The following is a 57,118-nucleotide window of genomic DNA, read 5'->3' on the forward strand; positions in this document are numbered from 1 at the left end:
GGCTCGGGGGAATCGGGGTGGGTGGGGTTGGGCATAGGGGGTCCTTAGCGGCGGGTGGCGGCGGGGATGGCGTCGGCGAGGCGGTCGAGGACGGCTGCGGCCTGTTCGTCGGTCAGGGTCAGTGGCGGGAGGAGGCGGACGACGCTGGAGTGGCGGCCGCCGAGTTCGACGATCAAGCCCCGGTCCAGGCACGCCTGGCGGACGGCCACCGCGAGGGCGGGCGCGGCTCCCCCGGTGTCGGGGTCGATCAGTTCGACGCCGATCATCAGCCCCCGGCCCCGTACGTCCCCGATGGCCGCGTGGTGCGGGGCCAGGCCGCGCAGGGAGGCGAGCATCCGCGCGCCCAGGATCCGCGCGCGGTCCGCGAGGCCGTTCTGCCGGACGTAGGCCAGTGTCGCGGTGCCCGCCGCCATGGCCAGCTGGTTGCCCCGGAAGGTCCCGGCATGGGCTCCGGGGGCCCACTGGTCGAGCTCCGCCCGGTACACGATGACGGCGAGCGGCAGGCTTCCGCCGATGGCCTTGGACAGCACCATCACGTCGGGTACGACCCCCGCGTGGTCCACGCCCCAGAACGCTCCGGTCCGCCCGACCCCCGTCTGGACCTCGTCGGCGATCAGCGGGATCCCCCGTGCCGCCGTGATCTCCCGCATCCTGCGCAGCCAGTCGTCCGGGGAGGGGTGGACCCCGCCCTCGCCCTGGACGGGTTCGACGATCATCCCGGCCGGCGGCTCCACCCCGCCTTTGGGGTCGTCGAGCAGGTTCTGCGTCCAACGGGCCGACAGCTCCGCCCCCTCGGCCCCGCCGACCCCGAACGGGCAGCGGTAGTCCTGCGGATACGGCAGCCGGGTCACCCGTGTGTCCCTCGCTCCGCCCGAGGCCTCCAACGCTCCCGCGGTCATGCCGTGGTAGGCCCCGGTGAAGGCGAGCAGCCCCGACCGGCCGGTGGCGGTGCGCACGAGCGTGAGCGCGGCCTCCACCGCGTCCGTCCCGGCCGGACCGCAGAACTGGACGCGGGCGTCGGCGGCCAGTCCCGCCGGCAGGTTGGCGAACAGCTCGGTGGTGAAAGCGTCCTTGACCGGTGTGGCGAGGTCCAGGACGTGCAACGGAGCTCCGGAGTCGAGGACTCCGCGGATGGCTTCGAGCACCACCGGGTGGTTGTGGCCGAGGGCGAGGGTGCCTGCGCCGGAGAGGCAGTCGAGGTAGCGCCGTCCGTCCGCGCCTTCGATGGTCAGCCCGCGGGCGCGCACCGGGACGATCGGCAGGGAGCGCGCGTACGTCCGCGCGGCGGACTCCCGTTGGGCCTGCCGCCGCAGGATCCCCTCGCCCGGCCCGGAGACCGGACCCGCATCCGGTCCCCGGCCCGCCTGCGGTGGGACGTGCGTGGCCTCGGCCTGCCCGCTCGTCAAAGCCACGAGTGTCGCTCCTCCCGCACGGTTGCTCTTCCGGAGTGCGCCTCGAACACCAACGCTGCTCCCCCATCCCCCGTACGTACCAACGACGGTGGCGGCGACCGATCACGGGTGGCCTCAAGATCCTTGCCCCGCCCGGGGATTCGGCCCCCGCCGGCGGAACCGTCGCCCCGGGCTGTGCCGTCCCCCACGGCAGCGGCATAGTGGGGTGCTGCAACCCAGGCGCCACCCAGGCAGCCACCCAGGCACCATCCCGAACCACCAGGGGGATTCACGACATGCGACCGATCCGACCGGTCACCGCGATCCTGTGCTCGGCCGCGCTCGCGCTGACCGCCGCGGCGTGCGGGCCCGGCGACGGTGAGACCGACGCCAAGCCGACCGTTGCGGCGAGCCTGCCCACCAGCCTTGACGGGGTGAAGATCCCGGACAGCCTCAAGGACAAGCTCAAGGAGCACGGCATCGACCTGGAGAAGTGGAAGGGAGGTGCGTGGAAGGACTGGAAGAGGGAGGACTGGCTCCGCGAGGCGGGCGACTACATCAACCCGATCATCGAGGACCTGTGGGACCCGGACCGGATGCGTGACGCCGACAAGACTCCGCAGCCCCCGGCCGTCGACCCGGACGCCGGCAAGGACCAGGGCGTGACCGATCCCGTCCCGGCCCCGGTGACGGCCAAGGCCGTGAACCCGACCTACCACCAGAGCGTCCCGGCCTCCGGCAAGGTCTTCTTCGACGGCCCCGAGGGCTCGATGGTCTGCTCGGCGACCGTCGTCAAGGACCCTGCGCACCCCGGCAAGTCCAACATGGTCTGGACGGCCGGCCACTGCGTGCACGCGGGCAAGTCCGGCGGCTGGTACCGCAACATCGCCTTCGTCCCGTCGTACAACAACGCGGGCAAGCCGGCGGCCGCGCTCAAGGGCGCGCCGCGCGAGGAAGTGGCCCCCTACGGCGTGTGGTGGAGCGACTGGGCGCAGACCTCCGACCAGTGGATCGCGACCGGTGGTCCGACCGGCGGCGCGGGCGCACCGTACGACTTCGCGGTGCTGCACGTGACCCCCGAGAAGGGTGCCGGCAAGTCCCTGGAGGAGACGGTCGGTACGGCGCTCCCGGTGGACTTCACCGCTCCGACCACGCCCAAGATCGCGAACATGACGGCCACCGGATACCCGGCGGCGGCTCCGTTCGACGGTCAGAAGGCCTTCCAGTGCACCGACAAGCCGGGCCGGCTGTCGCTGAACACGACCGACCCCGCGATGTACCGCATCGGCTGCACGATGACCGGCGGTTCCTCGGGCGGCGGCTGGGTCGCGGCGGGCGCCGACGGCAAGCCGGCGCTGGTGTCGAACACCTCGATCGGCCCCGCGAAGGCGGGCTGGCTGGCCGGGCCCCGGCTGGGCCCGGAGGCGAAGGGCATCTTCGACGCCGTGAGCGGCAAGTTCAAGTAACCGGACGGTCCCGGGTCCACACGGCCCGGGAGCCCCGGGTCCCCATGAGCGGGCCGCGCTCCCGCGCACGGACCGCATGACGGAAGAGGGCCCCCGCATCCGCGGGGGCCCTCTTCTCGTGCGGCGTGGCCCGAAGGCCGCCGCGTCAGTGCTTCGCGAGCACGTACGGAGCGAACTCCGCCGCCAGTTCCGCGTGCACCCGCGCCTTGAGCAGGGTGCCCTCCGCCGTGTGCTCCTCGGAGATCACCTCGCCCTCGGCGTGCGCACGGGCGACCAGCGAGCCGCGCGTGTACGGCACCACGGCCTCGACCTCGATCGCCGGCCGCGGCAGCTCGGCGTCGATGAGCGCGAGGAGTTCCTCGATGCCCTGGCCGGTGCGTGCCGAGACGGCGATGGAGCGCCGCTCGATCCGCAGCAGGCGCTGGAGCACCAGCGGGTCGGCCGCGTCCGCCTTGTTGATCACGACGATCTCGGGCACCTTGACTGCGCCGACCTCGCGGATGACCTCGCGGACCGCCGCCAGCTGCTCCTCCGGAGCCGGGTGCGAGCCGTCCACGATGTGCAGGATGAGGTCGGAGTCGCCGACCTCCTCCATCGTGGAGCGGAACGCCTCGACGAGGTGGTGGGGCAGGTGCCGGACGAAGCCGACCGTGTCGGCCAGGGTGTAGACCCGGCCGGACGGCGTCTCGGCCCGGCGCACGGTCGGGTCGAGGGTGGCGAACAGCGCGTTCTCCACCAGTACGCCCGCGCCCGTGAGGCGGTTGAGCAGCGAGGACTTGCCGGCGTTGGTGTATCCGGCGATGGCGACCGAGGGCACCTTGTTGCGGCGCCGTTCCTGCCGCTTGATGTCGCGGCCGGTCTTCATGTCCGCGATCTCCCGGCGCATCTTCGCCATCTTCTCGCGGATCCGGCGCCGGTCGGTCTCGATCTTGGTCTCACCGGGGCCTCGGGTGGCCATGCCGCCACCGCCGCCGCCACCCATCTGGCGGGACAGCGAGGCACCCCAGCCGCGCAGTCGCGGCAGCATGTACTGCATCTGCGCGAGCGCGACCTGCGCCTTGCCCTCTCGGGACTTGGCGTGCTGGGCGAAGATGTCGAGGATGAGCGCGGTCCGGTCGACCACCTTCACCTTGACGACGTCTTCGAGGGCGATGAGCTGGCCGGGGCTGAGTTCGCCGTCGCAGACGACGGTGTCGGCGCCGCTCTCCATGACGATGTCGCGCAGCTCGCGCGCCTTGCCGGAACCGATGAAGGTGGCCGGGTCGGGCTTGTCGCGGCGCTGGATCACGCCGTCGAGTACGAGTGCGCCCGCCGTCTCGGCGAGGGCGGCGAGCTCCGCGAGGGAGTTGTCCGCGTCCTGCGCCGTGCCGGAGGTCCACACGCCCACGAGTACGACCCGCTCCAGGCGGAGCTGGCGGTACTCGACCTCGGTGACGTCCTCGAGCTCGGTGGAGAGGCCGGCCACACGGCGCAGGGCCGCGCGCTCGGAGCGCTCGTACTGCGCGCCGTCCCGGTCACCGTCGACCTCGTGGCTCCAGGCGACGTCCTCTTCCATCAGGGCGTCGGCCCGAAGGCTCTCGGTGAAGCTCTGCGAGTCCGCCGCAGTCTGTGCGTCGTCCCGCGCGTCCTGGGAAGGGGAAGAAGAGGAGGTCATTGGATCCTTACGTCGTATTCGAATGCGTCCGCGTCAGGCGAAGCGGAGCCAAGGCCAAAGCTACTCCCGCGCGTGACTCAACACTGTCACGTCCAACGCGTGACACTCCCCGGAGATTCCCCGGGCTGCCCCCGCGAAGCGGCGCCCGCGTGGTGCGGAGCCCCGTAGAACGGCCTCGTCGATGGTGGCATGCCCGTTCCGCACGCGTCACACGCTTTTCGGGCCGCTCCACTCGGGATGCCCCGGCATGGCGGGCGTCTTCTTCCCGTACAACCACGGCTCCATGAAGGTCCCCAGGTCCCGTCCGGCCTCCTCGGACGCCAGCCGTACGAAGTCCTCCGTGCCCGCGACCGAGTCCCGGTGCTCGCCCACCCAGCGCCGCTCCACCCGGTCGAAGGCCGCGGCCCCGATCTCCTGCCGCAGTGCGTAGAGGATCAGCGCGGCCCCGTCGTAGACCGCCGGCCGGAACAGCCCGATCTTCTCGCCCTTGGCGGCGGGCTTCGGCGCGGCAGGGGGCCCGCCGGCCGCGCGCCACTGGTCGGAGCGCTGGTACGCCTCGCGCATCCGCCGCTCCAGGGAGTACTTGCCGAGGCCGTCCGCGTACAGGGCTTCGTACCAGGTGGCGTGGCCTTCGTTGAGCCACAGGTCCGACCAGGCGCGCGGGGTCACGCTGTCGCCGAACCACTGGTGGGCCAGTTCGTGGACCATCACCGACTCGACGTACCACTCGGGGTATCCCCCGCCGCCCGCGAACAGCCCGCTCTCGAAGAGCGACAGCGTCTGCGTCTCCAGCTCGAAGCCGGTCGTGGCCTTCGCGATCAGCACCCCGTAGTTCTCGAAGGGGTAGCGGCCGACCCGTGCCTCCATCCATTCGATGTGGCCGGCGGTCTTCTTCAGCCACGGATCCAGCCGCTCGCGGTCCGCCGCCGGGACCACGTCGCGCAGCGGCAGCCCGTGCGGCCCGGTGCCGTGCACGACGGCCGAGTCGCCGACCGAGACCTGGGCGAGTTCGGTGGCCATCGGGTGCAGCGTCCGGTACGTCCACGTGGTCGCCGCGCCCCTCCGGTGGGCCGGGAGCAGGCCCGGCACCCCGTTGGCGACGGCCGTGAGCCCCGCCGGCGCGGTGATGTGGAAGGTGAAGTACGCCTTGTCGGCGGGGTGGTCGTTGCAGGGGAAGACCCGGTGGGCGGCGTCGGCCTGGTTGGCCATCGCCAGCCCGTCCTCGGTGACCACCCAGCCGCCGTCGCCGCGGCCGCGCGGATCGCTCGTGTGCCGGATGGTGATGTGCAGGGCGGCGTCCGCGTCCACCGGCCGGGCGGGGGTGAGCACGAGGTCCTCCCCGATGCCCGCGAACTGCGCCGGCTCCCCGTTGACCTCGGCGGACGCCACTTTCCCGTGGGTGAAGTCCAGGTTGACGGATTCGAGCCGCGTGAGGGTGCGCGCGTCGATGACGGTGACCGCGTCGAGGGGGCTGCTGTTGGTCTTGTACGCGAAGGACAGGTCGTACGAGAGCACGTCGTAGCCGGGGTTCCCGAGTTCCGGGAACAACGGGTCGCCGATGCCGAGCGCCTTGGGCGGGGGCACCACCGCGGCGACGAGGGTGAGGGAGGCCGCGGCCAGCAGGGCGGCGCGCAGGCGCGGGGAGGTGAGCTGCATCCTCTACCGCATATCAGCGCCCGCCACGCGCCCGCGCCCGGCGCGCGACGGCTCCACCCGAACGGGTCGGGCGGGCTACGCCCGGCTGACGTCGTAGACGCCCGGCACGTCCCGCATGGCGCGCATGAGCCCCGGTAGTCCCGCCGCGTCGGGCAGCTGGAGGGTGTAGGAGTGCCGGACCCGCTGTTCGACCGGCGGTTCCACGGTCGCGGAGACCACTTCGACCCCCTCGCGGGCGATGGCCTCGGTCAGATCGGCCAGCAGGTGCGGGCGGCCGAACGATTCGGCGAGCAGCGTGACCCGGCAGTCGGCGGTCGCCCGCCAGTGCACGGCGACGGGGGTGCGCCCCACCGCCCGCATCTGGGCCACCGTCGCGCAGTGGACCCGGTGCACGGTGACGGCCCCACCCCGTACGACGAACCCTTCCACCGCGTCCGGCGGCACCGGCGTGCAGCACCCCGCGAGCCGCACGGTGGCGTCCGGCAGGTCGGCGACCGCGTTGCCGCCGCCGCCCCGGGCCCCCACCACGGACAGCGGCGCCCGCGGCGCGGCCGCCGCGGGCCCGGCCCCGTCGGGATGGGACTCCAGCCAGCTGCTGATGGCGATCCGGGCGGCCGGAGTCCTGGCGTGGTCCAGCCAGTCGGCGGCCGGCCCGGAGGAGGCGTCGTGCGAGAGCAGCAGCTGGACGGTGTCCCCGTCCGAGAGCCGGGAGGACAGGGAGGTCAGGCGCCCGTTGACCCGGGCGCCGATACAGCCGTGGGCCGCCTCGCCGTACTGCGCGTAGGCGGCGTCGATGCAGCTGACGCCGCCCGGCAGGCCCAGCGTGCCGCCGTCGGCCCGGAACACGGTGATCTCGCGGTCCTGGGCCAGCTCCGAGCGCAGGACGTTCCAGAAGGTGTCGGGATCGGGCGCCGACTGCTGCCAGTCGAGCAGCCGCGAAAGCCAGCCGGGCCGCGTCGGGTCCACCCGCTCCTCGTCGCAGTCGGCCGCCTCGGCCGCCGGCGGGGCCGTGTACGGATTCCCGAGCGCCACCACGCCCGCCTCCGCGACCCGGTGCATCTGACGGGTCCGCACGATGACCTCGGCGACGTACCCCTCGGGCGTGGCGAAGGCCGTGTGCAGCGACTGGTAGAGGTTGAACTTCGGGGCGGCGATGAAGTCCTTGAACTCCGAGACGACCGGCGTGAAACAGGTGTGCAGCTCCCCGAGTACCCCGTAGCAGTCGGCGTTCTCGGCCACGAGGACCAGCAGGCGGCCGAAGTCGGAGCCCCGCAGCTCCCCGCGCTTGAGGGCGATCCGGTGCACGGAGACGAAGTGCCGGGGCCGCACCACCACCTCGGCGGCGATGCCCGCCTCGCGCAGGACGGCCCGTACGGAGTCGGCGATGGCGGGCAGCGGGTCGCGGTCCCCCGCGTGGGCCGCGATGAGGGCGCGGGTGTACTCGTACTCCTCGGGATGCAGGATCGCGAAGACCAGGTCTTCCAGCTCGGTCTTCAGGGCCTGTACGCCGAGGCGTTCGGCGAGCGGGATCAGCACGTCCCGGGTGACTTTGGCGATGCGGGCCTGTTTGTCCGGGCGCATCACCCCGAGGGTGCGCATGTTGTGCAGCCGGTCGGCGAGTTTGATGGACATCACGCGGACGTCGTTGCCGGTGGCGACGAGCATCTTGCGGAAGGTCTCGGGCTCGGCGGCGGCCCCGTAGTCGATCTTCTCGACCTTGGTGACGCCGTCGACGATGAAGCAGACCTCCTGGCCGAACTCCTCGCGGACCTGATCGAGGGTCACGTCGGTGTCCTCGACGGTGTCGTGGAGGAGAGAGGCCGTCAAGGTGGTGGTCTCGGCGCCGAGTTCGGCCAGGATGAGGGTGACGGCGAGCGGATGTGTGATGTACGGCTCACCGCTCTTGCGCATCTGACCGCGGTGCGAGGTCTCGGCGAGCAGGTACGCGCGGCGCAGGACGGACAGGTCCGCGTCGGGGTGGTGGGCTCGGTGCGCTTCGGCGACGTGGCCGATCGCGTCCGGCAGCCGGTCCCTGGACGTGGGGCCGAGCAGTGCGGCGCGCCCAAGTCGTCGCAGGTCAAGCCTGGTCCGGCCCCGTCTGCGGAGTTCTGGGCGCTCTTCGGGGCGTGCTTCGGGGTTCGTGGCCTCTGCACTCATGGGCACCTCCGGCGGCTTCGACCGGCGGCGACGGGCATGGGGTGAGCCCTCAGGGCCGGTGCCTGATGCTACCGACCCCACCACGTGGCGCAGTCCACCTCTCGCTCAGCGTGAAACGGATCACCCATTAGAGGGAAGCTTTAGACGAAAGCCGTTTCGGTGAGCCAGGCCGGATCGAACTCGCCCTCGGCCACGATGACGGCGGGTCCGGTCATCTCGATCCGGCCGTCGGGGCGTTCGGTGATGACCAGGGTGCCGCCGGGCAGATCGACGGTGTACGTGGCGGGCGCGCCGGTGACGGCCGGGTCCGCGCCGTCGCGGCGGATGGCGGCCACGGCGACCGCGCAGGCGCCGGTGCCGCAGGAGCGAGTCTCGCCGGAGCCGCGCTCGTGGACGCGCATGGCGACGTGCCGGGGGCCGCGGTCGACGACGAACTCGACGTTGACACCTGTCGGGTAGGCGGACGCCGGGCTGTACGGGGGCGGGTCCAGCAGGTTCCCGGCATCGTCCAGGCTGTCAACGAACGCCACCGCGTGCGGGTTCCCCATGTTGACGTTGCGCGCGGGCCAGGAACGGGCTCCGACGGAGACGGTGACCTCGCCCTCGGGCAGCTCGGCGCGGCCCATGGAGACGGTCACGTCGCCGCCCTTGTCGAGGTGCACGCGCTTGACGCCGCCCCGGGTGGCGACGGCCAGGTCGCCGGGCTCGGCGTGGCCCGCGTGCTGGAGGTAGCGGGCGAAGACGCGGACTCCGTTGCCGCACATCTCGGCGATGGAGCCGTCGCTGTTGCGGTAGTCCATGAACCACTCGGCCTCGCCGGCCATGTGCGCCGCCTCGGGGTGCGCGGCGGAGCGGACGACGTGCAGTACGCCGTCGGCGCCGATCCCGGCCCGCCGGTCGCACAGCCGGGCGACGGCGGACGCCGGCAGCTCGATGGCGTTGTCCGGGTCCGGAACGATCACGAAGTCGTTCTCGGTGCCGTGGCCCTTGAGGAAGGAGAGGCTCGTCTGCGTCACCCGCCCATGGTACCGAGCCGTGACGGGGCAGGACCTGGCCCTGTCCGAAGAGACGGCCTAGCGGAGCCGGGCCACCCGGTACACCGCGAGCGCCACGACGGCCAGCGCGAGCAGCGCGTACAGGGCGGCCACCCGCAAGTCGGGGCGCCGGCCGGAGCCGCGGGCCGGGAGCCCGGGCAGGGCGTAGCCCACGCGGCACGCGGCCATCATGCCCCAGCCGCCCGCGCAGCAGCAGATCAGGAACCCGAGCATGGCGACGACCGCTCCGCCGTCGCCGAACTCGAAGGCGAGCGGGAAGGCGAACATCAGGGATCCGGAGGCGGCCAGCACGACGATGGGGGCGATCTGCCACAGGCGCAGCCGCCGCTGCGGGCGCAGCTCCACCTCGAAGGCGGGGGCGCCGGCGGCTTCCGCCTCGGCGGAGTCCGGCGCGTCCGGGCCGTCGGGGGTCAGCCGCGCGGGCTCCGCGGGCAGCCCGAGGCCGTCGACCTCCAGGCCGTCGACCTCCAGGCCGTCGGCGCCCAGGCCGTCGGCTCCGAGGCCATCGCCGCCGAACCCGTCCTGCGCCGCGGCGAGCTCACCGTGAAGCATCGGGTCCGTTTCCCGTCGGGTGTCGTCCCGACCGGTGTCGCGAGGGCCGGCCTCCATCGCCACGCGCCCTCCCACTCGGACTTCGTATGCCGTCGTTCACCGCCGGTGACGGCACCGGCGGAAGTTTGATGATGGCACGCCGTCAGGCCCCGAACGGGCGCACGGGGCGTCCCGATGCCATCACGTGATCAGGCTGTGACCGCTCGTTCGACCAACGACTGCGCGAGTCCGCCGAGTTCCGCCCGGTCCGCGACGGCCCCGCTGAGCCAGTTCACCCTCGGGTCACGGCGGAACCACGAGTCCTGGCGGCGGGCGAACCGCTTGGTGGCGCGGACCGTCTCGGCCCGGGCCTCCTCCATCGTGCACTCCCCGGCGAGCGCGGTCAGCACCTGCTGGTAGCCGAGCGCCCTGGAGGCGGTGATTCCGTCACGCAGCCCCGCGGCCTCCAGGGTGCGGACCTCCTCCACCAGCCCGGCCTCCCACATCCGGTCCACGCGCAGCGCGATCCGCTCGTCGAGCTCGGGCCGGGCGACGTCCACGCCGATCTGGACCGTGTCGTAGACGGACTCGTGGCCGGGCAGGTTCGCGGTGAACGGCCGGCCGGTGATCTCGATGACCTCCAGCGCGCGCACGATGCGGCGGCCGTTGCTGGGCAGGATCGCCTGCGCTGCGGCCGGGTCGGCGGCGGCGAGCCGGGCGTGCAGGGCGCCGGGGCCGCGCAGGGTGGCCTCGGCCTCCAGGCGGGCCCGGATCTCGGGGTCGGTCCCGGGGAACTCCATGGCGTCGAGCGCGCCGCGCACGTACAGGCCGGAGCCGCCGACGAGGACGGGGGTGCGGCCCTGGGCGAGCAGTGCGTCGATCTCGGCGCGGGCCAGGCGCTGGTACTCGGCGACGCTCGCGGTCTCGGTGACGTCCCAGATGTCGAGGAGGTGGTGCGGGACCCCGCCGCGTTCCTCGGTCGTCAGTTTGGCGGTGCCGATGTCCATCCCCCGATACAGCTGCATCGAGTCGGCGTTGACGACTTCGCCGTCGAAATGACGGGCCAGGGCCACCCCCAGATCCGACTTTCCGGCGGCGGTGGGTCCTACGACGGCGATGACCCGCGGGGCGGGGGCTGCTTTCCTCACCGCCCCAGTCTCGCAAACCCCACGGCATGTACCCGATCGAGCTACGTGACGGGCCCGGATCGGGGTCGTTGCCTTGGCGGGGTTCCGGCCCGGCGCGCGCCTGTCGTACGCCCGGCTCCGGACCGGCGCAGGCCGGTCGGTCCACGGTCCGTGCACGGCTACATCCACGGGTCCGTCCACGGCGGAACTTCACTCACACGAGTAACGTTATAGGAGTAGACATGGGCATTTTGGACCGGCTTCTCGGCCGCAAGAGCCAGGCGACGACCGAAGAGGTCGCCGCCGCGGATCTGACGGCGGAGTCCGTGACGGCCGACCAGGCCGAGACCGGGCCGGCTGAGGCCGAGGAGAGCGCGGCGGAAGCCGTCGAGATCCCGAAGCAGCAGTCGGCGGAGGTCGCCGCGGACAGCGAGGCCGGCGAGGGTGCCCGTACGTAGCTACCCCGCCAATGGAAGGTGACCCATGGGCCTGCTGGACAATCTGAAGGCCAAGCTCGCGCCCGCGAAAGACAAGGTCGGCGACCTCGCGCAGCAGCACGAGGGCAAGATCACCCAGAATCTGGACAAGATGGCGAAGGCCGTCGACTCCAAGACCAAGGGCAAGTACAGCGGCCAGATCTCTAGCGGCGCGGACAAGGCGAAGGGTGCCTTGGGCAAGATCGCGCACAAGGACACCCCCGGCGGGCCGACGCCGCCGGCGGCTTCCTGACGCGGTCACCAGAGGGGCGTGGCACCACCGAGTGTGGTGTCGCGCCCCTCTGCCGTACCCCGGTCGGCCGTATCCCCCCCGTCAGGCTGTACCCGGGGATGCCTACGACCAGGCGGCGACGAAGTATCCGACCCCGTACGGCGCGTCCTCGTACAGCAGCCGCCCTTCGAGGCCGGCGCCCTCCGCGGCGCCCGCGAGGACCTGCCAGGGGGCCCGTCCGGCGGCCTGGAGCTCGCCGGCGAGCCCGGCGTCGAGGGCGGCGAGCGCGGCCACGTCGGCGGCGCCGAGCGCGCGGGCGGCCTCGGTGTCGAAGGCGGCGGCGCGGTCGTCGAGGTAGCCGGGGGCCTTGAGGGACCGGCAGGCGCTGCCGTCACCCATCACGAGCAGTGCGACCCGGGAAGAACGCGCGGCGAGCTCGCGGCCGGCCGCCATGCACCGGACCGTGTCCAGCGGCCCCGCGACCCCGAGCCCTTCCAGGGGCGCGGTGCCCCAGCCCGCCCGGCCGAGCAGCCAGGCCCCGACGGCGAGCGGGGCGGGCAGCAGGCGCGGGCCTTCCTCGCCCCCTCCGAGCCGTACGTCGGTCCCGGCCCCGAAGCCGCGGAAGGTGCCGCGGGCGCCCTGGGGGTAGGAACCGGAATGCTCCTCGTCACAGGCTCCGACGACCACGAGCAGATCGGGCCGGGAGGCGGCGAGCACGGACAGCGCGTCGGAACACGCGGTACGGGCGTCAGCGAGTTCGGCGGCGGCCCCCGCGGCGATCTCGGGCACGAGCATCGGCGGGGCGGGGCAGACGGCAGCGGCTACGAGCATGATCTGCAGCGTAGCCGCACCCGGCAGCCCCGGGAGGTCCCTGCCTCAGGAAGACGCGGGAGCCGCGCAGCCCGACGCCGCCACCGGCAGCGGGGCCGGGACGCCCAGGGTGGGGATCCCCAGCAGGACGCCCTTCGGCTGCGCCGGAGCGGCGTTGCGCTTCTCCCACGCGTCGCCCGCACGCGTGCGGCGTACCGACTGGGTCGGGCCCTCGGCCAGCAGGTGGTGCGGGGCCGCGTAGGTGATCTCCACGGTCACCACGTCGCCGGGGCGGACCTCCTCCTGCGGCTTCGTGAAGTGCACGAGGCGGTTGTCGGGGGCGCGCCCGGACAGCCGGTGCGTGGCGCCGTCCTTGCGGCCCTCGCCCTCCGCGACCATGACCTCCAGGGTGCGGCCGACCTGCTTCTTGTTCTCGTCCCAGGAGATCTCCTCCTGGAGGGCGACCAGGCGCATGTACCGCTCCTGGACGACCTCCTTGGGGATCTGCCCCTCCATGTCGGCGGCCGGGGTCCCGGGGCGCTTGGAGTACTGGAAGGTGAAGGCGTTCGCGAAGCGGGCCTCGCGCACCGCGTGCATCGTCTGCTGGAAGTCCTCCTCGGTCTCGCCGGGGAAGCCCACGATGATGTCGGTGGAGATCGCCGCGTGCGGGATGGCGGCGCGAACCTTCTCGATGATGCCGAGGAAGCGCTCCTGGCGGTACGAGCGGCGCATCGCCTTCAGGATCGTGTCCGATCCGGACTGCATCGGCATGTGCAGCTGCGGCATGACGTTCGGGGTCTCGGCCATCGCCGCGATCACGTCGTCGGTGAAGTCGCGCGGGTGCGGGGAGGTGAAGCGGACCCGCTCCAGGCCCTCGATGGCGCCGCAGGCCCGCAGCAGCTTGGAGAAGGCCTCGCGGTCGCCCAGGTCGGAGCCGTAGGCGTTCACGTTCTGGCCGAGCAGGGTGATCTCCGAGACGCCCTCGGCGACCAGTGCCTCGACCTCGGCGAGGATGTCGCCGGGACGGCGGTCCTCCTCCTTGCCGCGCAGCGCCGGGACGATGCAGAAGGTGCAGGTGTTGTTGCAGCCGACGGAGATCGAGACCCAGGCCGCGTACGCGGACTCGCGCCGGGTCGGCAGCGTGGAGGGGAACGCCTCCAGCGACTCGGCGATCTCGATCTGCGCCTCCTCCTGGATGCGCGCGCGCTCCAGCAGGACGGGCAGCTTGCCGATGTTGTGCGTGCCGAAGACCACGTCGACCCAGGGGGCCCGGTCCACGATCGTGTCGCGGTCCTTCTGCGCGAGGCAGCCGCCGACGGCGATCTGCATGCCGGGGCGCTTGGTCTTCATCGGGGCGAGGCGGCCGAGGTTGCCGTAAAGCTTGTTGTCGGCGTTCTCGCGGACGGCGCACGTGTTGAACACGACGACGTCGGCGTCGCCGTCGGACCCCTGGGGGGCGCGGACGTACCCGGCGTCCTCCAGCAGGCCGGACAGCCGCTCGGAGTCGTGCACGTTCATCTGACAGCCGTACGTCCGGACCTCGTACGTTTTCAAAACAGTCGCCTCGCCCTCGGTGCTCACCTAGCAAGGGTAAGGGTCGGGTAGGGCGGCCGGGCCCCGGCGGCGGGCGGGGGCGGGGGCGGGCGTGCGTGCGGGCGGGCCGTGACAGGAGGGCGGGTCGGTGGCAGGATCGCGGACATGCCTCTCGTACCGCCCCGGATCAGCAGGCGCCGTGCCCTGCGGGCCCTGGTGGCCGTACTGGCCGTCCTGTGCGCGCTCGTCTGGTGGCTGAGGCCCTTCGGGGAGCCCGAGCTCAAGGGGGACCTCACCTTCAGCACCGGCGTCCAGACCGGGGTCTACCACCGCTACGGGCAGCTGCTGGAGCAGAAGCTCGCGGTGAACATGCCCGGGGTGCGCGTGCGGCTGGAGACCAGCGAGGGCTCGCAGCAGAACCTGCAGCGGGTGGCCGACGGCTCGGCGGACTTCACGGTGGCGACGGCGGACGCGGTGTCCAAGTACCGGATCGACCGGAAGCCCGGCGCGGACCGGCTGCGCGGCTGTGCCCGGCTCTACGACGACTACGTGCAGCTCGTGGTGCCCGCCGGTTCCCCGGTCCAGTCGGCCCGGGACCTGCGCGGCAAGCGGGTAGCGGTGGGCCAGAGCGGCTCGGGGGTGCGGCTGGTCTCGGAGCGGCTGCTCACCGCGGCGGGGCTGGACGCCGCCCGCGACGTCACCCCGGTGTCCATCGGCATCGACACCATGCCGGCGGAGCTGGAAGCCGGCCGGATCGACGCCTTCTTCTGGTCGGGCGGACTGCCGACCAACGCCGTGCGCGAGCTGGCGGATCGGTTCGACATCCGGCTCGTGCAGCTCGGCGACCTGGTGGAGGCCCTCCAGGCGAGCGGCAGCCCGGCGCGCTACTACCGGGCGGCGGTGATGCCGCAGGACGCCTACGCGCGCGCCCGCAACACCTCGGCGGTGGCCACGGTGGCGGTGCCGAACCTGCTGGTGACCCGGGAGGACACGGGCGCCGAGCTGACGGAGCAGTTCACCCGCACGGTGATCAACAGCCGGGACTCCATCGGACACCAGGTGCACGCGGCGCAGCTGGTCGACCTGCGGACGGCGATCTACACGGACCCGCTGGAGCTGCACACGGGCGCGGCCCGCTACTACCGCTCCGTCAAGCCGTAGCCCTCTTCCCGGCGCTTCGCCTCAGGACGACAGCAGCATGGTCGCCGCGGCGGCCGCGCCGATCAGGCCGGCGTGCGTGCCCAGCGTCGCCGGCACGACCCGCAGGTCCGTGACGAAGGACAGGGTCGCGTACGAGGCCAGGTGCGTGCGGATCGGCCCGAAGAGGGTGTCTCCGGCGGCGGCCACGCCCCCTCCGACGACGGCGATGTCGGTTTCGACGAGGGTGGCGGTGGCCGCGATGGCCGCGGCCAGTGCCCGGCCCGCCCGGTCGAAGGCGGCCAGCGCGACCGGGTCGCCCGCCGCGGCCGCCGAGGCCGCCCCGGCGGCCGTGGCGTCCCCGGCCGGGGTCCAGCCCTGTGCCAGGGCCCAGCGCGCGATGGCGGTGCCGGAGGCGATGGACTCCACGCAGCCGCGGCCCCCGCAGGCGCACGGCTCCCCGTCGAAGGCGACGCTGATGTGACCGATGTGGCCCGCGTTGCCGGTGGGTCCGGGGTGGAGCCGGTTGTTCAGGACGAGTCCGCCGCCGACGCCGGTGGAGACCACCATGCACAGTGCGTTGGCGTGGCCCCGGGCGGCGCCCAGCCAGTGCTCGGCGGCGGTCATCGCCACCCCGTCGCCGACCAGCACCGTCGGGATCCGCGCTCCGTGCCGCGCGAGCTCCGCCTCCACCCGGGCCTGGACGGGGAAGCCCCGCCAGGCACCGATGTTGACCGGGCTGACCGTGCCGAGCGCGGCGTCCACCGGGCCCGCGCTGCCGATGCCGCAGCGGACCGCCGAGGGCCAGAGCGGGGACTTCGCGAGCTCGGCGACGACCTCGGCGACTGCGGCGAAGACGGTGTCGCCGTCCGTGCCGCGCGGGGTCGGGCGGCGCGTGGTGGCCGTCATCGTGCCGTCGCAGTCCACCAGGGCGCCGGCGATCTTCGTACCGCCGATGTCGATCGCGACCGTCGGGCCGGCTGCCCCCGCGCCGGCGCGGGGGCCGGGAAACGCGGAGGTGGGTGCGGGGGTGGGAGTGGTCACGGTGGGCTCCAGGGAGGGTCTCGAATTCAGTATGCGGCCGGCGGCGGCGCCGTACTCTCGCGGGGCTCGAGCCGGGGCCGCTCGCTCTCGCGTGACCTCGGCGGGCTGCCCGCGAGGAGGGCGAGGAGTTCCTCGGCCGCGACCCGGCCGAAGGCCCCGGTGTCCCGGACGAGGGCGGTGAGCCGGGGGTGGGTGACCCGGCAGAGCGCGGAGTCGTCCCAGGCCACGATGGAGAGCCGGTCCGGCACGGGGATGCCCAGTTCGGCGGCGACGGCGGCGCCGGCCACCGCCATCACGTCGTTGTCGTAGACGATCGCGGTCGGGGGGCGGGGCTCGGCGAGGATCCGCCGGGTGGCCGCCGCGCCCTCGACGTCCGAGTAGTCGGTGGCGACCGAGCGGACCTGGCCGGGGCCGAGCCCGAGCCGGGCGGCCTCGGTGCGCAGCGAGCGGATCCGGCGCTCGGTGTGGGCGAGCCCGGGCAGTCCGGCGACGTGCGCGATCCGGCGGTGGCCGAGCCCGTGCAGGTGGTCGAGGACCTGTGCCATGGCGCCGGCGTCGTCCGCCCGGACCGCGGACAGCGTGGAGGGCGGGTCGGTCTCCCCCACGGTGACCGCGGGCAGGGCGAGCTGTTCGAGGAGGGCGGGGCGCGGGTCGTCGGTCCTCGGGTCCACGACGATGACCCCGTCGACGCGCCGTTCGGCCCACCAGCGGCGGTAGACCGCGCATTCGGCGTCGATGTCCGGGGCGACCTGGAAGAGCAGGGCGATCCGGCCGGCGGCCAGGACTTCCTGGATGCCGGAGACCAGCTGGAGGAAGAAGGACTCGACGCCGAGGGTGTGCGCGGGCCGGGCGAGGACCAGTCCGACGGCGCCGGACTGTTCGCCGGAGAGGGCGCGGGCGGCGCTGTTGGGCTGCCAGCCGAGCTCTTCGGCGACCCGGCGGATGCGGGCACGGGTGTCCTGGGAGACTCCCGGCCGGTCGTTGAGCGCGAAGGAGACCGCGCTCTGCGACACACCGGCCTGGCGGGCGATGTCCTTGATGGTGGGTCTGCGGGCCATGGCCTGTCTCATCCCTCGCTGACGTGGACGGCAATGGCCGGACCGTACGCGATCCTGCCCTGACAGACCGCCTTGACCACGACCCAGTACTCCCCGGGAGGGGCGGCGAGCGGCGGCCGCACCTCGAAGACGGCCTCGGCCGCGCCGTCCGCCGGCACCTCGACCGGTTGCACGGCGGGGGCCGTCAACTGCCAGGCGCCGTACGGGGAGACGGCGTACGCCTGCCCCGTCAGCGTGGTGCGGATGCCGGTGGAGCCGATGCGTGCGCGCAGCAGGGCCCGCGCTCCGGGGGCGACGGTGACGGCGGGCTCCGGCGCGTCCACCCACAGCCCGGCGGGGCCGGCGGGGGCCCCGGGGACGGCGACGGTGAGGACGTCCTCGAACTCCCCCGCCAGGGTGCCGGCGACGACCCGGACCAGGTGTTCGCCGGGTTCCGCGCCGGCGGCGGGCTCCACCGTCAGCGGGAGCGAGGCGTGGCCGCCGGCCGGAAGGTCGACCCGCTGCCGGGTCCAGGAGGTCCGCCAGCCGTCGGGGGCCCGGACCTCCAGCGCGACCGGGCCGCCGGCCGCCTCCCCGTGGGCCGCGACGGTGACCGTTGCCTCGGAGGCGGTCCCGTCACACGTCACCGTGTACGGCGCGTCGCCGAGCGGAGCCGTCCCGGTGTTGTGCAGCCAGTAGCGGCTGAACACCGGCTGGTGCGGCTCCCGTTCGCGCTCCCGCAGCGGCATGCCCGATTGCGCGCGCAGCAGCAGGGTGGTCGTCGCGGCGCCCTGGATCCCGCCCTCGAAGCGGCCGGTCGGGCGGTCCAGCAGATCGGCCTCGGCGGCCGGATCCGTCGGCCACAGCGTCTCGGCCGTCACCGCGCGGCCGTGCGTTTCGCGCAGCCGGACCGCGAGGTTGCCGGAGCCTTCGGCCCGCTTCACCGTCTCGATCAGCAACCGGTCGGCCGGCTCCACGCCGAGCAGCGAGCGCGCGGCCGGGCGGGGCCCCTCGCCGGGGACGGCCGTGACGGCCGTCAGCGGCTTGTTGAACTCCCGTCCCCGGCGCACCAGGTCCACCGCGCGCCAGTCCCCGGAGCCCGCGACCAGCGCGTGCTCGAAGACGTGGGTCCAGTGCTGGAGCTGGAAGGAGCTGCCGTCGGGTGCGGTCCGCCGTGGAGGGTCCATCCACTCGCCGCTCGGGCGGCCGGTGCAGGACCGCATCAGGGTGCTGTGCAGCCGCCCGGCGGTGTCGACGGCGAAGCCGGGCGTGCCGCGCACCAGGATCCCGACCGTGCGGCCGGCGTAGGCCTCACGGTCCGCGCGAGCCACCCCGTCCGCGTACGCCTCCCCGTGCGCGTACGCCTCGCCGTGGGGGTACGCCTCGCCGCGCGCGTACGCCGCCTCGTGCGGGTACGCCGCCTCGTGCCCGTCCGCTCCGGCCGCCGGAGCCCCGGCTTCGAGCCGGCCCGACGCGGCCACGGCCCGGGCGAGCTCCGCCGCCGGCTCCGTGAGGACCAGGACCGGCAGGTCGCGGACGCCGGTCAGGTCGCAGCCGGGGCTCCAGAGCGAGCGGAGCCCGGCGCGGGCCGGGATCCAGACCCGCGCGTGTTCCCGTACCGCCTTCGCGTACGCGGGACCGGCCGACTCCAGCACCGCCGCCGTGAAGGCGTTCTCCCCGGGGCCGCCGAGCGCGATGCGGAAGTCGGGCAGGCTGCTGTCCACCGCCAGGTCGCCCCATCGCGGCCCGCCCGGCCGGGTCGGGGTCGCGGTGACTCCGTGGCGGCCGAGCGCGGTGACGAGCTCCCGCAGGCCCGGGGCCCCGCAGGGAGGAGAACCGTCCCCGTCCGGGAGCACGATCTCGGCGGCCCCCAGGGCACGCCCGCCCGGGCCGGTCATAGGCGCCGACAGCGCGAACCAGTTCAGGCAGGGGCTGTCCAGGGTCCACGGGGCCCGCGTGCGGTCGGCGCCGGCGTCCGCCTCGGGGAAGGCGAAACCGCGCCCGACCACGGCCGCCGCGGTCTCGGCGACGGGCAGCGCGCCGGGCACGTCGGCCGGTATCCGCAGCCGCAGCAGCTGGTCGCAGCCGTCGAACTCGTGCACCGTCGTGGTGAGTTCAGCCCGGTCCAGGCCGTCCCACAGGGTGGTCGTCCGGGTCCAGCGGACGGGCCCGGTCCGCCCGGTGGCCACGATGCGCGAGCCGAGCGGCCCGCGCTCCACCCGGCAGGACCCGGCGGGCGCGGCGCCCGATCCGGTGCCCGGCCCCTTGGGCAGCAGGTGCCAGGGGCCCTCTTCGAAGAAGGGGTGCTCGTCGTACTCCTCCTGCACCACGAGCTCGTCCACCTCGCCCGCGGTGATCAGCTCCTGCCCGGTGCGCCGGTCCAGCAGCCGGGCGAGGCCGCCGCCGCGCGCGGGGTCGGCCTCGGCGCGCAGGAACCGGTTCTGGACGGCGAGACCCGCTGCCGGCTCCCAGCCGCCGGAGAGCGGCAGTCGGGAGGCGGCGAGCCACCACGTGCGGTGGCCCAGCGAGGGCACGTCCTCGGCGAGGAAGACCACCTCGGCGACGCCCTGCGAGACGGCCTCGACGTGGACCGGCCCGCGCCGGCCCGTGCCGTCGAGGACGGTGATCCGGTCGGCGCGGCCGTCGGCCAGGCCCAGTACCGCGAGGTCGACGCCGGCACGGACCAGGTCGGTGCGGGTCCACGACACCGGGTTGTGCACGGTGACGGCGAGCGGCCCGGGGCCCCGGGTGTCGGCCTCGGCGGTCAGCGCGTGCAGCGCCTCGTCCCGTACGCCGGCGGCCAGGTCGTGGGCCTCGCGCCAGGTGGGGAGCAGGTCGAGGTACACCTGGTCGGAGAAGGTCCCGGTGACGGCGTCGTGGTGGGCGGCGTGCAGCAGGTGGCGCCAGGCCTTGGACAGGGTCTGGGCGGGGTAGTCGATCAGCCCTTCGGCGCAGGCCAGCGCGGCGAAGGTCTCGGCCTGTTCGAGGAGGTTCTCCGCCGCCCGGTGGGCCTGTTTCACGTCGATGTAGGTGACGTCCTTGCCGGTGTAGACCGGGCCCATCTCCCGGGTGACGGGCAGCGGGTGCTCGCCGCGCGCCGCGAACTCGGCGCGGACGGCGTCGAAGTGGGCGCGCGGGCCGGTGTGTTCCATGCGGGGCCAGCAGTAGCGGCGGTTCCAGGCGTGCTGCACGTCCAGGCCCCAGCGGTGCGGCCAGGAGAAGTCGGTGCCCATGGGGATCAGCACGTTCTTCGTCGCCGCGGCGGTGCGCAGGAGCTCGTACAGGTCGAGCAGTTGCCCGGCGGCGGCCTGCGCGTCGGGGGCCTGGTGGGAGAACCAGCCGGCGGAGCAGTGCGCGGGCAGGTAGTGCAGGAGCAGGCCCTCGCCGCCGGGCGCGATCCACTCGTACTCGGCGGGCAGCTGCATGGCGGCGGGGGCGCGCAGCTCGTCGCCCCAGGTGTCCATCATCGGGCCCCACTGGTGGTGGGGGCCGCGGGCCAGGACGGCGGAGTCGAGGCCGGCGCCGGCCATCAGGGCAGGGAAGGACGGGTCGTGGCCGAAGACGTCGAGCTGCCAGGCGGTGCGCGGGTCGGCGCCGAGGGTGCCGCGGTGCATTGCGAGGCCGTGGACGGCGCTGCGGATGGTGGTCTCGGCGGAGGTGAGGTTGGTGGAGGGCTCGTTGTAGGTGCCGCCGACGATCTCCACGCGGCCCTCGGCGATCAGCGCGCGCAGCTCGGCGCGCTCGCCGGGGTGGCTGTCCCAGTAGGGCTTGAGGTAGTCGACCTCGGAGAGCACGAAGCGGTACGCCGGGTCCTCGCGCGCCTGTTGGAGGTGGAGCGGGATCAGGGTGAAGGCGGGGACCCCCGTGTACTCCCAGCCGCGCGCGGCCTCGCCGGGCCGCGGCGGGGCGTCCCAGAGGGCGGTGTATGCGGCCTGGGTGTTCCACCACATGGGGTCGTAGTGGAAGTGGGGCACGAGCCGGACGGTCCAGCCCGGCTCGGCGACGACCAGGCCGAAGGGCCGGTCGGCGAGCGGGCGGCCGTCCGGGGTGGTGACGCGGACGGTGGCGGGCAGGACGGTCCCGGGGGCGGCGCCGGCGGTGCGGACGGCCACCTCGACGGTGGACTCGACGGTGGACTCGGGAGCCGGCCGGGGGCCGGCCGGGGGCCGGACCCGGCCGGATCCGCGCGGGCGTCGGCGGCGGCGTAGGCCTCGGCGGTGTCGGCGCGCACGACGCGCGGGTGCGGGGTGTTGATGCCGTCGCCGTGCACGCGCAGGTGCAGCGGACCGGCCGGGCGCGCCCTGCGGACGCGCACCCGGACGACCTGCGAGGGAGTTTCCGGCGGGCCGGTGAAGAGGGCCGGGGTGGAGACCGCAGTGACGGTAATTCCGCTGTCCATTTCCGCACACTTCCTGTGTGACAACACCGCTCAACAACAGCTAAACCGCATTAGTTCCCTCGGTTTCGGAGGCCGAAACCCTTCTGCCAGCAGGGCTGAAGCGCATAAGCAGCACGACCTGGCAGGTCAGGTCTTTCATCGCGCCACATCGGGACGTTCGGAGATAGCGACCCTGTTGACTTTCAACGGCCGGGGGCGGCAGGTTATGGGGCATCCGGCGAATTCCCCCTGAACTCCGGGACCCCGCATGCACGACGGCTCCGCCGCCTCCGCCTCCGCTTCCACACCCCCGACCGCACCCGCCCGCACCCTGCGTTTCGGTGCCAACTACACGCCGACGCGCGGCTGGTTCCACCACTGGCTCGACTTCGACCTCGACGAGGTCAGGGCCGACCTCGACTCGATCGCCGGCCTCGGCCTGGACCACGTACGGGTCTTCCCGCTGTGGCCGGTGTTCCAGCCGAACCGGACGCTGATCCGCCCGCGCGCCGTCGAGCAGCTCGTCGCGCTCTGCGACGCGGCCGCCGAGCGGGGGCTCGACGTCAACGTGGACGGGCTGCAGGGCCACCTGTCGAGCTTCGACTTCCTGCCCGCCTGGACCGGGACCTGGCACCGCCGGAACATCTTCGACGACCCCCAAGTGGTCGCCGGGCAGGAGGAGTACCTGCGCACGCTGGCCGCCGCGCTCGCGGACCGGCCCAACTTCCTCGGCATGACCGTCGGCAACGAGATCAACCAGTTCTCCGACGACCCCCACCCCTCCCCCGACCGGATCACGCGGGAGCAGGCCGGGCGGTGGCTGGAGCGGATGCTCGCCGCCTGCGAGGAGGGGGCGCCGGGCCGTCTGCACCTGCACGCCGAGTACGACGCCGCCTGGTACCGGGACGGGCACCCCTTCACCGTGGCCCAGGCGGCCCGCCTGGGCGGCGCGACGGCCGTGCACTCCTGGGTGTTCAACGGCACCGCCCAGCGCCACGGACGGACCGGGACGGCCACCGAGCACCACGCCGCGTACCTGATCGAGCTCTCCAAGGCCTGGGCCCTCGATCCGCACCGCCCGGTCTGGCTCCAGGAGGTGGGCGCGCCCGCCCCGCTCATCCCGGCCGAGCACGCGGCCTCCTTCACCGAGGCGACCGTGGCGAACGCCCTGGACTGCCCGGACCTGTGGGGCGTGACCTGGTGGTGCTCGCACGACGTGTCGCGGGAGCTCGCGGACTTCCCGGAGCTGGAGTACGGCCTCGGCCTGCTCACCAACGACCGCGCGGCCAAGCCCGCCGGCGAGGTCATCGCCCGGATCACCGAGGAGTGGCGGGGCCGCGGACACCGCCCGGCGGTGCGCTCCACCGCGCTCGCCGTGGACGTCGGCGGCGCCGAGGCCGCGCCGGACCGCTCGGTGTGCGCCCCCGGCGGTGCGTTCTTCGAGGCCTGGGCGGCGCTCACCGCCCAGGGCGTCCGGCCGGCGGTGGTCCTGGCCGAACTCGCCGAGGACGCCGAGCACCTGGCCGCGCGCGGCATCACCGAGGTACTGCACGTGTCCGACGTCCCCGCCCACCGGACCTGACCGGCCCCACGGAGGAGAACCCGCATGCCCGAGACCGACGACGCTGTCGACCCTCGTACCGCCCGCACCACGGCAGCACCGGCCTGCACCGCGCCGAGCACCGCGAGAGGCGCGACGCCGAGCACCGCGGCGGGGACCGGGATACGGCCGACCCGGCGCGGGTTACTGGCCGCCGGAGCCGGTGCCGGAGCCGCCGCCCTGCTCTTCAAGGTCGCGGCCCCCGCCACGGCCGCCCCCGCCACGGCGGCCCCCGGGGCTCCGGCCGCCCCCGCCGGCCTGGCCCCGTACGCCTCGTACTGGTTCCCCGACTCGCTCCCCGAGGGCACCCCGGGTCCCGGGATCACCTGGCGCTCCCTCATGCGGTGGAGCCCCGAGTCCGATCCCGATCTGGCCCACAACACCTCGACCGTGCCGCTGGCTTCCCGTTTCACCCCGGCGCCGCCGAACGCCTCCGCCCGCGCCGGCCAGGCCCGCATCGCCTCGCTCGTCTCCTTCGGGAGCACCGCCGGGAACCCGTCCCAGGGCTCCCCGACCGCCGACTACTACGCCCTCACCCACTGGGCGTACATCGACGAGCTGGTCTTCTGGGGCGGCTCCTCCGGCGAGGGCATCGTGCTCGCCCCGAACGCGCCCGTCGTCGACGCCGCGCACCGCAACGGCGTGCGGGTGATGGGCAACGTGTTCCTGCCGCCCGTGGCCTACGGCGGCGACCTCCAGTGGACCAGGGACCTGGTCCAGCGGGATTCCCTCGGCCGGTTCCCGGTCGCCGAGAAGCTGGCGCTGGTGGCGCGGACTTACGGGTTCGACGGCTGGTTCGTCAACGCCGAGACCGGGGGCGGCGACAGTGAACTCGCGGCCCGCACCCAGCAGTTCCTCCGGGCCCTGCGCGCCGCCGGCGAGCCGCACGGACTGCGCGTCACCTGGTACGACGCGATGAACTCCACCGGCGGGGTCGGCTGGCAGGGCGCGCTGAACGAGCTCAACCAGGAGTTCTTCGAGGACCGCCGGGGCAAGGTCGCGGACACCATGTTCGTGGACTTCCGCTGGACCCCGGCGAAGCTGGCCGCCTCCGGCGCGCTCGCGGACGGGCTGGGGCGCGGCCGCCACGAGCTGTGGGCCGCCGTGGACACGGAGTCCCGCGGATGGGAGTGCCAGGTGGACTGGGACGCGATCGTCCCGCGCGACCGCGACCACGTCGTCTCCTACGGCTTCTACCGGCCCGAGTGGACCCGCAACCACCTCGCCGACCGCTCCCCGGGCGCCTTCCACCGCGCCGACGACCGGTTCTGGACGGGCGAGTCCCTGGACCCGGCCCGCCCCGGCCCCGAAGGCACCTGGCGCGCCCCCGCCACCGTCGTCGCCGACCGGTCCACCGTCACCGCCCTGCCCTTCGCCTGCTCCTTCAACACCGGGCACGGCGAGCGCTGGTACGAGGGCGGCAGGGCCGTCGGCGACACCCCGTGGAACCACCTCGGCCTCCAGGACCGGCTCCCCGGACGCCGCTGGGTCGTGGACACCGCCGGGGCCCGCCCCAAGGTCACCCTCGACTTCGCCAGGGCCTGGCGCGGCGGCTCCAGCCTCCTCGTCTCCGGCGAACTCGCCGCTCCGGCCGCCGTCGGGCTGCACTCCACCCGGCTGCCGCTGTCCCGCTCGACCGTCGTCGAGCTGGTCCACGCCACCGAGTCGGGCACCGTCGCCGTCGAGCTCGGGGTGGCCACGCGCGAGCCGGCCGCCCCGGGGCAGGAGGTCCCGTACACCTGGCTGAAGGCGCAGACCTCCGCCGCCGGTCAGGGCTGGAGCACGACCCGGGTCCGGCTGGCGGATCTGGCGGGCGGGACCGCCCACGGTCTGGCCGTACGGATCACCCGGCTCGGGAAGAAGCCGGTGCGCTGGCGGCTCGGCGCCCTGACGGTACGCGACGCCGCCGCGCGGCCCCGCCCGGGTACTCCGGGGACGCCGGCCGTGACCGCCTCGGCCCAGCAGTCCGGTACGGCGGCCCTGCGGCTGTCATGGCAGCGGGCCGGCCAGGCGGGCCCGCTCCGCCATTACGAGGTGTCCCGTGTCCTGCCGGACGGCACCCGCCGCTTCCTCGGCGGCACCTGCGCGACCGCCCTCTACCTCCCGGCCGTCGAGCGCGCCGGCCGCGAGAAGGCGGCCGTCTTCGAAGTACGGGCCGTGGACGAGCTGTACGCCGTCTCCGCCCCCGCCCGCACCACCCTCACCTGGACCGGAGCCATCTGATCACTCGTGCATGGCGGCGGGGTCGGTGCGCGGGACCGCCACCGTCACCCGCAGCCCGTGCGGCGGGTTCTTCTCGTAGGAGAGGGACCCGCCGCCCGCGGCGAGCAGGGCGCGGGAGATGGAAAGGCCGAGCCCGGAGCCCTTGACGTTCTGGTGGCGGCCGCTGCGCCAGAACCGGTCGCCGACGCGGAGCAGCTCCTCCTCGGTGAGGCCGGGCCCCCGGTCGGCGACCACGATGCGCACCTGATCGCCCACCACGGAGAGGCTCACCTCGACGTCCTCACCCTCCGGGGTGAACTTGAGGGCATTGTCGATGACGGCGTCGAGCGCGCTGGAGAGGGCGATCGGATCGGCCCAGCCGGTGGCGGCGCTCCGCCCGGTCCCGGTGAGCCGCACGCCCTTCTCCTCGGCGAACGGCCGCCAGGCGGTGACCCGCTCGGCGGCCAGCCCCGCGATGTCGACGAGGCTGATCTCGGCGGTGGCGTGCTCGGCCAGCGCCAGGTCCAGCAGGTCGTCCAGGACCTGGGTCAGGCGCTTTCCCTCGGTCCGCACGGAGGCGATCTCCTCGTTGCCGTCGGGGAGTTCGAGGGCGAGGAGCTCGATCCGCAGGAGCAGTGCCGCGAGCGGGTTGCGCAGTTGGTGGGAGGCGTCCGCGACGAACGCCCGCTGCTGTTCCAGGACCTCTTCGACGTTGTCGGCCATCTCGTTGAACGAGCGGGCGAGGCGCCGCAGTTCCGGGGGCCCGCCGGCCGCCGCCACCCGGGAGTTCATCCGCCCGGTGGCGATGCCGTGGGCGGCCGCGTCCAGGGTCCGCACGGGCTTGAGCACCCAGCTGGTCAGCCGCAGCGCGGCACCGAAGGCCACGAGCATGGCGGCGCCGAGCCCGCCGATGATCAGCAGCCAGCCCCGCAGGATCCGGGAGCGCATCTGGCCGGTGGGCGACTCGGTGGCGACGACGGCGACCACGTCCCCGTCGAGGACGACGGGGGAGGCGACGAGGAGTTTGCCGTGGGTCTGCCAGGGCCACACCTGGCCGGGGTCGTGGCTGCGCCGTCCGGCGAGTGCCTCTTGGAAGGCGCGGCGCCCCTCCCCCGACTCCGGGAGCTCCCACCAGCCGGGGGACCGGGCGATGGCGTTGTCGTTGCGGAGGAAGATGCCGACGCGGATGCCGTACAGCTCCTGGTAGCGGCTGAGTTCCTGCCGGAGGGTCTCGCGGCGCTCGTCGGCTCCGCTGGCGTTCGAGCCCTCGGCGTCGATGACGAACTGGGCGAGCGCGGCGAAGCGGGCGCTGTCGTCGATCCGGTCGACGACCACCCGCTGTTGCTGCCCGGCGGCCAGGGCCACCGCGAGCGGGAAGCCCAGGGCGAGCAGGACGCCCGCCATGAGGACGACGAGCAGCGGGAGCAGGCGGGCGCGCACGGCGGCTCCCCGCTAGGGCGCGGGTGGCGCGGGCTGGGCCGGCGGTGCCGGCGGGACGACGAGCCGGTACCCGACGCCGCGGACGGTCTCGATGAGGGCCGGCATGCGCAGCTTGGAGCGCAGCGAGGCCACGTGGACCTCGAGGGTCCGGCCGGTCCCCTCCCAGCTGGTGCGCCAGACCTCACTGATGATCTGCTCGCGGCGGAAGACGACCCCGGGGCGCTGTGCGAGCAGGGCCAGCAGGTCGAACTCCTTGCGGGTGAGCGGGACGTCGGTGCCGTCCACGCCGACCCGGCGGGTGGACAGCTCGATGGAGACGGGGCCGAGCCGGACGACTCCGGACGTGCCCGTCCCGCCAGCGGCGGTTGCCTCCTCGGAGGCTCCGGTACGGCGGGCGACGGCGTGGATGCGGGCGAGGAGTTCACCCGTGTCGTAGGGCTTGGTCACGTAGTCGTCGGCACCCATGTTGAGGCCGTGGATGCGCGAGCGCACATCGGCCCGCGCGGTGACCATGATGACGGGCGTGCTGGTGCGCTTGCGGATCTTGCCGCAGACCTCGTAACCGTCCTGGTCGGGCAGGCCGAGGTCGAGCAGGATCACCCCGTACGGAGAGACCTGCGGCGGGGCGCCGGCCGGCAGGAGGGCCTGCAGGGCCTCCTCACCGCTGCGCGCATGGGTCACCCGGAAGCCGTGCCGGGCGAGGATCGCGGACAGGGCGGCGGCGACGTGGTCGTCGTCCTCGACGAGCAGCAGCCTCATGTCGTCCCCCTCTCCACTTCTTCCTCGTCCTTCATCGGTCGTCCGCCATTCGCTTGACGGCCACCAAGCATCCACGCCGATGCAGACTGCCACGTCAAGGCGGTTCCGGTCCGGCGGGGCTTCCGTTACGCACCCGGTACGGCCACGGTCGGTGCCCGGCCAACCGCGCGTACGGAGCGTATCGGTGCGAGGCCGGATCGTTATGCTCAATTCTCCCTCAGATGTGGTGACGTTGTGCGCGTCACGTCACTACTGTCCTCCCAACCGAGGAGGACGGAGCAAGAAGCCGATGAGCGGAGTATCAGTGACCAAGGACGTGCGGGACGCGGCCGGTGCCGCGGACGGCCTGGTCGTGCTGAACAACGTCAACAAGCACTTCGGCGCGCTGCACGTGCTGCAGGACATCGACCTGAGCATCGCCCGCGGCGAGGTCGTCGTGGTGATCGGCCCTTCGGGGTCGGGCAAGTCCACCCTGTGCCGGACCATCAACCGGCTGGAGACGATCGATTCGGGCACCATCACGCTCGACGGCAACCAACTGCCTTCGGAGGGACGCGAGCTGGCCAAGCTCCGTGCCGACGTGGGCATGGTCTTCCAGTCCTTCAACCTCTTCGCCCACAAGACGGTGCTGCAGAACGTCATGCTGGGCCAGCTCAAGGTCCGCAAGATGAGCCAGGCGGCCGCGCTGGAGAAGGCGAAGTCCCTGCTGGACCGGGTGGGCGTCGGCTCGCAGGCCGACAAGTACCCGGCGCAGCTCTCGGGCGGCCAGCAGCAGCGCGTGGCGATCGCCCGCGCGCTGGCGATGGACCCGAAGGTGATGCTGTTCGACGAGCCCACCTCGGCACTCGACCCCGAGATGATCAACGAGGTGCTGGAGGTCATGCAGCAGCTCGCCCGCGAGGGAATGACCATGGTGGTCGTCACGCACGAGATGGGCTTCGCCCGCTCTGCCGCCAACCGAGTGGTCTTCATGGCCGACGGGAAGATCGTCGAAGAGGCGACGCCCGATCAGTTCTTCAGCAACCCGCGGAGCGACCGCGCCAAGGACTTCCTGTCGAAGATCCTGCACCACTGAGGGTCCTGTCTGGTAGTCATCCGTAGGGCGGATCACCGCCGGAACGGATCACGACTGCGCCGTACACGTCGCTCGTCGTCCAAAACGTCTCATCCGAGGGAAGTTCACATGAAGATCCTCAAGGCTGGTGCGGCCGCTGCCGTCGCCGTGGCCCTCGCCCTGACCGCGACCGCCTGTGGCGGCAGCAGCGACAAGGCCGCCAGTGACGGCGGCCCGTCGGGCGGGGCCAAGGACAAGATCGTCATCGGCATCAAGTTCGACCAGCCGGGTCTGGGCCTGAAGAACCCCGACGGCAAGTTCACCGGCTTCGACGTCGACGTCGCGACGTACGTGGCCAAGGAGCTCGGCTACCAGCCCGACCAGATCGAGTTCAAGCAGGCCGTCAGCGCCGAGCGCGAGAACCTGATCGCCAACGGTGACGTCAAGCTCGTCGTCGCGAGCTACACGATCAACGACAAGCGCAAGGCGAAGGTCGACTTCGCCGGCCCGTACTTCCTGGCCCACCAGGACCTGCTGGTCCGCGCCGACGACTCCTCGATCACCAAGGCCGAGGACCTCAACAAGAAGAAGCTCTGCTCGGTCACCGGCTCCACCTCCGCGCAGAACGTCAAGACCAAGCTGGCCCCCGAGGCCGACCTGAAGGAGTCCGCGGGCTACTCCGAGTGCCTCACCGGCCTGGAGAGCAAGGCCATCGACGCGCTGACCACGGACAACTCGATCCTGGCCGGCTACGCCTCGCAGGACAAGAACAAGGGCAAGTTCAAGCTGGTCGGCCTCAACCTCAGCAACGAGCCCTACGGCATCGGCCTGAAGAAGGGCGACACCGAGCTCCAGACCAAGGTCAACGCCGCGCTCAAGAAGATGGTCGCGGACGGCGCTTGGGAGGCGGCCGTGAAGAAGAACTTCGGTCCGGCCGACTACAAGAACGAGCCTGCCCCGCAGATCACCGAAGGCAGCTGATTCATCGGTGAGGAGCGTCGCCGCCCGCCTGTCACGGGCGGCGGCGCCCCTCGCCGGCCATCCTGGGGAGAGCGCAGGGCATCGTGTTTGATTTTCTTGAGTCCGGGCAGTACGACGTGCTCGGAGCCTTCTGGGTGACGGTTCAGCTCACCTTGTACTCGGCGGCCGGATCCCTGGTATGGGGCACCGTCCTGGCCGGGATGCGGGTCAGCCCGGTACCGCTGATGCGCGGCTTCGGCACCGCGTACGTCAACGTGGTGCGCAACACCCCGCTGACTTTGCTGATCATTGCCTGCTCGCTTGGCCTGAGCGAGACCCTCGGCATCACGCTGGGCGGCGACACGTTCAAGGAGATCGGCTTCCGGCTGGCCGTCCTCGGACTGACGGCCTACACCGGCACCTTCGTCTGCGAGGCGCTGCGCTCGGGCATCAACACCGTGCCCGTGGGCCAGGCGGAGGCAGCGCGCGCGCTGGGCCTGAGCTTCTTCCAGGTGCTCACCCTGATCGTGCTCCCCCAGGCCTTCCGCGCGGTCATCGGGCCGCTCACGAACGTACTGATCGCACTCACCAAGAACACCACGGTGGCTGCAACCATCACCGTGGCCGAAGCGGCCCTGCTGATGAAGGAAATGGTCGAGAACGAGGCCGATGCGCTCTTCGCCGTCTTCGGCGTCTTCGCCCTCGGCTTCGTCCTCCTGACCCTGCCCACCGGCCTGCTGCTGGGCTGGGTGGCCAAGCGAGTGGCGGTAAAGCGATGACCTCCGTGCTGTACGACGCCCCGGGCCCCAAGGCCAAGGTGCGCAACTGGATCTATAGCGGGGTCTTCCTCGTACTCCTGGGCCTCGCCATATGGTGGGCGCTGGGCCTCATGTCGGAGAAGGGTCAGCTCGACGCCGAGAAGTGGAGCCCGTTCGTCACCGACAGCCAGGTCTGGACGACGTTCCTGATCCCCGGCCTGCTGGAAACCCTCAAAGCCGGTGTGATCGCCATGGTGATCGCCCTGCCGCTGGGCGCCCTCCTCGGCATGGGCCGACTCTCCGACCACGCCTGGGTCCGCCTCCCGGTCGGCGCCTTCGTCGAGTTCTTCCGCGCGATCCCAGTGCTGATGCTGATGCTGTTCGGCAGCGCCCTGTACGTGCAGTACACGTCGGTCCCCTCGGACGTCCGGCCGCTGTACGCGGTGGTCACCGGCCTGGTGCTGTACAACGCCTCGGTCATCGCCGAGATCGTCCGGGCGGGTGTGCTGTCCCTGCCCAGGGGCCAGACCGACGCGGCCAAGGCGATCGGCATGCGCAAGGGCCAGACCATGGTGTACGTCCTGATCCCGCAGGCCGTCACCGCGATGCTGCCGGCCCTGGTCAGTCAGCTCGTGGTGATCCTCAAGGACACCGCGCTCGGCGGCACCCTGCTCGGCCTCGCCGAGCTGCTGTCGACGGCCCGACAGATCTCCGCGAACTACAGCAACACCATCGCGACCTTCGTGGTGATCGCGCTGATCTACATCGCGGTGAACTTCGCCCTGACCACCTTGGCGTCTGGGCTGGAGAGCTGGCAGCGGAAGTCCAAGCGGGGCACCGGCGCCGTGGTCGCCGGTGACGTGGCCGAAGTCGACGCCGGCGGCGCGGCCGGCGTGGGTGAGGCTCCCTGACAGCCGGTCAGTACACTAGTGGGACACGTGTGGTGCGGCGGAACTCATCCGCCGCACCACTCGGCATTGTCCGGCCCGGCGTCACTTGACGCAGGCACCTCCAGTGGGTTGCATACGTTCTGTGATCACATACCGGACACCGGGAGCCACATCATGGACCCGGTGATCGTCGTCGGCGCGGGGCCCGTCGGGCTGTCCATGGCCCTCGCCCTGGCCGGCCAGGGCGTGCCCTGCGTCGTGCTCGACGAGGGACCCGGCAAGGACGAACCCCGCCCCGCCCGCACCGTCGCCCTGCACGCCGACACCGCCGCCATGGTGCACCGGCTGGGCTGCACGACCCTGCGCGACGAGGGCACGTACTTCGCCGCCTGGCGCACCATGCGGCGCGGCCGCGACGCGCAGCGGATCACCTTCGAGGACGGCCCGGCCCCCGCCCACCTGCCCCAGCACGCCCTGACCCGCGGACTGCGCGACGCCGCCACAGCGCACCCCCTGGTCCAGCTGGTCACCGAGAGCAAACTCGACGTCCTGGAGCAGGACGGCCACGGGGTCACCGCACACACCCGGGGCGCCGAGACCACGTGGTGGCGCGGCAGTTACCTGGTCGGCTGCGACGGAGCCCGCTCCACCGTGCGCAAGCTGCTCGGCATCCGCTTCCCCGGCCGCACCGCCGTCGAGCGGCACGCCGTCGCCGCCCTGCGCACCGAACTGCCCTGGCCCGGCGAGGCTTTGCTGCACCGCAACCCGCCCGAGGAAGTCACCGCCCGGCCGCTGCCCGACGGGGTGTACCGGCTGGACTGGCTGCTCCCGGCGCGCGGGGACCTCGTCACCCCCGACGCGCTGGTGACCCGCATCCGCGACACCCTCGCCGTGTGGTGCGGCGGCACGACACCCCCGTACGACCTCCTCGACACCGGGGTCCACACCCTGCACCACCGGCTCGCCCGGCGCTGGCGCGACGGCCGCGCCTTCCTCGCCGGGGACGCCGCGCACCTGCTCGGCGCGCTCGGCACCCAGGGCGTCGAGGAGGGCCTCCGCGACGCCGAGAACCTCGCCTGGAAACTCGCCCTCGCCTGGCACCACGGCGCCTCCGAGGAACTCCTCGACAGCTACGAGGCCGAGCGCCGCAGGGCGGTGGCCGCCCGGCTGCGCGCCGCCGACCAGGCCATGCCCGCGCTGCGCGCCGGGGGCGGGCTCCGCACCTACCTCCCCGGAGCCTCGCGTTCCGCCGAATCCCTCCTGACCGACGGCCACTTGGGGCGCGGCCCGCTGGGAGCGGAGCCGGTGTACGCCCCGCCCGTCGCCGTCCGCGAGGTCCCCACCGCCACCGAGCCGGGCGGGCCCGTCGCGAACATCCCGGTCACCGCGCCCGACGGCGCCACGGTGCCGCTGCGCGACCAGTTGGGCCGGGGCCGGGTGCTGGTCGTCCTCGTCGCCCCCGGCACCGGGGTCTGGGACCGGCGCCACTGGCTGGGCGCCGGCCTGATGCCCCGCCTCGCGGCGGCGGTCAGCGCACTCCCCGTCCGGGCGGAGCTCCTCGTCGCGGACGGCTATCCGGGGGCGGCGGCGCACACCGTGCTCCTCGTACGGCCCGACGGGCATCTGGCGGCGACGTTCGCCGGGGTCCGCCCCGCGGAGCTGTACGAGGCCGCCGACGCGGTGCGCCACGGCGCGCCCTCGGCCTCGCCCACGCCCATGGCGGCGCCCACGCCGGCACCTGTGATCGATTGACCGTCCGCCCGACTCGTGCTTCACTCGCCGACATGACCGGCAACGACGTACGCCTGTGGCGGAGGGTCCACATGGACCTGCTCCGCTACGCGGGCTGCGTGTGTCGCCCTTCCTGCTGATTCGCCTTCCTCCGCGCGCCCGCCGTGTGCCGCGCGCTCTCGCGAACCCCCAGGACGGTCATCCTCCATGTCTGCGCCCGCGCACGCCCCCTCCCCCGCCGTCACCTCGCCTTCGGTCACGGCGGCGGACCTCCTCGCCTTCACCCGGCGCGTCGCCTCCGACCCCGAACTGATCGCCTCCCTCCCCCTCGACCCCGAGGGCCGGACCTGGATCCGGCTCGACGGCCCGGGCGGCAGCGAGGCCTGGCTGATCGGCTGGCCGCCGGGCACCGGCACCGGCTGGCACGACCACGCCGAGTCCCGGGGCGCGTTCACCACCGCGCGGGGCCGCCTCACGGAGAACTCCCTGACGGTGCGCCTGCCCGCCGAGGGCTGGCAGTCCCTCTCCCTGGCTCCCGACGTGGACCGCACGCGCGACCTCGGGCCGGGCACCGGGCGCGCCTTCGGCGAGCACCACGTGCACGAGGTGCTCAACGAGTCCCGGACCGAGCACGCGATCTCCGTCCACGCGTACCACCCGCCGCTCCCCCTGATCCGCCGATACAGCCGCACCGGCCCGGTGCTCACGCTGGAGCAGGTCGAGCGGCCGGCGGACTGGCAGTGAGCGGCATCGACGCGCTCGTGGACCGGCTCCGCACCACGTACGACCGCGTGGACCCGGCCCAGGCGCACACGGAGTTCCTGGCCGGGGCCCTCCTGGTCGACATCAGGTACCAGGCCCTGCGTGAGCGGGACGGCCTGATCCCCGGCGCGCTGGTGATCGAGCGCAACGAACTGGAATGGCGTCTGGACCCCGAGGGCTCCCACCGCCTGCCGCAGGCCACGGACCGCGACGTCCGCGTCATCGTCATCTGCAACGAGGGCTACGCCTCCACCCTCGCGGCGGCCTCCCTCCACGCGCTGTCCCTCCCCAACGCCACTGACCTCACGGGCGGCTTCCAGGCCTGGCGCGCGGCGGGCCTCCCGGTTGCCTCTCCTTCTTGACGCGCCCCTCGCACCGCTCGGCCCTGGCGGGCCTCCCGGGGTCGGCCCACCCGCAGCCGGGGGCCCATGCGGCAGGACACCCCGCTGCCGGGGCCCGGCTACGGGGTGTCGGTGCCGGGGAGGCCCGGCTGCGATCGGGTCGCGGGGCCGAGGCCCGGGTCAGGCCCTGGTCAGGCCTTGGCCATGGCTACCTCCACCGGGGGGACCCGCAGCGCGACCCGCCCCGGCAGCCCCGTAGCGCACAGCGCCAGCAACCCCGCCCCGCCGACGACCACCGCGTAGGCCAGCGGAAGCACCACCGGCGCGGCCGTCCCCGTCATGCCCACGCTGAACGCGGTGAGTACCGCCAGCGCGATCCCCGACCCCAGCACCACCCCCATCAGGAGGACCGCCAGCGCCTCCGCCCGCAGCATCCCCCGTACCTGCCTGCGCTTCGCGCCCGCGAGCCGCAGCATCGCGAACTCCCGCATCCGCTCTCCCGTGGACATCGCCAGGGTGTTGGCCACCGCGATCGCGGTGAAGGCGAGGACCAGCCCCATCGCCAGCAGGTTGACCTCGGCCCCGGCGGCGGTGGCGGTCGCGGCCCGCCGGTCGGCCTCGGCCGCCGACAGCAGCGCCACGCCCGGGTACTCCCGTACGACCGCGGCCAGCCCCTCACGGCCCGCCGCACCCGGCTCCGCGGCCACCAGCACCCGCGAGGCCAGCGGATCGTCGACGTGCGCGGCCACCAGGGCGTGCGGCAGCGTCACGTCACCGAAGCCCAGCCCCCGCGCGTACACCGCCGACACCGTGAGCGTGACCGGCGTCCCGTCGCCCAGCGTCAGCTGCAGCGGGCTGCCCGGCTTCAGTCCCAGCTGGTCGGCGGCCAGTTCGCTCACGGCCGCCTTCCCCTCTCCGAATCCCGCCAGGCTCCCGCCCGTAACGCCCGGGTCCCAGGTCCGCTCCAGCCCGGCGGGGGTGACGCCCTGCGCCGCGTACTTCACGAGCCCCACCCGGATCGACGTGTGCACGACCTCGGTGGCCGCGGCGACCCCGGGGGTCCGGCGGATCCGTTCGGCGGCGGCGCCGGACACGCCCGGTACCGGGCCCTGTCCCGCGAGCATCCACTCGGCCCGCACTCCTTCGCGGGCCTGTGCCCGGGCCGCGTCCCCGAGGGTCGGCGTGACGAAGAGCACGGTGCAGGCCATCCCGACCAGCAGGGTGAGCGGGGTGACGGCGGAGGCCATCCGGGTGGCGTTGCCGCGCAGGTTCGCGGCGGCCAGGTGGCCGCCCGTGCCCGCCAGCCGCAGCGGTCCGGCGAGCAGCACGGTCGCGCCCTTGACGATCAGCGGGCCCAGCAGCGAGACGGCCCCGGCGAGCACCACGACGGCGAGGAAGGTGACCGGCGTGGACGCGGGCTCGGTGCGCAGGGTGCTCAGTACGGCGACCAGCACCACCCCGGCGGCCAGCAGCAGCACCCCGGCGGCGATCCGGGCCCACGCGGGCCGGCCGCGCTCGACGGCGGCCTCGGCGAGCGCCTCGGCGGGCCGGATGCGGGCGATGCGCCGTGCGGTGATCCGGGCCGCGGCCCAGGCGCCGAGCAGGCTCGCGCCGACGGCGGCGATCATCGGGAAGATCCCGGCGGTGCGCTCCAGGGTGACGGGGACGACCCCGCTGTCGACGAACCGGCCGTGCAGCCAGCCGGCCAGCGGCAGCCCGGCGAGGGCTCCGGCGATACCGGCGGCCAGACCCACCAGCAGTGCCTCGCGGCCGATCATGCGGCGCAGCTGGCGGGGGGTGGCGGCGATGGCGCGGAGCAGGGCGAGCTCGCGGTGGCGCTGCTGGATCGACAGGGCGAAGGTGCCGACGACGACGAGGATCGCCACGAGGAGCGAGGTGCCGCCCATCGCGCCGCCCATGGAGACCAGCTTGACCCGGGCCCCGGCCGCGTCGAGGAACTCGACGGGGCCCCGCTCGTCGCCGGAGGCGACCTGCGCGGTGGTGCCGTGGAGTGCTTGGCGGACCCGCCCGGCGAGCTCACCGGCGTCCACCCCGGCCTTCGGGAGGACACCGATGGCGCTGACCTTGCCGTCGCGGGCGGCGAGCCGCTGCGCTTCGGCGTCGCTGAAGAACAGCGCGCTCTGGTGCGCGAGGCTCCCGCCGGCCGGGGCCGCGATCCCGCTGACCCGGTAGGTCCTGGGTTCGCCGGTGGACTGCACGGTGAGCTCGGAGCCCGGCTTCAGGCCGGCGCGGGCGGCGAGTTCACGGTCGACGACGACCTCGGCGCCGCCCTGGGGGGCGCGGCCCTCGGCGAGCGTGAAGGGGGTGAGCGCGGCGGAGGTCCAGGCGTGCCCGTACGGGGGCTTCGCGCCGTCGGCGCCGTGCTCTCCCTGGGCTCCCTGGGCTCCCTCGGCGAGCGGGACGGCCTGGAAGGTGAGCTCGGGTACGGCCCGCTCGACTCCGGGCACCGCGCGGACGGTGTCGACGGTGGCGGCCGGCAGCCAGGCCCGTTCGGCGACGGGCTTGGCCTTGTGCTTCGTCTTCAGCTTGCCCTTCTTCTCCTTGACCGTCGTCGCGTGGACGTTCTGGTCGGCGGAGACGACCACCGGGGCGCCCGCGTAGCGCTCGGCGGGGATCTTTCCGCGCAGCCCCGTTTCCAGGAGGGTCCCGCAGGCGGTGATGAGCGCCGCCGCGCACAACAGGGCGACGAAGGCTCCGAGGAAACCGGCTTTGCGGTCCCTTACGGTCTGCAGTGCGTAGCGAAGCATCATGCGGACAACTCTGCCGCCGGGCAGGCTCCTTGGCAGTGCAGCACCCCGGCGTCCGGGGCCGGGGGCTAACCCCACCCCGGGAGCGGCTCAGCCCCCGGGGTACCCCAGATCGTCGGCGTCCTCGCCTTCCGCCTCCAGCGCGCGGCGGACCACCCGCAGTGCCATGCCCTCCGGGTACCCCTTGCGGGCGAGCATCCCCGCGAGGCGCCGGATCCGCTTGTCCCGCTCCAGGCCCCGGGTGGCGCGGAGCTTGCGCTCCACGAGCTCCCGGGCGGTCTCCTCCTCCTGGTCGGAGTCCAGCTGCTCCAGGGCGTCCTGTACGAGGGCCGCGTCCACCCCCTTGGTGCGCAGCTCCTGGGCGAGCGCCCGGCGTGCCAGGCCCCGGCCCCGGTGCCTGGATTCGACCCAGGCCCCGGCGAACGCGGCGTCGTCGATCAGGCCCACCTCCTCGAACCGGGAGAGGACCTGCTCCGACACCTCCTCGGGGATGTCCCGCTTGGCCAGGGCATCCGCGAGCTGCCGCCGGGTACGCGGCATCCCGGTGAGCAGGCGCAGACAGATCGCCCGCGCCTGCTCCTCGGGACTCTGGGGCGGCAGCTCCTGACGGCCGTCGCGGCCGTCGCGGCCCTCCGCGCGGCGGCCGTCGCGGCCGCCACTCCCGCGGCGACCTTCCCGACTGCCTTCACGACCACCCTCTCGGCGGCCTTCCCGGCCGCCTGTGCCACCGCCCCTTTCCTGCTCCCACACGGGTCAGCTCTTGGCGACGGCGGACTTGGCCGCGATCTTGGCCTTCGAGGCGGGAGCGGGCACGGCCGGCGTCTCGGTGGACGCGTCCGCGCCGGCCTCGGCCGCGGCGGTGGCAGCGGCGTCCTTGCGGACACCGACGCCCAGCTTCTCCTTGATCTTCCGCTCGATCTCGTCGGAGAGGGCGGGGTTGTCGCAGAGGAACTTCCGCGCGTTCTCCTTGCCCTGGCCGAGCTGGTCGCCCTCGTACGTGTACCAGGCGCCGGCCTTGCGCACGAAGCCGTGCTCCACGCCCATGTCGATCAGGCCGCCCTCGCGGCTGATGCCGTGGCCGTAGAGGATGTCGAACTCGGCCTGCTTGAAGGGCGGCGCGACCTTGTTCTTGACGACCTTGACGCGGGTGCGGTTGCCGACCGCGTCCGTGCCGTCCTTGAGGGTCTCGATGCGCCGGATGTCGAGGCGCACGGAGGCGTAGAACTTCAGCGCGCGGCCACCGGTGGTGGTCTCCGGCGAGCCGAACATCACACCGATCTTCTCGCGGAGCTGGTTGATGAAGATCGCGGTGGTCTTGGACTGGCTGAGCGCACCGGTGATCTTCCGGAGGGCCTGGCTCATCAGACGGGCCTGGAGGCCCACGTGCGAGTCGCCCATCTCACCCTCGATCTCCGCGCGCGGCACGAGCGCCGCGACGGAGTCGATGACGATGAGGTCGAGCGCGCCGGAGCGGACCAGCATGTCCACGATCTCCAGCGCCTGCTCGCCGGTGTCCGGCTGGGACAGGATGAGGTTGTCGGTGTCGACGCCGAGGGCCTTGGCGTACTCGGGGTCGAGCGCGTGCTCGGCGTCCACGAAGGCGACGGTGCCGCCGGCCTTCTGCGCGTTGGCGACGGCGTGGAGGGTCAAGGTCGTCTTACCGGAGGACTCCGGCCCGTACACCTCGACGACGCGACCGCGCGGCAGCCCGCCGACGCCGAGCGCGATGTCCAGCGCGGTCGACCCGGTCGGGATGACGTCGATGGGTTCGTTCGGCTTGTCGCCGAGACGCATCACGGCGCCCTTGCCGAACTGTCGTTCAATCTGTGCGAGAGCGGCGTCGAGAGCCTTCTCGCGGTCGGTGCCTGCCATGGGTTCCACCCGGTTTACTTGAGTCGATCGCTTCACGCCATTGACGCTAACGCCTGCCACTGACAACGCGGTCCCACGTCCGGTTTGACTGTGGATAACCCATGAGAATGCGTGTTCGATTTCCCTGTCAAGCGCGCCACACCGGACCCGTCCGACACTCCCGCGGGCGGCGTGATCCACCGCCACGAAGGACGCACCTCAAGCATGTTCCCGACCGGCCGCACCGCGCCCCTCGCACGGGAACTGACAACCGAGGGTTGACACCCTTTCGACTGTCAACCTAGGGTTGCACTCATGACGAACCCTTCGGTGGAACCCGTTCGCATGACCAATCCGGTACGCCTCGACGACCTCATCGAGGCCATCAAGAAGGTCCACACCGACACCCTCGAGCAGCTCAGCGGCGCCGTCGTGGCCGCCGAGGCCCTCGGGGACGTCGCCGACCACCTCATCGGCCACTTCGTCGACCAGGCCCGCCGCTCCGGCGCGTCCTGGACCGACATCGGCCGCAGCATGGGCGTGACCCGCCAGGCCGCCCAGAAGCGCTTCGTCCCCAAGGCCGACAAGGCCGGGGAAGGCAACGACGTCGACGCCGCCCAGGGCTTCGGCCGTTTCACGCCCCGCGCCCGCAACGTCGTCGTGACCGCCCAGAACGAGGCCCGCGCGGCCGGCAACACCGAGATCGCCGCCGCCCACCTGGTCCTCGGCCTGCTCGCCGATTCCGAGTCCCTCGCCGCGATCGCCCTGCGGGCGCAAGGGGTCGCGCTGGAGGACGTGCGCGCCGCCGTGACCGCCGTCCTGCCCGCGCCCGTCGCCGAGGTCCCTGAGCTCGTGCCCTTCGACGCCGCCGCCAAGAAGGCGCTCGAGCTCACCTTCCGCGAAGCCCTGCGCCTGGGGCACGGCTACGTCGGCACCGAGCACATCCTCCTCGCCCTCCTCGAACTCGAGGACGGCGAAGGCGTGCTCGCCTCCCTCGGCCTCGACAAGGCCGCTACCGAGGCGACCGTCGCCGAAGCCCTGGAATCCGTACTCGGCGCCCCCGGGAAGGAGTAGTCCTCCCCCCGGAGGCCCCGGAGGCCCCGGAGGCCCCGTCCTCCGTCACCGCGTACCGCTTCACGTACGCGCCGAGGAACGCCTGCATCGTGGCGGTGGCCGGGATCGCGACGAGCGCCCCGACCGCGCCCAGCAGGGCGGTGCCGGCGATGACCGATCCGAAGGCCACCGCCGGGTGGATGTCCACGGTCTTCGAGGTCAGCTTCGGCTGGAGCACGTAGTTCTCGAACTGCTGGTACACCACCACGAATCCGAGTACGTACAGCGCGTACCAGGGGCTGACCGAGAAGGCGAGCAGGATCGGCAGCGCGCCCGCCAGGTAGGTGCCGATGGTGGGGATGAACTGCGACACCAGCCCCACCCACACCGCGAGCGCGGGCGCGTACGGCACGCCGAGCGTGGCGAGCAGGACGTAGTGAGCGGCCCCGGAGACCAGCGCCATCAGCCCGCGCGAGTAGAGGTAGCCGCCCGTCTTGGTGACGGCGATCTCCCACGCCCGCAGCACCTCCGCCTGCTTCGCGGGCGGCAGTACGGAGCACAGGGCGCGCCGCAGCCGCGGCCCGTCGGCGGCGAAGTAGAAGGAGAACAGCCCGATCGTCAGCAGCTTGAAGAGCCCGCCGAGCACGGTGGCGGACACGTCGAGCACGCCGCTCGCGCTGTTCTGCACGTACTTCTGCAGCCAGTCGGAGCGCAGCAGGCTGTCCTGGATCTCCAGCCGGGACACGTCCGTGTGGAAGGTGTCGTTGATCGACCCGATCACCGAGTCGAGATAGCCCGGGAAGCCTTCCACCAGTTCGACGATCTGTGAGGCGAGGATCGAGCCGAGCAGGGCGACGAACCCGGCGGACGCGACGAACACCCCGAGGAACACCAGGAAGGTGGCGAACCCGCGGCGCATGCCCCGGGCCGCCATCCCGGCCACGGCGGGTTCGATGGCGAGCGCGAGGAAGAACGCGATCAGGATGTTGACGAACAGCCCGATCAGCTGGTGGAAGGCCCAGCTGCCGAGCTGGAAGCAGGCGACGAGGGCCAGTACGAGGACCACAGCGCGCGGCAGCCAGCGCGGCATCCGCGCGTCCGCCGAGGCGGGAGCCGGGGCCGCGCCCCCACCGGGCGGGTCCCCGGGGCCGCTCCCGGGGCGGGTCTCGGGCCCGCTCTCCGCGCCGGCCCCGGCATCGGCCCCCGGGCCGGGGCCCTGGCCTGCGGGGACCCGCTCGGGCCGCGGGCCGGTCGTCGTCTCATCAGTCGCTGCCACGCGTCCAGTCTGTCCCACCGGCCGCCCGTACGAGGAGCGGCGCGGGCCCGCCGCGCTCAGCGCAGCGAGGCAGGCACGTCGACCGCCGAACACACCGCGCGCCACACGTCCTTGGCCTCCCAGCCCGCGTCCAGCGCCTCGTGGACCGTGCGGCCCCCGAGCTCCGTCATGACGTGGTCCCGCGCGAAGGAGTCCGCGTAGCCCGCGCCGAAGTGCTCGGCCATCCGCTCCCAGAAAATCGTCAACCGCATGCCCCCAGTATCCCGCCCCGGAGAGTGCACCGGTCCCGTTCGGGCCCCCTCGGCGCATCACCGGCCCCTACGGTTTCTCGCATGCCTGGAGACGAAGCTTGCGCCCCGGCGGCGCCGACGGCGGCGAACGCGCCGGCCCGCGCCGAGCAGTTCATCTGGCTCACGGCCCGGGTCCTGGAGCAGCGGCGGTTCGCGTTCCACTTCCTCGGCGGGGACGCCGACCCGGTGGACGCGGCCCTCGGCGCGTACCTCGGCGGCGACGGCGGGTACGGCCACGCCCTCGACCCGGATCTGCGCGGCCCGCTGAGCCACCCGCTGCACACCGCCCACGCCCTGCGCGTCCTGGACGGCCTGGGCCGCTGCGCCGGGCAGCGCATCGAGCGGCTCTGCGAGCACCTGGCCCGGGTCTCCACCCCGGAAGGGGCGCTCGCGGTGACCTCCCCGGGCCCGGGCGGCTATCCGGCGGCCCCGTACCACCCGCTGTACGACGACCCGCCCGGCGACCTGCCGGCCACCGGCCCGATCGTCGGGATCCTGCACCGCAACCGGGTCTGGCACGCGTGGCTGTTCCGGGCGACGGAGTTCTGCTGGGACCGGGTGGAGAACATGCGCCATCCGAACCCGTACGAGATCCAGGGCGCGGTGGCCTTCCTGGACGGCGTCCCCGACCGGGCCCGGGCCTCGGCGGCCGCCGACCGGCTGGGGCGGCTGGTGCGCGAGCGTCGGCTGGTCGTACTGGACCCGGCGCGGCAGGACCCGTACCCGCCGGTGCCCGGCCACGCGCCGGGCGAGCACCTCTACCCGCACGACTTCGCCCGCCACCCGCGGTCCCTGGCCCGGGGCTGGTTCACGGATGCGGAAGTGCGCCGCTCGCTGCACTACCTGGCCGGGCTGCAGCAGCCGGACGGCGGCTGGCCGGTGCACCGCGGGGAGTGGGCGCCGGGCAGCTCGCTGGAGCGGCGGCCGATCGCCACGCTGGAGGCGCTGCTGACGCTGCGCGCGTACGGCTGGCCGCCGGCCGGCGCTACCCTCCCAGCGCCCGGAGCCCCGCGGTGACGACGACGGCCGCCGCGACCACGACGAGGAACGGGGCCCGCAGCAGCAGCGCGACCCCGGCGGCCGCGAGTCCGGCGGCACGGGCGTCGAGTACGAGCTCGTGCCCGGTGGCGAAGGTCTGCTGGGCGGTGAGCGCGGCGAGCAGCGCGACCGGCAGGAGCGCGGCGAGCTTGCGCACGGTCGGCCGCTCCAGGGCTCCGGCGGGGACGAGCAGTCCGGCGAGCTTGACGGCGTAGCAGCCGACGACGGTGAGCCCGATGGCGATCCAGACGTTCACGAGCGGCGTCCCTTCAGCCAGAGGATCAGGGGGGCGGCCAGTGCCGCGATGAGCACGGGAACGCCTGCGGGCAGTACGGGCAGCAGGCCGAGTCCGAGGACCAGGGCGAGTGCGGCGACGGCCCGCTCGGTGGCCGTCTTCAGCATCGGCGCGAGCAGCGCGAGGAAGACCGCGGGCCCGGCGGCGTCCAGCCCCCACGCGTCGGTGTCCCCGATGGCCTCGGCGCCGAGCGCGCCCAGCAGGGTGGTGAGGTTCCACAGGACGTACAGGCTCAGCCCGGTCACGGTGAAGCCGAGCCGCGCCGACTTCCGGTCGGGCTGGGCGAGCGCCACTGCGGTGGTCTCGTCGATCACCCAGTGCGCGGCGAAGGGCCGTACGCCCTTGGGAAGGGCGAGCAGCTGGGACAGCCGCAGTCCGTAGAAGGCGTTGCGGGTTCCGAGGAAGAAGGCCCCGGCGGCGGCGGTGAACGGATTGCCGCCCGCGGCCAGCGCCCCGACCAGCGCGAACTGCGAGGCCCCGGTGAACACCAGCAGGCTGAGTACGCATGCCTGCAGGGTGCTGACCCCGGACCCGGCGGCCGTCACCCCGAAAGCGAACCCGGACAGGCCGACCGCCACTCCGACGCCGAGCGCGTCCCGTACGACGGCGGCGCGCGGCTTGTTCACGGCCGGGGCCCCGCCGGGGACCTCTTGGTCGGGAAACTCTTGTATGGCCATCCGATGTTCTCCCACGCCCCGAAAATACGGAGGGAGCGCCGTCCTGGTCTTGTACGTTCTTGCACCATGCATGAAATGATCAAGGAAATGGCAGACCGGCTGGCCCAGGTACCGGGCGTGCGCGGAGTCATGCTCGGCGGCAGCCGGGCGCGCGGCGAACACCGGCCGGAATCGGACTGGGACCTCGGCGTCTACTACCGCGGCGGCGCCCTCGACCTCGCCGCTCTGGGCGCGCTCGCGGGACCGGACGTGGAGGTCGCCGGGCCGGGCGGCTGGGGGCCCTGGGTCAACGGCGGCGCGTGGCTGCGCGTGGACGGCGTGGCGGTGGACTGGATCCTGCGGGACCTGGACCGGGTGGAGCGGGTGTGGGAGGACTGCCGCGCGGGCCGCTACGAGGTGGGGGTGCAGCCGGGACACCCTCTCGGCTTCTGGTCCCCCTGCTACCCGGGCGAGGTGGCCCTGGGCCAGGTCCTCGCGGATCCGTCGGGCGAGCTGGCGCGCCTGCGCGCCGAGACCTCGGAGTATCCCGAGCCCCTGCGGGACTCCCTGATCGCCGGGGCCTGGGAGGCGGACTTCCTCGTCGCGGGCGCGGCGAAGGGCGCGGCCCGCGCGGACGGGCTGTACGTCTCGCTGAGCCTGTCCAAGGCCTTCGGCGTCCTGGTCCAGGCGCTGTTCGCCGCGGACCGGCGCTGGTGCCTCAACGAGAAGGGCGCGCTGGCCGCCGCCGAGCTCCTGCCGGGCGCGCCGACCGGCTTCGGCGAGCGCGTACGGGCCCTGCTGGGCGCTCCCGGCACCACCGCGGAGTCCCTGACGTCGACGGTGGCCGCGGCCCGCGCCCTGGTCGAGGAGACCCGCGCGGCGCTCGCCTAGCTAGGTCGTGTCCGTGCCGTCCCGGCGGCGGACCGGCTCGCCGAGCAGTCGCGTGAGCTCCTCCTCCACGGCGGCGAGCAGTCCGGCGCCCCAGACGCAGAGGGTCTGCTCCCAGGGATGGCCGAAGGTGCCGAAGCGCAGGTCGGGGTGGACGTTGAGGTAGTAGTCGCCGTCGGGGTGTACGGCACCCGGCCAACGGGGCCTGCCGGGTCCGCCCACCCGGTGGGGGTCGAAGACGTAGCCGGTGTGCTGCCAGTCGAGGAAGCACAGCAGTTCCCCCGGGCGGGTGAGCTCCGTCAAAGCACGGTTGACATTTTCGTCGAGGGCGCCGAGTTTCTCCTCCTCGCCGTCCAGTGCTTCGAGGGACCAGGTGGCCGACGGGGTGGGTTCATCGATGCCGGGAAACCGATTCATGCTGGGACGGAAGCCGAACTCCTCGTGGAAGCGGTCCCAGAGCCGGTCCTCGTCCCCGGCCCTGGTCTCCCGGACCGGCCGGGTCAGGGCCGGGCTGCCGGCCGGGAGCCGGCGGTAGGTGCGCACCGTCGTGAGCTCCACGAACCCGGCAGCCGACAGTGCGGTGCGCAGCTCTCCGTCGGCCTCGGCGACGCAGTACGGCGCCGCGTGCCCGAAGAGGTAGGCCTTCTCCGCCAGTGGGGCGAAAGCTGCCACGAGTGCGACGTGCGGCCCGGTCAGCCCGCCGATGACGACGAAGTCCGAGTCCGCGAAGCGTCCCGCCCACCCGGCGGCGGTCACACGGGCTCCATCGACCAGGACCACGGTGTCCCCCCGACCGCCTCTGCCGTACGCGGCCCAGCCGTCGGCCTCCACCTCAGCCAGCGGCCTGGCGTGCGGACCGCTCGTGGCAGCCAGCTCGCGTACCCGCGCGCCCGGGAGGGCGGAGCGCACCCGGGCGTCCCTCCTCGGGGCGATCGCCTTGAACTCCGCCACCAGCAGCGACCGCTCCGGATCGGCGGTGAACCCGGCCGCCTCCAACTCCTCGGCCAAGGCCGGCGGGTCGGCCCCGTACACCTTCCATTGGACCGGCTCGTTGCGCGCCCCGAAGGCCGCCTGCTGCCTGCGCACCAGTGCGGCGAGCTCCGCGCGCGCGATGTGCGTCAGCGGCTGGTGGCCGACCGTGCCGTGCGTGCCGTAGTGCGTCCGTACGAGGGGCCCGTCCTGCTCGACCACCGCGCCCGGCGGCGGCCACTCGGGCACCAGCCCGCGCACCTGCGCCGTGTACGCGGCCCACACCCTCGCCCGCTCCGACCGGTCCATGATCCAGACCCTAACCGGCCGCCCGTTCCCGCCGGTAGGCGCCCGGCGGTACCCCCACGATGCGGGTGAAGTGCCGGTTCAGGTGCGGCTGGTCGGTGAAGCCGACGGTGACGGCCGCCTCCGCCGGCGGGGTCCCCGCGTCGAGCAGCCGGCGCGCCCGCCGGACCCGGGCGTCGGTCAGCCAGGTGTGCGGCGGCATGCCGTACCGCTCCCGGAAGGCCCGCAGCAGTGCGAACGGGCTCGTCCCCAATTCCGCCGCGAGCTGCTCCAGCGACGGCGGCTCGCCCATCCGCTCCTCCAGTACGGCCCGGGCCCGCTCGGCGTCGGCGGCGCCCGCGCGGCGTACCGTACGGGCGGGCAGCGGCCCGGCGTGCCGGGTCAGCATCCGGGCCACGGCGCCGCGCAGCAGCGTGTCGGCGACCAGCGCGTTCCCCGCCTCGGCGGCCCGGTGGACTTCCGCGATCACCCGCGAGGCCTGCGGGTCGGCGACCATGTCGGCGGTGAATCCGGGGGTCCCGCGCAGGGTGCCGATCTCGTCGGCGACCTCGGCGATCAGCGCCCGGGAGGGGTAGAGGGTGGCGTAGGCCCAGCCCTCGGGGACTCCGGCGCGGGCGGTGTGCGCGACCTCGGGGTTGATCAGGACCACGCTGCCGGGGCCTGCTCGGACGGTGCCGCCCGGCAGGCCGATCTCCTCGATGCCGCCGGTGACGGCCGCGATGACGTAGCCGTCGTGGGCGTGGCGCGGGAAGGTGTGGCGGACGTAGTGGGCGCGCAGCAGGTCCAGCCCGGGCAGTTCCGCGTACTGCCAGTGCCGCGCCCACTCCCGGCGGCCCTCGTCCGCTCCGGTGCCCGTCCCCATCCCTCCATTCTGCGCCCCGGCCGGTCGGGGCGTTTACGCAGGTCCGGCCGGTTGTCAGTGGGCGGGTGCACGATGGGGGCATGTCCGGAACCGCGCTCGACTCGTTCTCCCCCGCGACCCGCTCCTGGTTCACGGGGGCCTTCGTCTCGCCCACCGCCGCCCAGGAGGGTGCCTGGCGGGCGATCGGAGCCGGTTCGGACGTGCTGGTGGTGGCCCCCACCGGCTCCGGCAAGACCCTGGCGGCCTTCCTCGCCGCCCTCGACCAGCTCGCGTCGGCCCCGCCGCCGGCCGAGGCGAAGAAGCGCTGCCGGGTGCTGTACGTCTCGCCCCTGAAGGCCCTGGCGGTGGACGTGGAGCGCAATCTGCGCAGCCCCCTGACCGGGATCCGGCAGGAGTCGGTGCGCCTCGGCCTACCGGAGCCGGAGATCCGGGTCGGGATCCGCTCCGGCGACACCCCGCCGGCCGAGCGGCGGGCGCTGGTGACCCGGCCGCCGGACATCCTGATCACCACTCCCGAGTCGCTGTTCCTGATGCTGACGTCGGCGGCCCGCGACGCCCTGGCCGGGATCGAGACGGTGATCCTGGACGAGGTGCACGCGGTCGCCGGGACCAAGCGCGGCGCCCATCTCGCCCTGTCCCTGGAGCGGTTGGACGAGCTGCTGCCGCGGCCCGCGCGCCGGATCGGGCTGTCGGCGACGGTCCGGCCGGTGGACGAGGTGGCCCGCTACCTCGCGCCGCGCGGCAAGGTGGAGATCGTCCAGCCGCCGTCGACGAAGGAGTTCGACCTGTCGGTGGTCGTCCCGGTCGAGGACATGGGCGAGTTGGGCGGCTCCCCCGCCACCGAGGGCAAGGAGGGCGGCGACAAACCGTCGATCTGGCCGCATGTGGAGGAGCGGATCGCCGATCTGGTCCAGGCCCACCGCTCCACGATCGTGTTCGCCAACTCCCGCCGCCTCGCCGAGCGTCTGTGCAACCGGCTCAACGAGATCGCGTACGAGCGTGCCATGGGAAGCCCCCTGCCCGAGGGCACGCCCCCGGCCGAGATCATGGCCCAGTCGGGCGCCGCCCTGGGCGCGCCGCCGCTACTGGCCCGCGCCCACCACGGCTCGGTCTCCAAGGAGCAGCGGGCGCTGGTCGAGGAGGACTTGAAGGCGGGCCGGCTGCCCGCCGTGGTCGCCACCTCCAGCCTGGAGCTCGGCATCGACATGGGCGCGGTCGACCTCGTCATCCAGGTGGAGTCCCCGCCGTCGGTGGCCTCCGGACTCCAGCGCGTCGGCCGGGCCGGGCACCAGGTGGGCGCGGTCTCCACCGGTGTCGTCTTCCCCAAGTACCGGGGCGACCTGGTGCAGGCCGCGGTGGTCACCGAGCGGATGCGCACGGGCTCGATCGAGTCCCTGCGGGTCCCCTCCAATCCGCTGGACGTCCTCGCCCAGCAGCTGGTCGCGATGACCGCGATGGACACCTGGCAGCTGGACGACCTGATCGCCCTGGTGCGGCGGGCGGCGCCCTTCGCGGCGCTGCCGGAATCGGCGTTCACGGCGGTACTGGACATGCTGGCCGGCCGCTATCCGTCGGACGCGTTCGCCGAGCTCAGACCCCGGGTGGTGTGGGACCGCGTGGCCGGTACGATCACCGGCCGGCCCGGAGCCCAGCGGCTCGCGGTCACCTCCGGCGGGACCATCCCCGACCGCGGCCTCTTCGGCGTCTTCCTGGCCGGCGCCGACCCGAAGAAGGGCGGCGGCCGGGTCGGCGAGCTCGACGAGGAGATGGTCTACGAGTCCCGCGTCGGCGACGTCTTCACCCTCGGCACCACCTCCTGGCGGATCGTGGACATCACCCGCGACCGCGTCCTGGTCACCCCCGCCCCCGGGGTCCCGGGCCGCCTGCCGTTCTGGAAGGGCGACCAGCTGGGGCGCCCGCTCGAACTGGGCCGCGCGGTCGGCGCGTTCCTGCGCGAGCTCGGCGGCCTTGCGGACGAGGACGCCCGCCTGCGCCTGCTGGCGGCCGGCCTGGACGCCTGGGCCGCCCAGAACGTCCTGTCGTACCTCGCCGAACAGCGCGAGGCCTGCGGCCACGTCCCGGACGACCGGACCATCGTGGTCGAGCGGTTCCGCGACGAGCTCGGCGACTGGCGGGTCGTCGTCCACTCCCCCTTCGGCGCCCAGGTGCACGCCCCGTGGGCGCTGGCCCTCGGCGCCCGCCTCTCCGAGCGGTACGGGATGGACGCGCAGGTGATGCACGCCGACGACGGCATCGTGCTGCGCCTGCCGGACGCCGACCTGCTGGGCATGGACCTGGACCTGCTGGACCACGACCCGGCGCGGGACCGGTCCTTCGACTTCGACGACGAGAAGCCCCCGCTCGGCGCGGCGGACGTGGCTTTCGACCACGGAGACGTCAACCAGATCGTCACCGATCAGGTGGGCGGCTCCGCGCTGTTCGCCTCCCGCTTCCGCGAGTGCGCGGCGCGCGCCCTGCTGCTGCCGCGCCGCGACCCGGGCAAGCGCACCCCGCTGTGGCAGCAGCGCCAGCGCGCCTCGCAGCTCCTCCAGGTGGCCTCGGAGTTCGGCTCCTTCCCGATCGTGCTGGAAGCCGTACGGGAGTGCCTGCAGGACGTCTTCGACGTACCGGGCCTGACCGAGCTGATGGGGGACATCGAGGCCCGCCGCGTACGCCTCGTCGAGGTCACCACCCCCGAGCCCTCCCCCTTCGCCCGCTCCCTCCTCTTCGGCTACGTCGCCCAGTTCCTCTACGAGGGCGACTCGCCCCTCGCCGAGCGCAGGGCGGCCGCGCTGTCGCTGGACTCCCGGCTGCTGGCCGAGCTGCTGGGCCAGGCGGAGCTCCGCGAGCTCCTGGACCCGGAGGTACTAGCGGAGCTGGAGCGGGAGCTCCAGTGGCTGACGGAGGACCGGCGGGCCAAGGGCGCCGAGTCCGTGGCCGACCTGCTGCGCATGCTGGGCCCGCTCACCCCGGCGGAGCTCACCGCGCGCGGCGCGGACCCGGCGTGGGCGCAGTCCCTCTCCGCGTCCCGCAGGGCGATCCGGGTCCGGATCGGCGGCGAGGACCACTGGGCGGCCATCGAGGACGCGGGCCGGCTGCGGGACGCGCTGGGCACGGCGCTCCCGGTGGGCGTCCCCGAGGCGTTCACCGAACCGGTGAAGGACCCGCTCGGCGACCTCCTCGCCCGGTACGCCCGCACGCACGGCCCCTTCAACACGGCCACCGCCGCCGCCCGCTTCGGTCTGGGCCCGGCCGTGACGGACGGCGCGCTGCACCGGCTCGCGGCGGCCGGGCGGGTGGTGCAGGGCGAGTTCCATCCGGCGGGCATCGGCCAGGAGTGGTGCGACGCGACAGTGCTGCGCCGGCTGCGCCGCCGCTCGCTGGCGGCGCTGCGCCAGGAGCTGGAGCCTGTCCCGCCCGCCTCCCTCGCCACCTTCCTCCCCCAGTGGCAGCACCTGGGCGGAGCCCTGCGCGGCATCGACGGGCTGGCCCGCGCGATCGAACAGCTGCAAGGCGCCCCGGTTCCGGCCTCCGCGCTGGAACGCCTGATCCTCCCGTCCCGGGTCTCGGACTACTCCCCGACGCTCCTGGACGACCTGACCACCACGGGCGAGGTGGTCTGGGCGGGTGCGGGGGCTCTGCCGGGCAAGGACGGCTGGATCTCCCTCTACCTCGCGGAGGCGGCCCCGCTCCTCCTCCCGCCGCCACACCCGTTGGAGCTCACCCCGGTCCACCAGGCCCTCCTGGACGCCCTCTCCGGCGGCTACGGCCTGTTCTTCCGCCAGCTCACGGAGTCGGTGCGCGCCCGGCACCCCGAGATTTCCGACGCGGACCTCTCCTCCGCCCTCTGGGACCTGGCCTGGTCGGGCCGCCTGACCAACGACACCCTCGCCCCCCTGCGCTCCCTGCTCGGCTCGGGCCGCACGGCCGGCGCCACCGCCCACCGTGCGCGCCGCACCGTCCCGCGCGGCCGCTACGGCACGCTCACCGCCACGGTCTCCCGTACGGGCCCGCCCACGGTGTCGGGCCGCTGGTCCCTGCTCCCGGTCCACGCCCCCGACCCGACCCACCGCGCGCACGCCCTCGCCCGCACCCTGCTGGACCGCCACGGCGTGGTGACCCGGGGCGCGGTGGCCGCCGAAGGCGTGGAGGGCGGCTTCAGCGCGGTCTACCGCGTCCTGTCCGCCTTCGAGGACAGCGGCCAGGCCCGCCGGGGCTATGTGGTCGAGGGACTGGGTGCGGCGCAGTTCGCCATGGACGGCGCGGTCGACCGCCTCCGCGCGGCCGAGCGGACCCCGCCCCCGCTGGCGGCGGTGGTCCTCGCGGCCGCCGACCCGGCGAACGCCTACGGCGCGGCCCTGCCCTGGCCGGAGCCCCCGACCGGCGCCACCCACAAGCCGGGCCGCAAGGCGGGTTCCCTGGTGGTCCTGGTCGACGGCGAACTCACCCTCTACCTGGAGCGCGGCGGCAAGACCCTCCTCGCCTGGCCCCCACCGGACGACTCCCGCCTCGCAGCGGCGGTGGCAGCCCTGACCACGGCCTCCCGTACGGGCACCCTCCCGGCCCTCACGGTGGAACGCATCAACGCCGCCGCCTCCCTGACCTCCCCCTACGCCCCACCCATCGAAGCCGCGGGCTTCCACGCCACCCCCCGCGGCCTCCGCCTCCGCTAGACCGTCCCTTCCGGATCTCGCCGGGCCCGCGACGCCTGGCACCGCACGTGGCCGCGTCGTCGGGGCTCCCGAGTACGTCCAGTACGCGAGGCGCCCTCTCCGCCTTGCCGTGCACGGCACCAGACGCCGCGGGCCGCCCAGGAAGTCCGCGGCCACGCCCGGGGGCGCGGCCCGACCGCCGCCAGTCGCCCGGGGTCCGGGGCCGGGCCCCGGGGAACGGGGGAAGGGCAGGGCGGGGAGCAGCTCCGCGCAGCGGCCGTCCGCTCCGCCCGCAGCACTCCCCCACCGGCGCCGCTACCGAGTCCGCAAGCCCCCGAGCCGGGCGCCAGCACAGGCACAGGCACAGGCCCCGGCACCGCCCACCGAGCCCGGAAGGCCCCGAGCCCGGCGCCAACACAGGCACAGGCACAGGCACAGGCACAGGCCCCGGCACCGCCCACCGAGCCCGCAAGGCACCGCCACCGCCACCACCCGCACGACACCACCCGCGCGGGACAATTGGGTCCATGCCCGAAGGCGACAGCGTCTACCGCACCGCGGCCCGGCTCCGCGACGCCCTCGCGGGCAAGGTGATCACCCGTTCCGACCTCCGCGTCCCCCGCTTCGCCACCGCCGACCTCACCGGCAGGACCATCCTCGGCGTCGTCTCCCGGGGCAAGCACCTCCTCATCCGCTTCGGCCCGGCCGCAGACCTCGACGCCCCGACCCGCGAACCCGCAACCCCCCTCACCCTCCACACCCACCTCCGCATGGACGGCGCCTGGCGCATCCTCCCTGCCCCCGGCACCGGCACCGCCGCGACCGGTCCTGCCACCACCGTCGGCCCGCCCGCCGCCGGCCCCGGCGCCGCCCCCACCACCAGCCCCGCCAAGACGGCCAAAGCTGCCAAGACCGCAGGCCCCGCAGGCCCCGCCCACGAGATCCGCGTCATCCTCGCCACCCCCGACCACACCGCCGTCGGCTACCGTCTCCCCGTCGTCGAACTGATCCGCACCGCCGACGAGCACCGCGCCGTCGGCCACCTCGGCCCCGATCTCCTCGGCCCCGACTGGGACGAGGAGGTCGCCGCCGCGAACCTCCTCGCCGCCCCCGGGCGCCCCCTCGGCGAGGCTCTCCTCGACCAGCGCAACCTGGCCGGCATCGGCAACATCTACAAGTGCGAGCTCTGCTTCCTCGCCCGGCTCACCCCCTGGACCTCCGTCGGCGACATCCCGCAGGCCACGCTCCCCCGCCTCGCGGCCGCCGCGCACCGGCTCCTCGACGCGAACAAGGACCGCCGCCGCAACACCACCGGCAGCCGCCGGCCCGGTCAGGACCTCTTCGTCTACGGCCGCGCCCGCCGCCCCTGCCTGCGCTGCGGCACCCCGGTCCGCGAGGCCCCGCAGGACGGCCGCCCCACGTACTGGTGCCCCCGCTGCCAATCCGGCCCTACGCCATAGTTGACGCTCCGTCAGATCCGGTCGTACCGTCCCCGCATGCCCACACCCACTCCGTACGACCTCACCGGCCGCACCGCCCTGGTCACCGGCGCCGCCAGCGGCATAGGCCGCGCCACCGCCGTACTCCTCGCCTGGGCGGGGGCGGCCGTGCACTGCGCGGACCGCGACGCCCAGGGCCTCCAGGAGACGGCCGAGCTGATCACCAAGGCGGGCGGGCAGGCAGAAGTCCACCCCCTCGACGTGACCGACCGCGCCGCCGTCAAGGCCGCCGTCGCGCAGGCCGGCCCGCTCGACATCACCGCCGCGATCGCCGGGATCATGCACAGCAGCAGCGTCCTGGAGACGGCCGACGAGGACCTCGACCGGGTCCTGGACATCAATTTCAAGGGCGTCCTGCGCACCTGCCAGGAGGCCGCCCGCTCCATGATCGCGGCGGGCCGTCCCGGTTCGATCATCACGATGGCCTCCGGCGCCGTGGACGCCGCCCAGCCCGGCCTGCTCTGCTACAGCGCGGCCAAGGCCGCCGTCGTACAGCTCACCAAGACCCTTGCCACCGAGGTCGGACCCCACGGCATCCGCGTCAACGCCGTCGCACCGGGGTGGATCCGCACCCCGATGACCGGCCGCCACAGCCCCGAGGTCCAGGAGCAGACGGAGGCGATGATGACCCGGATGTCCCCGCTGCGCCGCGTCGGCGAGCCCGAGGACATCGCCCAGGCCGTGCTCTACCTCGCCTCGGACGCCTCGTCCTTCATGACGGGCCAGATCCTTCGTCCGAACGGTGGAGTCTCGATGCCCTGGTAGCCGCTTCCCCGGCCGTCACGGACCCGTCAGCCACCGACGGGGCGGCCACCGACCCGGCGGCCCACTCCCCGCCACCACCACCGCCATCGCCCCCGACACCGTCAGCCCCGCGCCGCCCCGCCCCACGACGACTCCGCACGGGCCCCGGCACACAGTGCACGGGCAGCAGCCCCAGACCCCACCCACCGACGGCGACCGCACCTTCCAAGGGCCCCGCCTCGGCCGGCGCCAGCGCCAGCCGGAGCACGGCCCACCACCACAGGGCGCCCACGGCCAGCACGAGGACCAGGCCCGCGGGTATGCGCAGCAACCGCCGCACGGTCACCTCCCAGGGGCCGGGGACCCGGACGGGCCCATCCTCCCGCACCCCCCGCACGCCCGCACCCCCGCACCCAGAACGGCCCGGAGCCCCGGTCGGTGCCTGAGGCACCGACCGGGGCTCCGGCCACACTCGCACGCTCATGGCGTGACCACTACGCGCTCAGCACACTCGAGAACGCGTCATGCGGCTACGACATTCACCGCTTCCACGGGTGCCTTGATGGTCACCCGCTCCGGGCCACCCGTGACCGAGGCCACGGATACCGAATTGAGCATCGGGCGGACCGGTGCGGGCACCGGTTCGCTTGCCGCGGCCGACTGTGCCAGCTCGGCCAGCGACAGCTCGTCGCTGACTTCGCGCATGAGCTCGGACATCCGTACGTCAAGCGCGTCGCAGATCGCGGAGAGCAGCTCGGAAGATGCCTCCTTCTGCCCCCGCTCCACCTCGGAGAGATAGCCGAGCGAAACTCGGGCGGACGAGGAGACTTCGCGCAGAGTACGGCCCTGGCGCTGGCGCTGCCGACGCAGCACGTCACCCAGCAGGCGACGGAGCAGAATCATCGGTGGCTCCCTCCTCTGACCGTGTAGCCGTAACCTTCACGCCCCACCGTACCGCCTCGCGCGGCGGCCGTGCGGGGAGCGATGTCGTGTTCACTCAGGGCTGCAAACATCAAATCCCCCCGTCCTGTTCCGTATCCTGCCCCCGCAGATTCTCGCGGAGTTCGCTCGCGAGCAGCTCGAGCACTGTCCGTGCACTCTCCCTACGAATTTCCGCGCGGGAGCCTTTCAACCGCAGCCGGGCCGTTTTCCTGCTCCCGGGACCCGCCACGGCGATGAAAACCGTGCCCACCGGCCGGCCGTCCTGCGCGTCCGGACCGGCCACTCCGGTGGTCGCGATGCCCCATGAGGCACCCAGCACGCGCCGCACTCCGGCCGCCATCTCCTCCGCGACCTGCGCGTTCACCGCGCCTTCGGCGGCCAGCAGCTCCGCGTCCACGCCCAGCACCCGGTGCTTCAGCTCGGTGGCGTACGCCGTGACCGAGCCGCGGAAGGACCGGGAGGCGCCGGGGACGGCGGTGAGCTCGGCGGCCACCATGCCGCCGGTCAGCGACTCCGCCACAGCGACCGTACCGTTACTCTCCGCGAGCATCCGCAGCACATCGGCCGCAACGGCTCCGGTGTCCCCGGCAGCCGTGACGGCATTCCGTACCGCATCACCAGTCACCGAAGAATCACCCGCCTCTTGCGTTACCGCGCCACGCGACACACCGTGCGCCACACCGCTCGCCCCGCCGCCGGCCGTGCCGCTCACTGAGCGGCACGCTCCGCGGCAAGTCCCTTGCGCTTCAGCACGACCGCCTGCCGGATGTAATCCAAACCAGTGACGACGGTCAGGATGACGGCGACCGCCATCACCCAGAACCGCATGGTCGCCAGCGGCCCGGTCAGCGCGAGCACGTACATGCCCACGGCCGTGCCTTGAGCCAGGGTCTTCAGCTTGCCGCCCCGGCTCGCGGGGATCACTCCGTACCTGATGACCCAGAAACGCATGAGCGTGATCCCGAGTTCCCGGCCGAGGATCACCCCGGTCACCCACCAGGGCAGGTCGCCGAGCAACGACAGACACACCAAGGCCGACCCCATGATCGCCTTGTCGGCGATGGGGTCGGCGATCTTCCCGAAGTCGGTGACCAGGTTGTACGTACGGGCCAGATGCCCGTCGAAGATGTCGGTGATCATGGCGACGGCGAACGCCGCCCAGGCCAGCGCCCGCCAGACGGGGTCGTATCCCCCGTCGGCGAGCAGCAGCATCACGAATCCCGGCACCAGGACCAGTCGGATCATCGTCAGGATGTTGGCGATGTTCCACAGACTGGCCTGGTTGACCGCCGCGGCGCCCAGCTTCGCGCCGGGCGCGGGCCGGCGGCCGGTCCCGCCCGCCGCAGATGCCGGGGCTCCGGTCATCCGGCCGCCTCCTCAAGGTCCACGCCCAGGGGCTCCGCCACCAGGTCCACGCCCAGTGTGCCGACCACCTTCGCCGTGACGATACGCCCGGGGACCAGTCCCGCGCCGTCCGTGAAGACGACCTGGCCGTCGGTCTCGGGCGCCTGGTGGGCGGCGCGCCCGTAGGCGCCCTCGCCCTCCTCGGCCTCATCGATCGGGACGACCGTCTCGACGAGCACCTCCAGCGTCTCCCCGATCCGCTCCTCCGCGCGCTGCGAGGTGAGCTCCTCGGCGAGGCGCTGCATGTGGGCGAGGCGCTCGGCGATGGTGTCGGCGTCCAGCTTGTTCTCGTACGTGACGGCCTCGGTGCCGTCCTCGTCCGAGTAGCCGAAGACGCCGATGGCATCGAGCCGCGCGTTGGTGAGGAAACGCTCCAGCTCGGCGAAGTCCGACTCCTTCTCGCCGGGGAAGCCGACGATGAAGTTGGACCGGACGCCGGCCTGCGGGGCCTTGGTGCGGATGGTGTCCAGCAGCTCCAGGAACCGGTCGGTGTCACCGAAGCGGCGCATGGCGCGCAGCACGTCGGGCGCCGAGTGCTGGAAGGAGAGGTCGAAGTACGGGACGACCTTGGGGGTCGAGGTCAGTACGTCGATCAGTCCGGGCCGCATCTCGGCGGGCTGGAGGTAGCTGACGCGGACGCGCTCGATGCCGTCCACCTCGGCCAGCTCGGGCAGCAGGGTCTCCAGCAGGCGGATGTCGCCCAGGTCCTTGCCGTACGAGGTGTTGTTCTCCGAGACCAGCATGATCTCCTTGACGCCCTGCTCGGCGAGCCAGCGCGTCTCGCCCAGCACGTCGCTGGGGCGGCGGGAGATGAAGGAGCCGCGGAAGGACGGGATGGCGCAGAAGGAGCAGCGCCGGTCGCAGCCGGAGGCCAGCTTGACCGAGGCGACCGGGCTCTTGTCCAGGCGGCGGCGCAGCGGCGCGCGCGGCCCGGAGGCGGGCGCGACGCCCTGCGGGAGGTCCTCGGGGGAAGCCTCCGGCTCCTGGGCGTGGCCCGGGAGCGCCACCTCGGCGTCCTGGCGCGCCGCCGGGCTGATCGGCAGCAGCTTGCGCCGGTCGCGCGGGGTGTGGGAGGCGTGGATGCCGCCGTTGAGGATGGTCTGGAGGCGGTCGGAGATGTCGGCGTAGTCGTCGAAGCCGAGCACTCCGTCGGCTTCGGGGAGCGCTTCGGCGAGTTCCTTGCCGTAGCGCTCGGCCATGCAGCCGACGGCTACGACGGCCTGCGTGCGGCCGTGATCCTTGAGATCGTTGGCCTCCAGCAGGGCGTCTACGGAGTCCTTCTTGGCGGCTTCGACGAAGCCGCAGGTGTTGACGACGGCTACGTCCGCATCGGCGGCGTCCTCGACGAGCTCCCAGCCATCCGCCGCCAAGCGGCCTGCGAGCTCCTCCGAGTCCACCTCGTTACGGGCGCAGCCAAGAGTGACAAGGGCGACGGTACGGCGTT

47 protein-coding genes (1 of these 47 cut by a window edge) are annotated in these 57,118 nt (G+C 73.5%); 20 read left to right on the forward strand and 27 right to left on the reverse strand.

All coding sequences use genetic code 11. The features are described 5' to 3' along the window. Window positions 1–44: 44 nt before the first annotated feature. Complete coding sequence (locus J7F03_RS31350; RefSeq protein WP_214955571.1) at window positions 45–1,316, reverse strand: diaminobutyrate--2-oxoglutarate transaminase family protein; 1,272 nt, start codon at window positions 1,314–1,316, stop codon at window positions 45–47. A 371-nt stretch (window positions 1,317–1,687) separates the two neighbouring features. Between J7F03_RS31350 and J7F03_RS31355 the strand changes: the two genes are divergently transcribed. Beyond that, on the forward strand, window positions 1,688–2,857 hold the full coding sequence (locus J7F03_RS31355; protein WP_214955488.1) for a serine protease: 1,170 nt from the start codon (window positions 1,688–1,690) through the stop codon (window positions 2,855–2,857). A gap of 145 nt (window positions 2,858–3,002) precedes the next feature. On the opposite strand, the gene hflX is transcribed toward J7F03_RS31355, so the two are convergent. The 6 genes from hflX to miaA all read right to left on the reverse strand — a co-directional run bounded on the left by hflX (window position 3,003) and on the right by miaA (window position 11,058). Beyond that, window positions 3,003–4,511, reverse strand: coding sequence for a GTPase HflX (gene hflX, locus J7F03_RS31360; RefSeq protein WP_214955490.1), 1,509 nt, complete (start codon window positions 4,509–4,511; stop codon window positions 3,003–3,005). 207 nt (window positions 4,512–4,718) lie between these two features. Next, window positions 4,719–6,167, reverse strand: coding sequence for a M1 family metallopeptidase (locus tag J7F03_RS31365; RefSeq protein WP_214955492.1), 1,449 nt, complete (start codon window positions 6,165–6,167; stop codon window positions 4,719–4,721). A gap of 75 nt (window positions 6,168–6,242) precedes the next feature. Next, window positions 6,243–8,324 carry a bifunctional (p)ppGpp synthetase/guanosine-3',5'-bis(diphosphate) 3'-pyrophosphohydrolase gene (locus tag J7F03_RS31370; RefSeq protein WP_214955494.1) on the reverse strand — a complete coding sequence of 694 codons (2,082 nt, stop codon included), beginning with the start codon at window positions 8,322–8,324 and terminating at the stop codon, window positions 6,243–6,245. Between the two features lie 140 nt (window positions 8,325–8,464). Next, window positions 8,465–9,340, reverse strand: a complete 876-nt coding sequence (dapF, locus tag J7F03_RS31375; RefSeq protein ID WP_214955496.1) for a diaminopimelate epimerase — start codon at window positions 9,338–9,340, stop codon at window positions 8,465–8,467. Between the two features lie 57 nt (window positions 9,341–9,397). After that, complete coding sequence (locus tag J7F03_RS31380) at window positions 9,398–9,988, reverse strand: hypothetical protein (protein ID WP_214955573.1); 591 nt, start codon at window positions 9,986–9,988, stop codon at window positions 9,398–9,400. A gap of 131 nt (window positions 9,989–10,119) precedes the next feature. Continuing rightward, window positions 10,120–11,058 carry a tRNA (adenosine(37)-N6)-dimethylallyltransferase MiaA gene (miaA, locus tag J7F03_RS31385; RefSeq protein WP_214955499.1) on the reverse strand — a complete coding sequence of 313 codons (939 nt, stop codon included), beginning with the start codon at window positions 11,056–11,058 and terminating at the stop codon, window positions 10,120–10,122. 221 nt (window positions 11,059–11,279) lie between these two features. Between miaA and J7F03_RS31390 the strand changes: the two genes are divergently transcribed. Further along, entirely contained in the window at window positions 11,280–11,495 is a 216-nt protein-coding gene (locus J7F03_RS31390) for a gliding motility protein (RefSeq protein WP_214955501.1), read from the forward strand. A gap of 25 nt (window positions 11,496–11,520) precedes the next feature. Beyond that, complete coding sequence (locus J7F03_RS31395) at window positions 11,521–11,766, forward strand: antitoxin (protein ID WP_214955503.1); 246 nt, start codon at window positions 11,521–11,523, stop codon at window positions 11,764–11,766. A gap of 102 nt (window positions 11,767–11,868) precedes the next feature. Here J7F03_RS31395 and J7F03_RS31400 read toward each other — a convergent pair whose 3' ends face one another. Together J7F03_RS31400 and miaB are read right to left on the reverse strand one after the other, a co-directional pair. Continuing rightward, window positions 11,869–12,576, reverse strand: a complete 708-nt coding sequence (locus tag J7F03_RS31400; RefSeq protein WP_214955505.1) for a hypothetical protein — start codon at window positions 12,574–12,576, stop codon at window positions 11,869–11,871. A 45-nt stretch (window positions 12,577–12,621) separates the two neighbouring features. Further along, on the reverse strand, window positions 12,622–14,136 hold the full coding sequence (gene miaB / locus J7F03_RS31405) for a tRNA (N6-isopentenyl adenosine(37)-C2)-methylthiotransferase MiaB (protein WP_308380035.1): 1,515 nt from the start codon (window positions 14,134–14,136) through the stop codon (window positions 12,622–12,624). 117 nt (window positions 14,137–14,253) lie between these two features. Here miaB and J7F03_RS31410 point away from each other — a divergent pair, with 117 nt between their 5' ends. Beyond that, window positions 14,254–15,249, forward strand: coding sequence for a TAXI family TRAP transporter solute-binding subunit (locus tag J7F03_RS31410; RefSeq protein WP_214955507.1), 996 nt, complete (start codon window positions 14,254–14,256; stop codon window positions 15,247–15,249). Window positions 15,250–15,270: 21 nt separating this feature from the next. On the opposite strand, the gene J7F03_RS31415 is transcribed toward J7F03_RS31410, so the two are convergent. The 3 genes from J7F03_RS31415 to J7F03_RS31425 form a co-directional block, all read right to left on the reverse strand. Continuing rightward, window positions 15,271–16,188, reverse strand: coding sequence for an ROK family protein (locus J7F03_RS31415; protein WP_308380038.1), 918 nt, complete (start codon window positions 16,186–16,188; stop codon window positions 15,271–15,273). Window positions 16,189–16,295: 107 nt separating this feature from the next. Beyond that, window positions 16,296–17,327 carry a LacI family DNA-binding transcriptional regulator gene (locus J7F03_RS31420; protein ID WP_214955511.1) on the reverse strand — a complete coding sequence of 344 codons (1,032 nt, stop codon included), beginning with the start codon at window positions 17,325–17,327 and terminating at the stop codon, window positions 16,296–16,298. A gap of 8 nt (window positions 17,328–17,335) precedes the next feature. After that, entirely contained in the window at window positions 17,336–21,418 is a 4,083-nt protein-coding gene (locus J7F03_RS31425; RefSeq protein ID WP_214955514.1) for an NEW3 domain-containing protein, read from the reverse strand. A 534-nt stretch (window positions 21,419–21,952) separates the two neighbouring features. Here J7F03_RS31425 and J7F03_RS31430 point away from each other — a divergent pair. Together J7F03_RS31430 and J7F03_RS31435 are read left to right on the forward strand one after the other, a co-directional pair. After that, window positions 21,953–23,266, forward strand: coding sequence for a glycosyl hydrolase (locus tag J7F03_RS31430; protein WP_251072766.1), 1,314 nt, complete (start codon window positions 21,953–21,955; stop codon window positions 23,264–23,266). A gap of 24 nt (window positions 23,267–23,290) precedes the next feature. Continuing rightward, a complete protein-coding gene (locus tag J7F03_RS31435) occupies window positions 23,291–25,507 on the forward strand; it encodes an endo-beta-N-acetylglucosaminidase (protein ID WP_214955516.1) in 2,217 nt (738 codons plus the stop codon). Here J7F03_RS31435 and J7F03_RS31440 read toward each other — a convergent pair whose 3' ends face one another. Further along, window positions 25,508–26,926 carry a HAMP domain-containing sensor histidine kinase gene (locus J7F03_RS31440; RefSeq protein WP_214955518.1) on the reverse strand — a complete coding sequence of 473 codons (1,419 nt, stop codon included), beginning with the start codon at window positions 26,924–26,926 and terminating at the stop codon, window positions 25,508–25,510. 12 nt (window positions 26,927–26,938) lie between these two features. Then, window positions 26,939–27,685, reverse strand: coding sequence for a response regulator transcription factor (locus tag J7F03_RS31445; RefSeq protein ID WP_214955520.1), 747 nt, complete (start codon window positions 27,683–27,685; stop codon window positions 26,939–26,941). Window positions 27,686–27,974: 289 nt separating this feature from the next. Between J7F03_RS31445 and J7F03_RS31450 the strand changes: the two genes are divergently transcribed. From J7F03_RS31450 to J7F03_RS31480, 8 genes are all read left to right on the forward strand, one after another. Further along, entirely contained in the window at window positions 27,975–28,760 is a 786-nt protein-coding gene (locus J7F03_RS31450) for an amino acid ABC transporter ATP-binding protein (RefSeq protein WP_285440522.1), read from the forward strand. Window positions 28,761–28,868: 108 nt separating this feature from the next. Beyond that, on the forward strand, window positions 28,869–29,720 hold the full coding sequence (locus J7F03_RS31455) for a glutamate ABC transporter substrate-binding protein (RefSeq protein WP_214955522.1): 852 nt from the start codon (window positions 28,869–28,871) through the stop codon (window positions 29,718–29,720). Between the two features lie 83 nt (window positions 29,721–29,803). Then, window positions 29,804–30,478, forward strand: a complete 675-nt coding sequence (locus tag J7F03_RS31460; protein ID WP_214955524.1) for an amino acid ABC transporter permease — start codon at window positions 29,804–29,806, stop codon at window positions 30,476–30,478. After that, the gene (locus J7F03_RS31465; RefSeq protein ID WP_214955526.1) at window positions 30,475–31,368 is read left to right on the forward strand and encodes an amino acid ABC transporter permease; all 894 of its coding nucleotides are present in this window, start codon (window positions 30,475–30,477) and stop codon (window positions 31,366–31,368) included. The genes J7F03_RS31460 and J7F03_RS31465 overlap by 4 nt, the downstream gene beginning before the upstream one ends. A gap of 153 nt (window positions 31,369–31,521) precedes the next feature. Next, window positions 31,522–33,099 (forward strand): FAD-dependent monooxygenase, encoded by a 1,578-nt coding sequence (locus J7F03_RS31470; RefSeq protein WP_214955529.1) that lies wholly within the window; start codon window positions 31,522–31,524, stop codon window positions 33,097–33,099. A 32-nt stretch (window positions 33,100–33,131) separates the two neighbouring features. Further along, on the forward strand, window positions 33,132–33,218 hold the full coding sequence (locus tag J7F03_RS42800) for a putative leader peptide (RefSeq protein WP_311318651.1): 87 nt from the start codon (window positions 33,132–33,134) through the stop codon (window positions 33,216–33,218). Window positions 33,219–33,285: 67 nt separating this feature from the next. Next, complete coding sequence (locus J7F03_RS31475) at window positions 33,286–33,822, forward strand: cysteine dioxygenase (RefSeq protein WP_214955531.1); 537 nt, start codon at window positions 33,286–33,288, stop codon at window positions 33,820–33,822. After that, window positions 33,813–34,202, forward strand: a complete 390-nt coding sequence (locus tag J7F03_RS31480; RefSeq protein WP_214955581.1) for a rhodanese-like domain-containing protein — start codon at window positions 33,813–33,815, stop codon at window positions 34,200–34,202. Before J7F03_RS31475 ends, J7F03_RS31480 begins: the two co-directional genes overlap by 10 nt. Window positions 34,203–34,372: 170 nt before the next feature. Here J7F03_RS31480 and J7F03_RS31485 read toward each other — a convergent pair whose 3' ends face one another. From J7F03_RS31485 to recA, 3 genes are all read right to left on the reverse strand, one after another. Further along, window positions 34,373–36,952, reverse strand: coding sequence for an FtsX-like permease family protein (locus J7F03_RS31485; protein WP_214955533.1), 2,580 nt, complete (start codon window positions 36,950–36,952; stop codon window positions 34,373–34,375). An 87-nt stretch (window positions 36,953–37,039) separates the two neighbouring features. Then, entirely contained in the window at window positions 37,040–37,699 is a 660-nt protein-coding gene (gene recX / locus J7F03_RS31490) for a recombination regulator RecX (protein WP_214955536.1), read from the reverse strand. A 3-nt stretch (window positions 37,700–37,702) separates the two neighbouring features. Then, entirely contained in the window at window positions 37,703–38,821 is a 1,119-nt protein-coding gene (gene recA / locus J7F03_RS31495) for a recombinase RecA (protein ID WP_214955538.1), read from the reverse strand. A 294-nt stretch (window positions 38,822–39,115) separates the two neighbouring features. Here recA and J7F03_RS31500 point away from each other — a divergent pair, with 294 nt between their 5' ends. Then, entirely contained in the window at window positions 39,116–39,874 is a 759-nt protein-coding gene (locus tag J7F03_RS31500; RefSeq protein ID WP_214955540.1) for a Clp protease N-terminal domain-containing protein, read from the forward strand. Here the strand turns inward: J7F03_RS31500 and J7F03_RS31505 are convergent. After that, window positions 39,813–40,943 carry an AI-2E family transporter gene (locus J7F03_RS31505; RefSeq protein ID WP_214955583.1) on the reverse strand — a complete coding sequence of 377 codons (1,131 nt, stop codon included), beginning with the start codon at window positions 40,941–40,943 and terminating at the stop codon, window positions 39,813–39,815. The genes J7F03_RS31500 and J7F03_RS31505 overlap by 62 nt on opposite strands. 242 nt (window positions 40,944–41,185) lie before the next feature. Continuing rightward, a complete protein-coding gene (locus J7F03_RS31510) occupies window positions 41,186–41,380 on the reverse strand; it encodes a DUF3046 domain-containing protein (RefSeq protein WP_214955542.1) in 195 nt (64 codons plus the stop codon). Between the two features lie 81 nt (window positions 41,381–41,461). On the opposite strand from J7F03_RS31510, the gene J7F03_RS31515 reads away from it, so the two are divergent. Next, on the forward strand, window positions 41,462–42,436 hold the full coding sequence (locus J7F03_RS31515; protein WP_214955544.1) for a hypothetical protein: 975 nt from the start codon (window positions 41,462–41,464) through the stop codon (window positions 42,434–42,436). On the opposite strand, the gene J7F03_RS31520 is transcribed toward J7F03_RS31515, so the two are convergent. Together J7F03_RS31520 and J7F03_RS31525 are read right to left on the reverse strand one after the other, a co-directional pair. Further along, window positions 42,405–42,713 carry an AzlD domain-containing protein gene (locus J7F03_RS31520; protein WP_214955546.1) on the reverse strand — a complete coding sequence of 103 codons (309 nt, stop codon included), beginning with the start codon at window positions 42,711–42,713 and terminating at the stop codon, window positions 42,405–42,407. The two genes, J7F03_RS31515 and J7F03_RS31520, sit on opposite strands and share 32 nt — an antisense overlap. Continuing rightward, on the reverse strand, window positions 42,710–43,429 hold the full coding sequence (locus J7F03_RS31525) for an AzlC family ABC transporter permease (protein WP_251072767.1): 720 nt from the start codon (window positions 43,427–43,429) through the stop codon (window positions 42,710–42,712). The genes J7F03_RS31520 and J7F03_RS31525 overlap by 4 nt, the downstream gene beginning before the upstream one ends. Window positions 43,430–43,495: 66 nt before the next feature. On the opposite strand from J7F03_RS31525, the gene J7F03_RS31530 reads away from it, so the two are divergent. Continuing rightward, window positions 43,496–44,299: a nucleotidyltransferase domain-containing protein gene (locus J7F03_RS31530; protein ID WP_214955550.1), complete on the forward strand. Its 804-nt coding sequence runs from the start codon at window positions 43,496–43,498 to the stop codon at window positions 44,297–44,299. Here J7F03_RS31530 and J7F03_RS41500 read toward each other — a convergent pair whose 3' ends face one another. Together J7F03_RS41500 and J7F03_RS31540 are read right to left on the reverse strand one after the other, a co-directional pair. Further along, window positions 44,300–45,574: a DUF2716 domain-containing protein gene (locus tag J7F03_RS41500; RefSeq protein ID WP_251072768.1), complete on the reverse strand. Its 1,275-nt coding sequence runs from the start codon at window positions 45,572–45,574 to the stop codon at window positions 44,300–44,302. Between the two features lie 10 nt (window positions 45,575–45,584). Beyond that, window positions 45,585–46,433 carry an AraC family transcriptional regulator gene (locus J7F03_RS31540; RefSeq protein WP_214955551.1) on the reverse strand — a complete coding sequence of 283 codons (849 nt, stop codon included), beginning with the start codon at window positions 46,431–46,433 and terminating at the stop codon, window positions 45,585–45,587. An 80-nt stretch (window positions 46,434–46,513) separates the two neighbouring features. On the opposite strand from J7F03_RS31540, the gene J7F03_RS31545 reads away from it, so the two are divergent. The 3 genes from J7F03_RS31545 (at window position 46,514) to J7F03_RS31555 (ending at window position 53,349) form a co-directional block, all read left to right on the forward strand. Then, entirely contained in the window at window positions 46,514–51,106 is a 4,593-nt protein-coding gene (locus J7F03_RS31545) for an ATP-dependent helicase (protein WP_214955553.1), read from the forward strand. 506 nt (window positions 51,107–51,612) lie between these two features. Further along, window positions 51,613–52,545 (forward strand): Fpg/Nei family DNA glycosylase, encoded by a 933-nt coding sequence (locus J7F03_RS31550; protein ID WP_214955554.1) that lies wholly within the window; start codon window positions 51,613–51,615, stop codon window positions 52,543–52,545. Window positions 52,546–52,581: 36 nt separating this feature from the next. Continuing rightward, the gene (locus tag J7F03_RS31555; RefSeq protein WP_214955558.1) at window positions 52,582–53,349 is read left to right on the forward strand and encodes an SDR family NAD(P)-dependent oxidoreductase; all 768 of its coding nucleotides are present in this window, start codon (window positions 52,582–52,584) and stop codon (window positions 53,347–53,349) included. A 501-nt stretch (window positions 53,350–53,850) separates the two neighbouring features. Here the strand turns inward: J7F03_RS31555 and J7F03_RS31560 are convergent. The 4 genes from J7F03_RS31560 to rimO all read right to left on the reverse strand — a co-directional run. Then, on the reverse strand, window positions 53,851–54,231 hold the full coding sequence (locus J7F03_RS31560) for a helix-turn-helix domain-containing protein (protein WP_007266936.1): 381 nt from the start codon (window positions 54,229–54,231) through the stop codon (window positions 53,851–53,853). 109 nt (window positions 54,232–54,340) lie between these two features. Continuing rightward, window positions 54,341–54,820, reverse strand: a complete 480-nt coding sequence (locus J7F03_RS31565; RefSeq protein ID WP_214955587.1) for a CinA family protein — start codon at window positions 54,818–54,820, stop codon at window positions 54,341–54,343. A gap of 158 nt (window positions 54,821–54,978) precedes the next feature. Beyond that, complete coding sequence (gene pgsA / locus J7F03_RS31570) at window positions 54,979–55,635, reverse strand: CDP-diacylglycerol--glycerol-3-phosphate 3-phosphatidyltransferase (protein WP_214955560.1); 657 nt, start codon at window positions 55,633–55,635, stop codon at window positions 54,979–54,981. Continuing rightward, window positions 55,632–57,118, reverse strand: partial view of a 30S ribosomal protein S12 methylthiotransferase RimO gene (rimO, locus tag J7F03_RS31575; RefSeq protein WP_214955562.1) — the 3' portion only. 7 nt of this gene lie beyond the right edge of the window; the window shows 1,487 of its 1,494 coding nt (coding positions 8–1,494); its start codon lies beyond the right edge, outside the window — the gene reads right to left on this strand; its stop codon occupies window positions 55,632–55,634. Before rimO ends, pgsA begins: the two co-directional genes overlap by 4 nt.

Origin of the sequence: Streptomyces sp. ISL-43 (assembly GCF_018614195.1) — a bacterium.
Taxonomy (GTDB): domain Bacteria; phylum Actinomycetota; class Actinomycetes; order Streptomycetales; family Streptomycetaceae; genus Streptomyces.

Excerpts from the sequence above, each read along its gene's own strand:
- J7F03_RS31380 (WP_214955573.1), bottom strand. The coding sequence starts at position 9,988 with ATGGAGGCCGGCCCTCGCGACACCGGTCGGGACGACACCCGACGGGAA.
- J7F03_RS31355 (WP_214955488.1), top strand. The coding sequence starts at position 1,688 with ATGCGACCGATCCGACCGGTCACCGCGATCCTGTGCTCGGCCGCGCTC.
- J7F03_RS31525 (WP_251072767.1), bottom strand. The coding sequence starts at position 43,429 with ATGGCCATACAAGAGTTTCCCGACCAAGAGGTCCCCGGCGGGGCCCCG.
- J7F03_RS31455 (WP_214955522.1), top strand. The coding sequence starts at position 28,869 with ATGAAGATCCTCAAGGCTGGTGCGGCCGCTGCCGTCGCCGTGGCCCTC.
- J7F03_RS31550 (WP_214955554.1), top strand. The coding sequence starts at position 51,613 with ATGCCCGAAGGCGACAGCGTCTACCGCACCGCGGCCCGGCTCCGCGAC.
- J7F03_RS42800 (WP_311318651.1), top strand. The coding sequence starts at position 33,132 with ATGACCGGCAACGACGTACGCCTGTGGCGGAGGGTCCACATGGACCTG.
- J7F03_RS31470 (WP_214955529.1), top strand. The coding sequence starts at position 31,522 with ATGGACCCGGTGATCGTCGTCGGCGCGGGGCCCGTCGGGCTGTCCATG.
- J7F03_RS31410 (WP_214955507.1), top strand. The coding sequence starts at position 14,254 with ATGCCTCTCGTACCGCCCCGGATCAGCAGGCGCCGTGCCCTGCGGGCC.
- J7F03_RS31515 (WP_214955544.1), top strand. The coding sequence starts at position 41,462 with ATGCCTGGAGACGAAGCTTGCGCCCCGGCGGCGCCGACGGCGGCGAAC.
- J7F03_RS31465 (WP_214955526.1), top strand. The coding sequence starts at position 30,475 with ATGACCTCCGTGCTGTACGACGCCCCGGGCCCCAAGGCCAAGGTGCGC.
- J7F03_RS31400 (WP_214955505.1), bottom strand. The coding sequence starts at position 12,576 with ATGCTCGTAGCCGCTGCCGTCTGCCCCGCCCCGCCGATGCTCGTGCCC.
- pgsA (WP_214955560.1), bottom strand. The coding sequence starts at position 55,635 with ATGACCGGAGCCCCGGCATCTGCGGCGGGCGGGACCGGCCGCCGGCCC.
- J7F03_RS31540 (WP_214955551.1), bottom strand. The coding sequence starts at position 46,433 with ATGGGGACGGGCACCGGAGCGGACGAGGGCCGCCGGGAGTGGGCGCGG.
- J7F03_RS31450 (WP_285440522.1), top strand. The coding sequence starts at position 27,975 with ATGAGCGGAGTATCAGTGACCAAGGACGTGCGGGACGCGGCCGGTGCC.
- J7F03_RS31370 (WP_214955494.1), bottom strand. The coding sequence starts at position 8,324 with ATGAGTGCAGAGGCCACGAACCCCGAAGCACGCCCCGAAGAGCGCCCA.
- J7F03_RS31485 (WP_214955533.1), bottom strand. The coding sequence starts at position 36,952 with ATGATGCTTCGCTACGCACTGCAGACCGTAAGGGACCGCAAAGCCGGT.
- recA (WP_214955538.1), bottom strand. The coding sequence starts at position 38,821 with ATGGCAGGCACCGACCGCGAGAAGGCTCTCGACGCCGCTCTCGCACAG.
- J7F03_RS31365 (WP_214955492.1), bottom strand. The coding sequence starts at position 6,167 with ATGCAGCTCACCTCCCCGCGCCTGCGCGCCGCCCTGCTGGCCGCGGCC.
- J7F03_RS41500 (WP_251072768.1), bottom strand. The coding sequence starts at position 45,574 with ATGGACCGGTCGGAGCGGGCGAGGGTGTGGGCCGCGTACACGGCGCAG.
- J7F03_RS31500 (WP_214955540.1), top strand. The coding sequence starts at position 39,116 with ATGACGAACCCTTCGGTGGAACCCGTTCGCATGACCAATCCGGTACGC.
- J7F03_RS31545 (WP_214955553.1), top strand. The coding sequence starts at position 46,514 with ATGTCCGGAACCGCGCTCGACTCGTTCTCCCCCGCGACCCGCTCCTGG.
- J7F03_RS31395 (WP_214955503.1), top strand. The coding sequence starts at position 11,521 with ATGGGCCTGCTGGACAATCTGAAGGCCAAGCTCGCGCCCGCGAAAGAC.
- J7F03_RS31445 (WP_214955520.1), bottom strand. The coding sequence starts at position 27,685 with ATGAGGCTGCTGCTCGTCGAGGACGACGACCACGTCGCCGCCGCCCTG.
- J7F03_RS31420 (WP_214955511.1), bottom strand. The coding sequence starts at position 17,327 with ATGGCCCGCAGACCCACCATCAAGGACATCGCCCGCCAGGCCGGTGTG.
- J7F03_RS31560 (WP_007266936.1), bottom strand. The coding sequence starts at position 54,231 with ATGATTCTGCTCCGTCGCCTGCTGGGTGACGTGCTGCGTCGGCAGCGC.
- J7F03_RS31555 (WP_214955558.1), top strand. The coding sequence starts at position 52,582 with ATGCCCACACCCACTCCGTACGACCTCACCGGCCGCACCGCCCTGGTC.
- J7F03_RS31390 (WP_214955501.1), top strand. The coding sequence starts at position 11,280 with ATGGGCATTTTGGACCGGCTTCTCGGCCGCAAGAGCCAGGCGACGACC.
- J7F03_RS31430 (WP_251072766.1), top strand. The coding sequence starts at position 21,953 with ATGCACGACGGCTCCGCCGCCTCCGCCTCCGCTTCCACACCCCCGACC.
- J7F03_RS31565 (WP_214955587.1), bottom strand. The coding sequence starts at position 54,820 with ATGCTCGCGGAGAGTAACGGTACGGTCGCTGTGGCGGAGTCGCTGACC.
- J7F03_RS31530 (WP_214955550.1), top strand. The coding sequence starts at position 43,496 with ATGCATGAAATGATCAAGGAAATGGCAGACCGGCTGGCCCAGGTACCG.
- J7F03_RS31505 (WP_214955583.1), bottom strand. The coding sequence starts at position 40,943 with ATGCCGCGCTGGCTGCCGCGCGCTGTGGTCCTCGTACTGGCCCTCGTC.
- J7F03_RS31510 (WP_214955542.1), bottom strand. The coding sequence starts at position 41,380 with ATGCGGTTGACGATTTTCTGGGAGCGGATGGCCGAGCACTTCGGCGCG.
- J7F03_RS31435 (WP_214955516.1), top strand. The coding sequence starts at position 23,291 with ATGCCCGAGACCGACGACGCTGTCGACCCTCGTACCGCCCGCACCACG.
- hflX (WP_214955490.1), bottom strand. The coding sequence starts at position 4,511 with ATGACCTCCTCTTCTTCCCCTTCCCAGGACGCGCGGGACGACGCACAG.
- J7F03_RS31475 (WP_214955531.1), top strand. The coding sequence starts at position 33,286 with ATGTCTGCGCCCGCGCACGCCCCCTCCCCCGCCGTCACCTCGCCTTCG.